The 54,433-nt window shown below is 64.4% G+C and carries 58 protein-coding genes and 1 tRNA gene (2 of these 59 only partly in view); 25 read left to right on the top strand and 34 right to left on the bottom strand.

Annotated features, from left to right (window positions below; genetic code table 11):
* Together XH84_RS30720 and XH84_RS41685 are read right to left on the bottom strand one after the other, a co-directional pair.
* On the bottom strand, positions 1-112 hold the 5' portion of the coding sequence (locus tag XH84_RS30720; RefSeq protein WP_128921905.1) for a hypothetical protein. 68 nt of this gene lie to the left of the window's left edge; the window shows 112 of its 180 coding nt (coding positions 1-112); its start codon is at positions 110-112; the stop codon falls past the left edge of the window.
* Between the two features lie 36 nt (positions 113-148).
* On the bottom strand, positions 149-280 hold the full coding sequence (locus XH84_RS41685) for an ATP dependent DNA ligase (RefSeq protein WP_347338780.1): 132 nt from the start codon (positions 278-280) through the stop codon (positions 149-151).
* A 561-nt stretch (positions 281-841) separates the two neighbouring features.
* On the opposite strand from XH84_RS41685, the gene XH84_RS30710 reads away from it, so the two are divergent.
* Together XH84_RS30710 and XH84_RS30705 are read left to right on the top strand one after the other, a co-directional pair.
* Entirely contained in the window at positions 842-1,294 is a 453-nt protein-coding gene (locus tag XH84_RS30710) for a VOC family protein (protein WP_128921906.1), read from the top strand.
* A gap of 289 nt (positions 1,295-1,583) precedes the next feature.
* Entirely contained in the window at positions 1,584-2,222 is a 639-nt protein-coding gene (locus tag XH84_RS30705; protein ID WP_128921907.1) for a glutathione S-transferase family protein, read from the top strand.
* A 126-nt stretch (positions 2,223-2,348) separates the two neighbouring features.
* Here XH84_RS30705 and XH84_RS30700 read toward each other — a convergent pair whose 3' ends face one another.
* The 3 genes from XH84_RS30700 to XH84_RS30690 are packed head-to-tail and all read right to left on the bottom strand — an operon-like array spanning position 2,349 to position 3,081.
* Positions 2,349-2,516: a hypothetical protein gene (locus XH84_RS30700; RefSeq protein WP_128921908.1), complete on the bottom strand. Its 168-nt coding sequence runs from the start codon at positions 2,514-2,516 to the stop codon at positions 2,349-2,351.
* A gap of 5 nt (positions 2,517-2,521) precedes the next feature.
* On the bottom strand, positions 2,522-2,770 hold the full coding sequence (locus tag XH84_RS30695; protein WP_128921909.1) for a hypothetical protein: 249 nt from the start codon (positions 2,768-2,770) through the stop codon (positions 2,522-2,524).
* 56 nt (positions 2,771-2,826) lie between these two features.
* Positions 2,827-3,081 carry a PilZ domain-containing protein gene (locus XH84_RS30690; protein ID WP_128921910.1) on the bottom strand — a complete coding sequence of 85 codons (255 nt, stop codon included), beginning with the start codon at positions 3,079-3,081 and terminating at the stop codon, positions 2,827-2,829.
* 226 nt (positions 3,082-3,307) lie between these two features.
* Between XH84_RS30690 and XH84_RS30685 the strand changes: the two genes are divergently transcribed.
* The 7 genes from XH84_RS30685 (at position 3,308) to XH84_RS30655 (ending at position 9,013) form a co-directional block, all read left to right on the top strand.
* Positions 3,308-3,382, top strand: a tRNA-Glu gene (locus XH84_RS30685).
* Positions 3,383-3,620: 238 nt separating this feature from the next.
* The gene (locus XH84_RS30680; protein WP_245471899.1) at positions 3,621-4,181 is read left to right on the top strand and encodes a hypothetical protein; all 561 of its coding nucleotides are present in this window, start codon (positions 3,621-3,623) and stop codon (positions 4,179-4,181) included.
* 215 nt (positions 4,182-4,396) lie between these two features.
* Positions 4,397-5,023 (top strand): PilZ domain-containing protein, encoded by a 627-nt coding sequence (locus tag XH84_RS30675; protein WP_128921912.1) that lies wholly within the window; start codon positions 4,397-4,399, stop codon positions 5,021-5,023.
* Between the two features lie 165 nt (positions 5,024-5,188).
* Positions 5,189-5,458: a hypothetical protein gene (locus XH84_RS30670; protein ID WP_128921913.1), complete on the top strand. Its 270-nt coding sequence runs from the start codon at positions 5,189-5,191 to the stop codon at positions 5,456-5,458.
* A 547-nt stretch (positions 5,459-6,005) separates the two neighbouring features.
* Positions 6,006-7,046: a PrsW family glutamic-type intramembrane protease gene (locus XH84_RS30665; protein WP_128921914.1), complete on the top strand. Its 1,041-nt coding sequence runs from the start codon at positions 6,006-6,008 to the stop codon at positions 7,044-7,046.
* Between the two features lie 69 nt (positions 7,047-7,115).
* Positions 7,116-7,694 (top strand): HdeD family acid-resistance protein, encoded by a 579-nt coding sequence (locus tag XH84_RS30660; RefSeq protein WP_128921915.1) that lies wholly within the window; start codon positions 7,116-7,118, stop codon positions 7,692-7,694.
* 233 nt (positions 7,695-7,927) lie between these two features.
* Positions 7,928-9,013, top strand: a complete 1,086-nt coding sequence (locus XH84_RS30655; protein WP_128921916.1) for a 3-deoxy-7-phosphoheptulonate synthase — start codon at positions 7,928-7,930, stop codon at positions 9,011-9,013.
* Positions 9,014-9,070: 57 nt separating this feature from the next.
* On the opposite strand, the gene XH84_RS30650 is transcribed toward XH84_RS30655, so the two are convergent.
* From XH84_RS30650 to epmA, 3 genes are read right to left on the bottom strand one after another with little or no spacing between them, the layout of a single operon-like run.
* Entirely contained in the window at positions 9,071-9,322 is a 252-nt protein-coding gene (locus XH84_RS30650; protein WP_128921917.1) for a hypothetical protein, read from the bottom strand.
* Between the two features lie 31 nt (positions 9,323-9,353).
* A complete protein-coding gene (locus XH84_RS30645) occupies positions 9,354-10,451 on the bottom strand; it encodes a lysine-2,3-aminomutase-like protein (RefSeq protein WP_128921918.1) in 1,098 nt (365 codons plus the stop codon).
* Complete coding sequence (epmA, locus tag XH84_RS30640) at positions 10,448-11,512, bottom strand: EF-P lysine aminoacylase EpmA (RefSeq protein WP_128921919.1); 1,065 nt, start codon at positions 11,510-11,512, stop codon at positions 10,448-10,450. Before epmA ends, XH84_RS30645 begins: the two co-directional genes overlap by 4 nt.
* Before the next feature lie 162 nt (positions 11,513-11,674).
* Between epmA and efp the strand changes: the two genes are divergently transcribed.
* The 3 genes from efp (at position 11,675) to XH84_RS30625 (ending at position 14,960) form a co-directional block, all read left to right on the top strand.
* Positions 11,675-12,241: an elongation factor P gene (efp, locus tag XH84_RS30635; RefSeq protein ID WP_027557928.1), complete on the top strand. Its 567-nt coding sequence runs from the start codon at positions 11,675-11,677 to the stop codon at positions 12,239-12,241.
* Positions 12,242-12,265: 24 nt separating this feature from the next.
* Positions 12,266-13,885, top strand: coding sequence for a M23 family peptidase (locus XH84_RS30630; protein ID WP_128921920.1), 1,620 nt, complete (start codon positions 12,266-12,268; stop codon positions 13,883-13,885).
* An 82-nt stretch (positions 13,886-13,967) separates the two neighbouring features.
* Positions 13,968-14,960: a DUF808 domain-containing protein gene (locus XH84_RS30625; protein WP_128921921.1), complete on the top strand. Its 993-nt coding sequence runs from the start codon at positions 13,968-13,970 to the stop codon at positions 14,958-14,960.
* 24 nt (positions 14,961-14,984) lie between these two features.
* Here the strand turns inward: XH84_RS30625 and XH84_RS30620 are convergent, their stop codons facing one another.
* Positions 14,985-15,488 carry a cupin domain-containing protein gene (locus XH84_RS30620; protein ID WP_128921922.1) on the bottom strand — a complete coding sequence of 168 codons (504 nt, stop codon included), beginning with the start codon at positions 15,486-15,488 and terminating at the stop codon, positions 14,985-14,987.
* Between the two features lie 21 nt (positions 15,489-15,509).
* Positions 15,510-15,989 (bottom strand): carboxymuconolactone decarboxylase family protein, encoded by a 480-nt coding sequence (locus tag XH84_RS30615; RefSeq protein ID WP_128921923.1) that lies wholly within the window; start codon positions 15,987-15,989, stop codon positions 15,510-15,512.
* Between the two features lie 54 nt (positions 15,990-16,043).
* Between XH84_RS30615 and XH84_RS30610 the strand changes: the two genes are divergently transcribed.
* On the top strand, positions 16,044-16,574 hold the full coding sequence (locus XH84_RS30610) for a MarR family winged helix-turn-helix transcriptional regulator (protein ID WP_128921924.1): 531 nt from the start codon (positions 16,044-16,046) through the stop codon (positions 16,572-16,574).
* 36 nt (positions 16,575-16,610) lie between these two features.
* On the opposite strand, the gene XH84_RS30605 is transcribed toward XH84_RS30610, so the two are convergent.
* Positions 16,611-16,862 (bottom strand): hypothetical protein, encoded by a 252-nt coding sequence (locus XH84_RS30605; RefSeq protein WP_128921925.1) that lies wholly within the window; start codon positions 16,860-16,862, stop codon positions 16,611-16,613.
* 67 nt (positions 16,863-16,929) lie between these two features.
* The gene (locus tag XH84_RS30600) at positions 16,930-17,190 is read right to left on the bottom strand and encodes a hypothetical protein (RefSeq protein ID WP_128921926.1); all 261 of its coding nucleotides are present in this window, start codon (positions 17,188-17,190) and stop codon (positions 16,930-16,932) included.
* A 157-nt stretch (positions 17,191-17,347) separates the two neighbouring features.
* On the opposite strand from XH84_RS30600, the gene XH84_RS30595 reads away from it, so the two are divergent.
* Positions 17,348-18,577: a lytic murein transglycosylase gene (locus tag XH84_RS30595; protein WP_128921927.1), complete on the top strand. Its 1,230-nt coding sequence runs from the start codon at positions 17,348-17,350 to the stop codon at positions 18,575-18,577.
* A 118-nt stretch (positions 18,578-18,695) separates the two neighbouring features.
* On the opposite strand, the gene XH84_RS30590 is transcribed toward XH84_RS30595, so the two are convergent.
* The 3 genes from XH84_RS30590 to recJ form a co-directional block, all read right to left on the bottom strand.
* A complete protein-coding gene (locus tag XH84_RS30590) occupies positions 18,696-19,493 on the bottom strand; it encodes an aldolase (RefSeq protein ID WP_164936578.1) in 798 nt (265 codons plus the stop codon).
* Positions 19,494-19,589: 96 nt separating this feature from the next.
* Complete coding sequence (locus XH84_RS30585; protein ID WP_164936579.1) at positions 19,590-20,399, bottom strand: SDR family NAD(P)-dependent oxidoreductase; 810 nt, start codon at positions 20,397-20,399, stop codon at positions 19,590-19,592.
* Positions 20,400-20,507: 108 nt separating this feature from the next.
* Positions 20,508-22,349, bottom strand: coding sequence for a single-stranded-DNA-specific exonuclease RecJ (gene recJ / locus XH84_RS30580; RefSeq protein WP_128921930.1), 1,842 nt, complete (start codon positions 22,347-22,349; stop codon positions 20,508-20,510).
* 277 nt (positions 22,350-22,626) lie between these two features.
* Between recJ and XH84_RS30575 the strand changes: the two genes are divergently transcribed.
* The 3 genes from XH84_RS30575 to XH84_RS30565 all read left to right on the top strand — a co-directional run bounded on the left by XH84_RS30575 (position 22,627) and on the right by XH84_RS30565 (position 25,595).
* Positions 22,627-23,703, top strand: a complete 1,077-nt coding sequence (locus XH84_RS30575; protein WP_128921931.1) for a methyl-accepting chemotaxis protein — start codon at positions 22,627-22,629, stop codon at positions 23,701-23,703.
* 229 nt (positions 23,704-23,932) lie between these two features.
* Positions 23,933-24,370: a hypothetical protein gene (locus XH84_RS30570; protein WP_245471898.1), complete on the top strand. Its 438-nt coding sequence runs from the start codon at positions 23,933-23,935 to the stop codon at positions 24,368-24,370.
* Positions 24,363-25,595 (top strand): HlyD family secretion protein, encoded by a 1,233-nt coding sequence (locus tag XH84_RS30565; RefSeq protein ID WP_128921932.1) that lies wholly within the window; start codon positions 24,363-24,365, stop codon positions 25,593-25,595. Before XH84_RS30570 ends, XH84_RS30565 begins: the two co-directional genes overlap by 8 nt.
* Positions 25,596-25,646: 51 nt before the next feature.
* Here XH84_RS30565 and XH84_RS30560 read toward each other — a convergent pair whose 3' ends face one another.
* From XH84_RS30560 to XH84_RS30530, 7 genes are all read right to left on the bottom strand, one after another.
* A complete protein-coding gene (locus tag XH84_RS30560; RefSeq protein ID WP_128921933.1) occupies positions 25,647-26,135 on the bottom strand; it encodes a YkgB family protein in 489 nt (162 codons plus the stop codon).
* Between the two features lie 237 nt (positions 26,136-26,372).
* The gene (locus XH84_RS30555) at positions 26,373-27,377 is read right to left on the bottom strand and encodes a 4-hydroxythreonine-4-phosphate dehydrogenase PdxA (protein ID WP_128921934.1); all 1,005 of its coding nucleotides are present in this window, start codon (positions 27,375-27,377) and stop codon (positions 26,373-26,375) included.
* Positions 27,374-28,912 carry a tripartite tricarboxylate transporter permease gene (locus XH84_RS30550; protein WP_128921935.1) on the bottom strand — a complete coding sequence of 513 codons (1,539 nt, stop codon included), beginning with the start codon at positions 28,910-28,912 and terminating at the stop codon, positions 27,374-27,376. Before XH84_RS30550 ends, XH84_RS30555 begins: the two co-directional genes overlap by 4 nt.
* Before the next feature lie 11 nt (positions 28,913-28,923).
* Positions 28,924-29,406, bottom strand: coding sequence for a tripartite tricarboxylate transporter TctB family protein (locus XH84_RS30545; RefSeq protein WP_128921936.1), 483 nt, complete (start codon positions 29,404-29,406; stop codon positions 28,924-28,926).
* 224 nt (positions 29,407-29,630) lie between these two features.
* Positions 29,631-30,623, bottom strand: a complete 993-nt coding sequence (locus XH84_RS30540) for a Bug family tripartite tricarboxylate transporter substrate binding protein (RefSeq protein ID WP_128921937.1) — start codon at positions 30,621-30,623, stop codon at positions 29,631-29,633.
* A gap of 59 nt (positions 30,624-30,682) precedes the next feature.
* Entirely contained in the window at positions 30,683-31,936 is a 1,254-nt protein-coding gene (locus XH84_RS30535) for a CaiB/BaiF CoA transferase family protein (RefSeq protein WP_128921938.1), read from the bottom strand.
* A gap of 9 nt (positions 31,937-31,945) precedes the next feature.
* The gene (locus XH84_RS30530; RefSeq protein WP_128921939.1) at positions 31,946-32,740 is read right to left on the bottom strand and encodes an enoyl-CoA hydratase/isomerase family protein; all 795 of its coding nucleotides are present in this window, start codon (positions 32,738-32,740) and stop codon (positions 31,946-31,948) included.
* Between the two features lie 118 nt (positions 32,741-32,858).
* Here XH84_RS30530 and XH84_RS30525 point away from each other — a divergent pair, with 118 nt between their 5' ends.
* Complete coding sequence (locus XH84_RS30525) at positions 32,859-33,524, top strand: GntR family transcriptional regulator (RefSeq protein WP_128921940.1); 666 nt, start codon at positions 32,859-32,861, stop codon at positions 33,522-33,524.
* A gap of 225 nt (positions 33,525-33,749) precedes the next feature.
* Positions 33,750-34,721: an MBL fold metallo-hydrolase gene (locus XH84_RS30520; protein WP_128921941.1), complete on the top strand. Its 972-nt coding sequence runs from the start codon at positions 33,750-33,752 to the stop codon at positions 34,719-34,721.
* 52 nt (positions 34,722-34,773) lie between these two features.
* Here XH84_RS30520 and XH84_RS30515 read toward each other — a convergent pair whose 3' ends face one another.
* The 5 genes from XH84_RS30515 to XH84_RS30495 all read right to left on the bottom strand — a co-directional run bounded on the left by XH84_RS30515 (position 34,774) and on the right by XH84_RS30495 (position 39,729).
* Complete coding sequence (locus XH84_RS30515; protein WP_128921942.1) at positions 34,774-35,493, bottom strand: haloacid dehalogenase type II; 720 nt, start codon at positions 35,491-35,493, stop codon at positions 34,774-34,776.
* Positions 35,494-35,580: 87 nt separating this feature from the next.
* Positions 35,581-36,582, bottom strand: a complete 1,002-nt coding sequence (gene glpX / locus XH84_RS30510; protein ID WP_128921943.1) for a class II fructose-bisphosphatase — start codon at positions 36,580-36,582, stop codon at positions 35,581-35,583.
* Between the two features lie 89 nt (positions 36,583-36,671).
* A complete protein-coding gene (locus tag XH84_RS30505; protein ID WP_128921944.1) occupies positions 36,672-37,988 on the bottom strand; it encodes a homoserine dehydrogenase in 1,317 nt (438 codons plus the stop codon).
* 29 nt (positions 37,989-38,017) lie between these two features.
* Positions 38,018-39,238 carry an LL-diaminopimelate aminotransferase gene (locus tag XH84_RS30500; protein WP_128921945.1) on the bottom strand — a complete coding sequence of 407 codons (1,221 nt, stop codon included), beginning with the start codon at positions 39,236-39,238 and terminating at the stop codon, positions 38,018-38,020.
* Between the two features lie 215 nt (positions 39,239-39,453).
* Positions 39,454-39,729: a hypothetical protein gene (locus XH84_RS30495; RefSeq protein WP_128921946.1), complete on the bottom strand. Its 276-nt coding sequence runs from the start codon at positions 39,727-39,729 to the stop codon at positions 39,454-39,456.
* A gap of 252 nt (positions 39,730-39,981) precedes the next feature.
* On the opposite strand from XH84_RS30495, the gene XH84_RS30490 reads away from it, so the two are divergent.
* Both XH84_RS30490 and XH84_RS30485 read left to right on the top strand, forming a co-directional pair.
* Complete coding sequence (locus XH84_RS30490; RefSeq protein WP_164936580.1) at positions 39,982-41,790, top strand: PHA/PHB synthase family protein; 1,809 nt, start codon at positions 39,982-39,984, stop codon at positions 41,788-41,790.
* A gap of 67 nt (positions 41,791-41,857) precedes the next feature.
* Positions 41,858-42,256 (top strand): MAPEG family protein, encoded by a 399-nt coding sequence (locus XH84_RS30485; RefSeq protein ID WP_128921948.1) that lies wholly within the window; start codon positions 41,858-41,860, stop codon positions 42,254-42,256.
* A gap of 121 nt (positions 42,257-42,377) precedes the next feature.
* Here XH84_RS30485 and argC read toward each other — a convergent pair whose 3' ends face one another.
* The 3 genes from argC to XH84_RS30470 all read right to left on the bottom strand — a co-directional run bounded on the left by argC (position 42,378) and on the right by XH84_RS30470 (position 44,795).
* Complete coding sequence (gene argC / locus XH84_RS30480; RefSeq protein WP_128921949.1) at positions 42,378-43,376, bottom strand: N-acetyl-gamma-glutamyl-phosphate reductase; 999 nt, start codon at positions 43,374-43,376, stop codon at positions 42,378-42,380.
* Positions 43,373-44,038 (bottom strand): FMN-binding negative transcriptional regulator, encoded by a 666-nt coding sequence (locus tag XH84_RS30475; RefSeq protein WP_128921950.1) that lies wholly within the window; start codon positions 44,036-44,038, stop codon positions 43,373-43,375. The genes argC and XH84_RS30475 overlap by 4 nt, the downstream gene beginning before the upstream one ends.
* A 226-nt stretch (positions 44,039-44,264) precedes the next feature.
* Entirely contained in the window at positions 44,265-44,795 is a 531-nt protein-coding gene (locus XH84_RS30470) for a DedA family protein (protein WP_128921951.1), read from the bottom strand.
* Positions 44,796-45,036: 241 nt separating this feature from the next.
* Here XH84_RS30470 and parE point away from each other — a divergent pair, with 241 nt between their 5' ends.
* The 4 genes from parE (at position 45,037) to XH84_RS30450 (ending at position 49,580) form a co-directional block, all read left to right on the top strand.
* Positions 45,037-47,079, top strand: a complete 2,043-nt coding sequence (gene parE, locus XH84_RS30465) for a DNA topoisomerase IV subunit B (RefSeq protein WP_128921952.1) — start codon at positions 45,037-45,039, stop codon at positions 47,077-47,079.
* Positions 47,080-47,523: 444 nt separating this feature from the next.
* Complete coding sequence (locus tag XH84_RS30460; RefSeq protein WP_128921953.1) at positions 47,524-48,300, top strand: outer membrane protein; 777 nt, start codon at positions 47,524-47,526, stop codon at positions 48,298-48,300.
* Between the two features lie 302 nt (positions 48,301-48,602).
* Positions 48,603-48,788: a hypothetical protein gene (locus XH84_RS30455; protein ID WP_018641722.1), complete on the top strand. Its 186-nt coding sequence runs from the start codon at positions 48,603-48,605 to the stop codon at positions 48,786-48,788.
* Positions 48,789-48,809: 21 nt separating this feature from the next.
* On the top strand, positions 48,810-49,580 hold the full coding sequence (locus XH84_RS30450) for an SDR family NAD(P)-dependent oxidoreductase (protein WP_128948522.1): 771 nt from the start codon (positions 48,810-48,812) through the stop codon (positions 49,578-49,580).
* A gap of 113 nt (positions 49,581-49,693) precedes the next feature.
* Here XH84_RS30450 and XH84_RS30445 read toward each other — a convergent pair whose 3' ends face one another.
* From XH84_RS30445 to XH84_RS30430, 4 genes are all read right to left on the bottom strand, one after another.
* Positions 49,694-50,455, bottom strand: a complete 762-nt coding sequence (locus XH84_RS30445; RefSeq protein ID WP_128921955.1) for an outer membrane protein — start codon at positions 50,453-50,455, stop codon at positions 49,694-49,696.
* Positions 50,456-50,634: 179 nt separating this feature from the next.
* Complete coding sequence (locus XH84_RS30440; RefSeq protein ID WP_128921956.1) at positions 50,635-51,882, bottom strand: FAD-dependent oxidoreductase; 1,248 nt, start codon at positions 51,880-51,882, stop codon at positions 50,635-50,637.
* A gap of 440 nt (positions 51,883-52,322) precedes the next feature.
* Positions 52,323-52,757, bottom strand: a complete 435-nt coding sequence (locus XH84_RS30435) for a hypothetical protein (protein ID WP_181769271.1) — start codon at positions 52,755-52,757, stop codon at positions 52,323-52,325.
* A 1,080-nt stretch (positions 52,758-53,837) separates the two neighbouring features.
* Positions 53,838-54,433: the 3' end of a caspase family protein gene (locus XH84_RS30430; protein ID WP_128921957.1), read on the bottom strand. Its footprint extends 913 nt past the window's final position; the window shows 596 of its 1,509 coding nt (coding positions 914-1,509); its start codon lies off the right edge, out of view — the gene reads right to left on this strand; the stop codon is at positions 53,838-53,840.

The following is a 54,433-nucleotide window of genomic DNA, read 5'->3' as shown; positions in this document are numbered from 1 at the left end:
GAACATTCAGCAGATTGTTGATCGTCTTGTTGCAGTCGCCCGATCCAGGCTCGACGTAACTTGCGAGAATGGCTCGGGCCTGTTCGACGGCTTCTCTCACACGATCCGGCATGCCGGCACTCCACTCATTCTGTGAAGCAGAACGCGATCAGGAACGGCGCGTTCCTTTGCTCAATCCTTTGAACGAGCTTGCGCGCAACAACCCTTCGGAGGTGATGTCGCGATACGCAACGTCAGCGTAGTATTTCGGCTCGAGCCAAGTCGCCTTCGGCTTCCCGATGGGCTTGGTGAGAGCCTGGTCTTAGAACGACGCGCGACTCTTGCATCTGCAATAAGCGGGTCTCGACGCCGCGCCGCTGGGAACAAGTCCGGCGAACCTGAATTCACGGATCGAGCGGGGCCGGCATTCTCCCCTGCATGTCGGCGCTGACAGCCCCGTGGCGCCGCTGCTGCGAGCCTTGCATTTAGGGGGCTGTCATGAGTGACCGCACAGGCAACGAACCCGCACCGCTGGTGCTTTTCGGCGTGGCCATTCTCCCCGTCATTGAGGTGCTGGCGCGGTTCGCGTTCTGACTTTTCCTGATTCCGAAGCGCGCTCCGGCTCGGCGGCACGTTCTAAGCGGCTTGCATTTGCTGTTGCGCTGACACGTTCGATCTCGTTCTAAGGCTCGCGCTGAGGAGCTGTATGGCCTTCGGAGATGAGAAAGCCCCCACGCAAAGGGCACGAGGTGGCACGTAATTGTCACGCAACACCCCTGCACCGCTCCGGAATTTACTGCTATTTGTTGCCCGTCGTGCCGAAATGGGCGGAAATACCAACGTTCTGACAAGGATAAGAAACATGCGATATCTCCACACCATGCTGCGCGTGCGCAATCTCGATGTCGCGCTGAAGTTTTACCAGGATGCGCTGGGCCTGAAGGAGGTACGGCGGATCGAGAATGACAAGGGACGGTTCACGCTTGTCTTCCTGTGCTCGGCGGACGATCTCGAGGGACTGAAGAAGCAGCCGCAGACGCGCGGCGCGCCGCTGGTCGAGCTCACTTATAATTGGGACGAGGAGAAGTACGGCGAGGATCGCTTCTTCGGCCATCTCGCCTATGAGGTCGACGACATCTACGCCACTTGCGAGAAGCTGATGAAGGCCGGCGTCACCATCAACCGGCCGCCGCGCGATGGCAACATGGCCTTCGTCCGCTCGCCGGACCTGCACTCGATCGAGCTCCTGCAGAAGGGCGAGCCGAAGCCGCCGCAGGAGCCCTGGGCGTCGATGCCCAACACCGGGCATTGGTAGGGTCGCGGGACAGGAACAAGCGCTTAGCCCCAGCGTTCACCCTCCGACAATGCGATTGGAGGAGGAAACCATGGGACGCGGAATTCTGCTGTGGCTGCTGGGCGTGCCGATTCCGGTGATCATTCTGTTGTGGCTGTTCTTCGGCCGCTGAGCGACAGGTTCGACGTTGCAATGAAAGCTCCGCCGCGTGCGGAGCTTTTTGCATGAGAGGCGCGCTGCAATCGTATCGCGCGCTTCTGGAAATTCCGCTATCACCCGCGCAAAGCGATAACGCCGCGGGAGACGCCTGATGCCTGACACCAAGCCGACGATCTGGGGCCGCGCCAATTCGGTCAACGTGCAGAAAGTGCTGTGGTGCCTGACCGAGCTCGGCCTCGCCTACGAGCGCATCGATGCCGGCATGAGTTACGGCAGGACGCGCGAGGCCGAGTATCTGGCGATGAACCCCAACGCGCGGATCCCGACGCTGGTCGAGGGCGACTTCGTGCTGTGGGAATCCAATTCGATCATGCGCTATCTCTGCCTCGCGCACGCAAGCGGCACGCCGATCTATCCCGAAGCGCCGAAGCAGCGCGCCTCGATCGATCGCTGGCTCGACTGGACGCTGTCGACGGTGCAGCCGGTCGACCGCCCGGTGTTCTGGGCCATCGTGCGCACGGCACCCGCCGAGCGCGACATGATCCAGGTGCAGCGCGATGCCGATGCCGCCGCCGAGGTCTGGGCCATCGCCGACCGCCTGCTCTCTTCGCGCCGGTTCATGGAAGGCGATGCCTTCACGCTCGCCGACATCGCACTCGGCTGCTATGCGCGGCGCTGGCTCGGGGTCGAGGGCATCAGCCGGCCGGCGCAGCCGCATCTAACGCGCTGGCTCGCCGAGCTCGGCAAACGGCCCGGATTTGCACAACATGTCGCACCGCCGATGTCGTGAGCCGGCGGCGCGGCGTAAGCTGCGGTGGGAGCGCGACAAATCCGCGTTTCGGCGCAGGCGACAAGCGTCAACTCGGCACTTGACGGCTACTGTGCATGGGGTTGTTTTCGCGTTTTTGTCTTTGGCCTAGAGCCAGCCGCGCTCGACCAGCAGCACGCAGATGATCAGCACCAAGGTCACCGCCGCGGTCGCCAGCCGCGCCGCCCAGCTCAGACCTCGGCCGACCCACCACAGCAGCGCGCAATACATCACGATGGGAACGATGAGGTCGAGGCGCAGTAGATCCGCCGGCATGGATCTTAGCGCCTCACGGTGGTGTCGATGCTGATCGAGCCGCCGATCTTCACGCAGGTCCCGGTGCCCTCGACCATGACGAAGCGCGGGCCATAGGAGGCGCAGGAGCCCGGCCTTGCCTTGGCGGCCGTGCCCTTCAGCGGCACATTAGTCGTGCCCGCCTGGGGCCGCTCGGCAGGCGGCAGACGCAGGTCCTCCGCCGCGGCGGCGGATGTGACGAGCAACGAGATCAGGACGAGGAGCGACCTGCGCATGGCGGCGTTCTAGCCCGGACGGGCGCGGCGCGCCATCGGGGCGGCCGCAGTCGCGATCAGATGAACTTGATGCCGGCCGATTTGCCGCGGCGCCAGACCACTTGGCAGCTCCGCCCGGTGCGCGCATCGCGTGCGAAGGCGATCCGGATCACGCCCGGGAGCTGGCTCGCGTCCTCGTCCATCGTGATCTTGGCGCCCGAATCCGAGATGTCCTGGACCAGGCAATGCCGCGCGGCGAAGCCGCCGTCGAGCGTGATCCAGGCGTGCTGCGACAGCAGCTTGCGGGCTGCGCGCTTCTTCGGCGGTGGCATTGGCGAGAGATCTCCCGCTCCAGCGCTACTCAGGGAACCCTAAGAAACCGTTGAAATCGCCTTCTGATCATCCCGGGATCGGCGCTGTCCACCGGGGCCAAAAGACCGGCCCCGAACGGCTTGCCCGGAGGCAGAAAGGCCACTATACGTTCGCCCGCTGCAAGCCGCCGGGCCCTGTTCGGTCGGCCAGCGGCCGTGCCGGGAACAACGGCAAGGCCCTGCGTTTGCTCCCTTCGTCTATCGGTTAGGACGCCACCCTTTCACGGTGGAGAGAGCGGTTCGATTCCGCTAGGGAGCGCCAGTGCGCAGGCGATGAACGCGCCGGATGAGAGCTGGCACGGCAGCCGAACGGCAATTTCCGCTGCTTCCGCATGAACCTCCCCACCGCTCGCCGCCGACCAATGTCAGTTGGAACCGGTCCTGGCCATGCGCAGCGCTACCCCGAAATTGAAGCTTCGTCCGGCGCGTCCGCAATGACGCCGGACCTTCCGCCATGGCTGGGCCATTCTCGCCCGCATCCATCGGACCGGCGCGCCAGGATGCTGGAGCACATGGCACGCACGAGATCGCCTCCGCAGCTCCATGCAGATCTTGCGCCGGCCGCGCCCGTGCCGCCAGGCCGGATCGCCCGGGACGTCCTCGGCGATATCATCGGCCGCGTCATCCTGTTCGGTGTCGTCGCCCTGCTCTTCCAGTCGCGCATCCCTCTCTATTTGGGAGCGTTCATCTTCCTGACCGACGGCGAGCGCATTGAAAGCGCCCTGGCAGGGATCGGTATCCGCTTCGAGCCCGCAACGATCGGCCCAGACATCGTCAAGCGCTCCGCATTCTGGTTCGGATGGTTCGCGTTGCTCGCCGCCTTGAAAGGCTCCGTCCCTGCCTGGCTCGCGCCGTGGATGCCTCCGACGGAGTCATGGTCTTTCCTCGCCGGGATCGCTCTCTTGCTCGCCATCGTCGAAGCATTCACGGCGCTCGCGTTGCGGCGCGCATTGCCGCAATTGGGATTGCAGATCAGCCCGGACGGCCTGACATGGACGACGATCCAGTTCGCCATGGCCGTTGGCGCATTGGCCTTGCTGGTGCTGTTCGGATTTCCCTAGGCGTCGCGCAACGCGATTGCTCCACCACGCCCGCAATGACGAGGTTGTGAGAAAGCCTGTAGCAAAGCGGGTCCTTATGTCGCGCCTTTCTCTGCGCTATCGAGGCGCGCGTTTACCAGAAATTTACCCCCGCTTTTGTGCGTTGGTATCATTTACTTAGAATTTGACCGCTACCGTGGAATTACGGAATCGATCCCGAACATCATTGGTCCCCCATGTCCGTCGCAGAGTTCCTCAGGCAGCGCGCAGTGGACGTCAGCGTGAACGGCAGCTACTCGCTGCCGCGCTGGTATGATTGCGAGGGCAAGCTGCGCAGCTTCGCTTGCCGGACCAAGCGCGTCTCACCGTTCCGCATGATCGTGGACGTGCCTGTCGTCGGCAAGGTCGGCGAGCGCCTCACGTCCTATTTCCAGGATTTCGGCGAATTCCAATGCACGATCAGCGCGACGCTGAAGTCGGGCTTCCTGATGGAGCTCGACATGACGCGGGCGCGGCGCGCCTGGATGTCGGAAAAGCTGACATGGCTGGAGAAAAAGCAGAGGGACGACAGCGTCCAGGAGTTGCGGCGGGACGCCCGTTTCGTTCCCCAGGTCTCGCACACCTTCCTGACCCTCGCCGACGGCAGCATCCATCCCTGCTTCATCATCGACGTCTCCACGGCCGGCGTCGCGATCTCGTGCGAGTACGACCCGCCGGTGGGAACGGCGCTTGCCGTCGGCGCCTGCGTGGGACGGGTCATCCGCAAATTCGACAACGGCTTCGCGGTCAAATTCGCCGAAAAGCAGTCGCGAGACGATCTGGTCCGCCTCATTGTGCGCTCGCCGCTGCAGCAGTCGGCCTGAGCCGGGCCGACCGCCCCTAAATTTCGATTAAATCGGCAGGCGGCCGCGCGTCCGGCCGTCCTGCCTCCGCATCGCCGCCCTATCGCGGCCCCATTGCGGGATCAGCTTTTGTCGGTCCGTGCCTCACGCCGGACGTCATGTGCAGACTTGCGATCGGGGGACCGGATGGCAGTCGACAAGATCACGCTTGATAAGACCACGGTTGATAAGGTCACGTGGGACAGGGTCGGTCGGGTCACCGAGCCCGGACGCTACATGTACACCTTCGGCTGGCTTACCATCACCGCCGGCGATCTGGAGATCTGGAAACTCTACCCACAGGCCGCGTTCACGCTGCTGGCGCAACCGGGTGGCTCGGACGCATCTCTTGGCGAAGAATTCCATCTCGGCACCTTCGACGTCGCCCCCGGCGCGCCGCCGTTCACCACCCACTGACAGCGGAAAGCGCCGGCCGTCGCGGGAACGCATGGCATGGGCGTTGCTTTATCATCGCCATGATACACATCCCCGCCGTCGACCAGGCCCTCCTGCTGTTGCTCATCGTGTTCTGCCTCGGTACGTGCCTCGTGCGCGCCTTCTGGGAGCTGGAACAGGCGCGGACGCGCCGGATCGCCTCACCGCGCCCCGGGGACTCAAGACGCAACTAGCTGGCCTGCCCGGCCATTCCCGCTTCAGGATCTGTCCCGCCTTGGGCGCTCCACCGGGCTTGGCGGGAGCTACGCGGCGAATCAAAGAAACCTGCGCATATCGTTGATCTAGCTTACCAATCGTGCTCCGATCTCGGCCGGCGCGGCCGTTGCCATGGCTGACGAACTCGTTCTGTGATGCAATTGATTACGCTTGTATTCTACAGACCGGAGCGGGCGACGGCGGATGAACGGAAGCTGTCGCGCTCGTTAAGTGAGCCGACAGCGGGCGCATGACACATGGTCGCATCGGTGAATGTAGATAAGCGGACCAAGGGAACCTATTTTCGGCGCCGATGTACCTGATCGAAGCGTTGCCCACCGTCATCGGAACTGCTGCCATCGCCCCGGCGCTGCTGGTGCTGTGGCTCGTCATCGCTGCTGAAGAGCGCCCCGGCCCGCCGGCCCAGGTCTGGACCGCATTCCTGTTAGGTGCGGCCAGCATCTCGCTGCTGGGCCTCGCCCGGGCCCCCTTCGCCAAGATGGTCGCAGCTCCCGACGACCCCTGGGCGGCGCTGGCCATGCATTCGATCTTCGGCGTCGCGCTGCCTGAGGAAGCCGTCAAGGTGATCGCCATCGTGGTGGTGTCCTCGACCAAGCGGCGGACCTTTGCCAACCCGATGGACACCGTGGTCTATGGCGCCGCGGTCGGCCTCGGCTTCGCCGCTTACGAGAACCTGGCTTATCTGGTTCAGCACGCCGAGATGTGGCGCTCGCTGGCCGCCTTGCGCAGCGTGCTGACCGTGCCGTTCCACGGCGCGCTCGGCATCATCGCGGGCGCCTACCTGACGATCGCGCGCGCCGGGACGGCACTGGGCGCGAACCGCCACCATCGCGACTGGGCTCGCCTCTCCAGCCGCCTCCTGATGCTGGCCGGCCCGCTCGCGCTGCATTCGGCCTTCGACTTTCCGCTGCTGACCTTGCAAAAAATGCCCGACCTCGATCCGACGCTGCGGATGTGGCTGGGGGCTGCAAGCCTGCTGGTCGGCTTCAGCTCGATCGCCTTTGCGATCCGCCTGGTCCGGCGCGTCGCCCGCCACCACGCACCCCGGACCGATGTCGCACGGGAGCGGCTCAGCCAGCTTCGCCGGATGTGGGCGCTGCTGCTCGCCGGCGGCGGCGTCGGCTTTCTCGGCCTCGCCTTTGTGCTGACCTCGATCCATCACTGGCTGATCAACCCCGAGCGCAACCTGACGCTGGCCCTGATCCCGATCGGCTTCGTTTCGATCCTGCTCGGCCTCGCTCTTCTGGTTGTCACAACCGCGATCTACATTCTCGGCCGCAACCGCATCCGCACCAGCGCGGAAGGTTTTTCCTCGGCGCCCGGGGGCGGTTGATCCACCGCATGGCAAGCGCGCCGCGCGCGTACTAGATTGAGTGCTGACCTTTCGATCTGGAGTCTGCCGATGACATCGCCCGAGGATTTTTCACGGCTGCAATCCGCCATGAACCAGACCGTCAAGGCGCATTGGAAGGCCTTCCTGTTCGAAGGCATCCTGCTCGCCGTTCTCGGCGTCGCGGCGCTGATCCTGCCGCCGCTCGCAAGCCTTGCGATCGCGATCTTCCTCGGCTGGATGTTCCTGATCAGCGGCATCGGCGGGCTGATCGCGACCTATTGGGCGCGCAACACGCCAGGCTTCTGGTGGTCGCTGATCTCGGCTGCGCTCGCCGTGCTCACCGGCATGCTGCTGCTGGCCCGGCCGATCCAGGCTGTGCTGACGCTCACCATCGTGCTCGGCGCCTACTTCCTCGCCGAAGGCGTCGCCACCATCATGTACGCACTGGAGCACCGCCGCGAGCCAGGCAGCCGCTGGTCGTGGCTGCTGATCTCGGGCCTCGTCGACATCGCGATCTCGTTCATGGTGATCACGGGGCTGCCGAGCTCCGCGGAATGGGCCATCGGCATCCTCGTCGGTATCAATCTGCTGTTCGGCGGCGCCAGCCTGATCGGCATGGCGATGGCAGCGCGCAACAGCAACACCTGAGGCGCCTCGTCGCCCTCTGCGCCGATTGGGGGGTGACAAGCCGCCAATGGCGCGCTATATGGCCTGCCATGATCACCGTCGCCACCAGCTATTTTTGGTACTTTAGCTACGACAGCTCGCTGGCGGCAGGAGGATCGCGCTCAATCTGAATATTGAAGCAAACGTCCGAACAAGCCGCCAGACCTGGCGGCTTTTTTGTTGGCCGGCAGGTTCGAAACAGACAGGAGCCCGCCGTGCTGAGCACGACCGACGATCTTCGTATCCGCGAACTGAAAGAGCTGAGCAGCCCGGAAGAGGTGATGCGGGAGGTCCCGCGCACGCTCACCGCCACGCGCGTGGTCATGGCCGCGCGCAACGCCATCCATGCCATCCTGAGCAGCCAGGACGATCGTCTTCTCGTCGTCGTCGGCCCCTGCTCGGTGCATGATCCCAGGGCCGCGCTCGACTACGCCGAGCGCCTCACGAAGATGCGTGAAGACCTCGCCGATCAGCTCGAGATCGTGATGCGGGTCTATTTCGAGAAGCCGCGCACCACGGTCGGCTGGAAGGGCCTGATCAACGATCCCGATCTCGACGGTAGCTTCGACATCAACAAGGGTCTGCGGCTGGCGCGCAACGTGCTGTCGGCGGTGAACAATCTCGGCCTGCCCGCCGGGACGGAATTCCTCGACATGACGACGCCGCAATACATCGCCGACCTCGTGTCCTGGGCCGCGATCGGCGCGCGCACCACCGAAAGCCAGATCCACCGCGAGCTGGCTTCCGGGCTGTCGTGTCCGGTCGGCTTCAAGAACGGCACGGACGGCAATGTGCGGATCGCAGCGGACGCGGTGAAATCAGCCTCGCATCCGCATCATTTCATGGCGGTCACAAAACTCGGCCGCTCGGCGATCGCCTCGACCGCTGGCAACGAGGACTGCCACATCATCCTGCGCGGCGGCAGCAAGCCGAACTATGACGCGGCAAGCGTCGCGGCCGCCTGCAACGAGTTGACCAAATCCGGCGTCGCGCCGCTCGTGATGGTCGATGCAAGCCACGCCAATTCGAGCAAGAAGCCGGAGAACCAGCCGCAGGTCGCGGCCGACATCGCCGGTCAGATCGCCGGCGGCGAAAACCGCATCATGGGCGTGATGGTCGAGAGCAATCTCGTTGCCGGCCGCCAGGACGTGGTGCCGGGCAAGCCGCTCGTCTACGGCCAGAGCATCACCGATGGCTGCATCGATTGGCCGACCACGGCGACCGTGCTCGAGCAGCTCGCCGACGCGGTCGAGGTCCGCCGCAACACCCGCCGTGCCGGTCTGCACGAGCGGTCGGCATAAGGCCCAAGCAAATGCGGGCGGGGCGAGTCGTGGCGCCCTGCCCGCAACTGTCATGGATCAGCAGCCGCGGCAGATGCTCTTGATCTTCTTGTCGAGCGCCTGATTTTCCTTGCTGAGCGGATCGTTCGGATCGCTCACATTCTTCTCGCTCGGCACGTCCGAGACGCGCGGCTGGCGATGGCCCACGGGAGCCTGCGGCAGAGAGCCGGGGCTGGCACCGCCCGACGTCGATCCCTTGGTCCCGGTCTGCGCAATCGCCGCGCCGCCCAGCAAGACCACGAGCGATGCTGCCAGCATGATCTTCTTCATGTCCGTTCCTCCATTCTCTAACCGGCGCTTCTCACCGCTCAGGCGGATAGAGATGAACGTCGCCGCAATAGTCCACGATACGATAGCGTGTTTCGGCTGCCGCTTCACCCGCATCGGGTGCGGTATTTTGCGGCGCCGATATATAGCTCGGCCCCACCGGCGACTTGCCGGCGCCGCCCGGAATGTCGATGACATAATCTGGCTGACACAGTCCTGACACGCGTCCGCGCAGCTGCCGCATCAAGTCCTGCCCCTCCGCCAGCGTCGTTCGCAAATGCGCAGTGCCCGGCGCGAGATCGCCGTGATGCAGATAATAGGGCTTGATCCGGCATTCGACGAAAGCTCGCATCAAATCCGACAGAGCGGCGATGTTGTCATTGACCCCGCGCAAAAGCACGGACTGGCTCACCAATGGAATTCCGGAATCGACGAGCCGCGCGCAGGCGGCACGCGCCGGCCCCGCCAATTCGCGCGCATGATTGGCATGCACGGCCACCCAGGTGGTCGCGCCCTCGACCTTGAGCGCCGCAACCAACTCGTCGCTGATGCGGGCGGGCTCGGCCACGGGCACGCGGGTGTGGAGCCGGATGACCTTGACGTGTTCGATGGCCGCGAGGTCGGCCATGATCTCGCCCATCCGTCGCGGCGACAGCATCAGGGGATCGCCGCCGGTCAGGATCACTTCCCAGATCTCGTGATGCGAACGGATGTAATCGATCGCCGCGCGATAGGCACTGTCCGACAGCGCGCTCTCCTTGCCGGGCCCCACCATCTCGCGGCGGAAGCAGAAGCGGCAATAGACGGCGCAGACGTGAACGAGCTTGAACAAGACGCGATCGGGATAGCGATGCACGATGCCGGGAACCGGTGAGCGCGGATGATCGCCGATCGGATCGGCGCTCTCGCCCGGCTGCATCTCCAGCTCCGCGGCCGTCGGAACGAACTGCCGGGCTATAGGATCGTCCGGATCGGACGTGTCGATCAGGTCGATCAGCGCCGGCGTGATCGCGACCGCATAGCGCGCGGCCACGCGCTCGAGCGCGGGCAGCGCTGCGGCCGGAGCAAGATGCTCGGCCACAAGCTCGGCCGGCTCACGCAAGGTACGTGCAAGATTGGTCGTCTTCGTCATGTCTCACTTGACGTTTCATTTGCAGGCGGTGTCCACACCACCTGGTCAATTCGCGATGCACCGCTCGCCAGCATCACCAGCCGGTCGAAGCCGAGCGCAACGCCGCTCGCCTCCGGCATTGCCGCAACAGCGGCCAGAAAATCCTCGTCCAGCGGATAGGCTTCGCCGTAGCGGCGCTGCTTCTCAATCATCGATTCCGTGAAGCGTTTGCGTTGCTCCTCGGCATCGGTCAGTTCCCCAAAGCCGTTGGCGAGCTCGACGCCGCACGCATAAACCTCGAAGCGCTCGGCAACCCTGGGATCCCCAGTCTTCACCCGCGCCAGCGCCGCCTCTGGAGATGGGTATTCGAACAGGATGGTCAAACGCCCCTGCCCCAGATGCGGCTCGACATGCTCGACCAGGACCTTGCTGAAGATGTCGGACCAGGTGTCGTCCTCGGCTATTCGAACTTTTCCGTCGGCCGCTCCGGCGAGCGCGGCACGGTTACCCTCGCTGGCCGAGATTGTCGACAGCAGGTCGATGCCGGCGAACCGCTCGAAGGCCCCTGCGACCGTCAGAAGCTCCGGCTCGGCGAAGGGATCGGCGGTCCGACCCCGGAACGAGAAGGTCCCGATCCCAGTCGCCTGCGCGGCCCGGGCGATGACCACCACGGTGTCGGCCATGATGGCGTCATAGGGGGCGCCTGCCCGATACCATTCCAGCATGGTGAACTCGGGCAGATGCAGGTCGCCGCGCTCGCGGTCCCGGAACACCCGGGCGAGCTCGAAGATCCGCGTCTCGCCGGCCGCCAGCAGCTTCTTGCAGGCGAATTCGGGCGACGTCCGCAAGTAACGGCTGGCGCGGCTGCCGTCCGGGCGCATCAGCTCGGTCCGGGGGGCGTGCAAATGGGTCTCATTGCCCGGGGAGACCTGGAGAACGGAGGTTTCGACCTCGACGAAGCCCTGCTCGGCGAAAAAGCCCCGTATTGCTCCGGTAATGGCCCCCCTTGCCCTCAGGAAGGGCCGCCGGTCGAGGTGGCGGTCGGGCGACCAGAACGGCGAGATGGGCTTGTCCCCAGCCATTAACCGACCGCCCCAGCCGCGAGCAAAACGCTGGCATCTAACGGCAAAATCAGTATGTTGCGGCCCGAAACGGGCGCCGAGGTCCGATTTGAGGCCCCAAGTCCCCCATCGATCTGATCATGTCCTGGCCGGTGCCGGGCCAAGCAAGCAGGAAATATAGCTTTGAGAGTCATCGCCAGTTCTATTCGCAAAGGCAACGTGATCGAGCAAGACGGCAAGCTCTATGTCGTCGTGAGCGCCGAAAACATCCACCCCGGCAAGGGCACCCCGGTCAGCCAGATCGAAATGCGCCGAATCTCGGACGGGGTAAAGATCTCCGAGCGCTACAAGACCACCGATCAGGTCGAAAAGGCCACCATCGAAGAGCGCAATTACACGTTCCTGTATGAAGATGGCGACGGCTTCCACTTCATGAACCCGGAAACCTATGACCAGGTCCAGGTCTCCAAGGACGTCGTCGGCGATGCGGCCGCGTATCTTCAGCCGGACATGACCGTCAAGCTGTCGACCCACGACGTCAACGTGGTCTCGCTCGCGCTGCCGCAGCGCGTGACGCTGGAAGTGGTCGAGACCGAGCCGGTGACCAAGGGCCAGACCGCCTCCTCGTCCTACAAGCCCGCGGTGCTCTCCAACGGCGTGCGCACCACCGTGCCGCCGCACATCTCGGTCGGCACCCGCATCGTGGTGATGACCGAAGACGGCTCCTATTCCGAGCGCGCCAAGGACTGACGGGGAACAGAGCGGTCGCAACAGGTGGCGCCGGGGGGCGAGACAGTGGTTAGGAAGGTTTTCCGCTTCGTCTCGCACCTTCTGTCGCTTTCGCTCCTCATTGCCTCGCCGCTCGCTGCGGATGAATTCCGCAGCCCCTCGCTCACGGCTCTGCGCGTCGATTGGCGCGCAGCGCTGGACCAGCTTCGCACCGAGATCAACAGCCGCCCCCGGGTCGCGGACGACTTCAGCTTCGCACCTCGCCATTTGGTGCCGCGCTACGATCCGCGCGCGACGCCCGCGCTGGTGCAGCTCAACGCGGTCTCCTCGCGCTTCTTCACCGGCATCACCCGCAGTCCCGTGCCCGTGCTGCTGCCGTTCGACGCCGCCGCCTACCTCGAGGCCCAGCGCAGCGGCGCGCCGGCGACGCTCGCCCTCTCGCGCTACCAGGCGGACTTCAATCCCGTCGACATGTTCGATGCCGGTCCGGCCGGCTATAGCGCGACCTTCTCGCTCGAGCCCGGCGCCGGTGACGGCATGCCGGCTCGCGTGTTCGCACGGCCGGTCGAAGTGCAGATCACGGGCTCGGCGCTCATCTATGACATCGCCGATCCCTCAGGTGGCAAAGGCGAGCCGGTCAAACCGCTCGCGACGCTCTATCCGGACCTGCGAAGATTCATCCGCGAGGGCTATGTCCGCTACGCCTTCACGCGCTTCGGCGTTGCCTATGTGGTGTCGATCCAATGCCTCGACAGCGTCGCCAAGCCGCGGCGGCTCGCCTGCAAGGAAGCCTATCCGGTCGCCGAACGCTTCCTGAAGGCCCTGCGTGTCGCCGGAGGCCAGCGCATGCGGCCATCGACGGACATTGCCTCCAACATCCTCGATCGTCCGGCGGAGCGTTCAGCGGACTTCGGCTACCGGCCGAGCGGCGACATCATCCCGAACACCGGTTACCGCAAGCAAGGCGGCCATCCCGACGTGATGGCCTATGCCCAGATCCGCTTTCCCCTCGAAAAGGCACCCGCCTTCGTGCGCTCGCAATCCTACGGCAAGCGCGACAAGAACGATGGTCCGACCGCCTATGCCTGGCGCGACAATTTCTGCGAGTCGCGCAGTTTCGAGGTGGGGCAATGTGACGGAGGCTATGGCCACCAAGGTGAGGACATCCGCGCCGCCGACTGCCCGCCCCCCGGCGAAGGCCGCGAGCCCTGCGATCCCAAGCAGCGCGGCGTCGTCGCCGTGCGCGACGCCATCGTGATCCGCGGGGCCAAGGACCAGGCCGCGACGCTTCAGGTCAACAGCCGTACCGAGCACATCCGCTTCCGCTACATGCACATGAACCCGCATGCGATGAACGCCGACGGCGTGCTCGATGGCCGCATCGTCACCGAAGGCGAGAAGATCGGTGTGATCTCGAACTATCTCGACCATCCCGCCGGAACGTCGCTGCACCTGCATTTCGACGTGCAGGTGTTCACCCGCGACGGCTGGATCTGGGTCAGCCCCTACGTCACCCTGGTCTCCGCCTATGAACGCCTGATCCACGCCCGCGGCCGCGAGGTTGGACCGGAGATCGCGGTCACGGCACAGCCGGTCGCCCATGCGCTGCCGGACGACGTGATCAAGCCCGACCAGCGCGAAGGATCGAGCGGCGAGGACAACTGACGGCTTGCCCCGCTCAAGGCCGGGCAGCGCAAGAGCTGTTGCCGCGCACATCGCCGGCTCGAACGAACAAAGGACAGGGTCGATGAGTGTCGGACTGATCGGTCTTCTCGACGACATCGCGGCGATTGCAAAGGTAGCGGTAGCCTCGCTCGACGATGTGGCGGGCCAGGCCGCCAAAGCAGGCACGAAAGCGGCTGGCGTGGTCATCGATGACGCGGCCGTCACGCCGAACTATGTCATCGGTTTTGCCTCAAAACGCGAACTGCCGATCGTCGGCAAGATCGCGATCGGATCGCTACGCAACAAACTGCTGATCCTGCTGCCCATCGCCCTGCTGCTTGGTTATTTCCTTCCCGCCGCGGTCACGCCGCTGCTCATGCTGGGCGGCGCCTTCCTCTGCTACGAGGGTGCCGAGAAGGTGCTCGAAGCCCTGATGCCGCATCAGGCGCACCACCACGAAGCTCAACTCCAACCGATCGCGTTGGATGCCCGGTCGATCGAGGACGAGAAGGTCGCGAGCGCCATCAAGACGGATTTCATTCTGTCGGCGGAGATCATGGCGATCACGCTGGCGGCGATCCCCGCAGGCAGCATCTGGACGCAGGCGCTAGTGCTGGCGCTGGTCGGCTTCGGCATCACGGTCGGCGTCTACGGCGTGGTGGCCTTGATCGTGAAGGCGGATGATGCCGGGCTGGCCCTTGCGCGCTACGACGGCGCCTCATTCATTGGCGGCGCGATCCGCCTGCTTGGACGCGCGCTCGTCCGCGGTATGCCCACCTTCCTGACGGTGCTGAGCACCATCGGCACTGCCGCCATGATCTGGGTCGGCGGCGGCATCATCCTGCACGGCATCGAGAAATACGGCCCGCCCGTGGTCGGCCGCACGGTTCATGCCGCAACCGAGGCTGCCGCGCATGCCCTTCCATCGGTTGCCGGAATCATCGAATGGTCGCTCGAAGCCGCCATTTCAGGCGTGCTTGGACTGCTTGTCGGCGCACTTGCGATTCCGGCAGTCCAATACGGTCTCTCACCGGTCTGGGAACGGTTGAGGCGATCGCGGGATCGAGCGTCTTAGCTGCATCCGAACGATGCGTGCGAGCTACTCCAGGAACGTCGTGAGTTGCGCGCCCTCATCCGCCACGAACACCGCGATCAACTCCGCCGGCTCGGTCGCGCTGGCGTTGGCCGAAACCAGATGCGTCGAGCCCGGCGGCTCGAAGAAGGACTGGCCGACGCCGAACGTCTCGACCGGGCCACCGCCGAGTTGGGAGCGGATCTCGCCCTTGGTGATGGTGGCGGTCACCGAGCCTGCGTGTCGATGCGGCCGCGAAAACCCGCCGGGACCGTAGGACACGCGCACGATGGTGACGCGCTTGCCCGGGACGTTGGGCAGCGCGTAGGAGCCGATCGGCTCGACCTTGTCGAGCGGCGAACCATCCGCAGCGTTGGCGCAGAGCGGCGCCAGTGCGCCCGAGACAGTGTCCATCGTCATCGGAAGCGCTTTGCTAATTGCCAGCGCAAAGGCGAGCCCTGCGACGACGGCGAACGCCGTCGAATGCGACGGCGCGGGGCGTTGCACGGCAGAAGAACTCATTGCTGTCATCGCGACCTCCTCGCGTGCCGATCAGGATGCCGCAGCATTCGCGGCCACCGGCCGCGACGTCGGCGTCCAACGAAATGCAGCACCAAAACGGTTCCAGACGTTGATCGAGGCGACGGCCGAGGTCAGGTACATCAGCTCGGTCTGTGAGAACTCACGGGCGGCTTCGGCGTAAACCTCCTCGCTGACGCCATCGGGCAGCAAGGTCAGCGCCTCGGCCCAGGCCAGCGCGGCGCGCTCGCGCGCGGAGAAGATCGGCGCCTCGCGCCAGACGGCGACCAGATGAAGCTTGTCGACGGGAACGCCGATCCGTTCCGACAGCAGGACATGGTGCTGCACGCAGAAGGCACAGCCGTTGATCTGCGAGGCGCGCAGCTTGACGAGCTCGATCAGCTGCTTGTCGAGGCCGGCCTTGCCCGCAAGCTGACCGAGCGCCAGCACCAGATCATAGACGTCAGGCGCGACCTTCTTGAAATCCTCGTATTCGCTGCGGGCATGGGACATTGCGGTTCACCTGGTCTTATTGTAAGTGTGCTTATATCTTATAAGAGCTCTGATATGTCGCGCAAGGCCGCTGCCATCACAAGATCGAAAACTGCCCGCAAGGTGCCCGAACCTGCCGACGACGGCACAGTGCGTGTGCCCGCGCCCGGCGAAGGCAAGCGCGGCGAGCAAGGCTATCTCGGCTATCTGCTGCGCCAGGCCCACGCCGCGGTTCGGCTGACGATGGAGCGGACCCTCGCCGATCTCGGCGTGACCTCGCCGCAATTCGCGGTGTTGACGATGCTGAACGCCTATCCGGGCCTGTCGGGTGCCGACGTTGCCCGCCTCACCTTCCTGACGCCTCAGACCGTCGGCGTCATCATCCGTAATCTCGAACGTGACGGCGCGATTCTGATGACGCCCCATCCCGTTCACGGCCGTATCCAGCAATGGACGCTGACGCCGCGCGGCGCAGCGCTCTTGAAGGCATGCAGGGAACGGGTGATCGAATTGGAGAAGCGCCTTGCTCGGGGCCTGGACATGAAGACGGAGGCCGCAATCCGGCGCTGGCTCACCGGCATCGCGACCGAGCTACAAGAGGATTAGGCGCCCTTGTTCCCGCCTCTTGCGACCCGCAGGACTCTACCCGCCCTTCAGCGCATCCTTAACCTCGCCGTCGGGCCACGCTTCGCCTGCGGCGATCACCCGCACGCGGGTTCTATCGGCAGCATTAATCAGCACATGCGAACTTACCCGGTCGCGGCTCGGCTCCAGGTGCAGATCGGTTTCGGGCTTCCAGCTCAGCGTGGTCGCGAGATCGCCGGGAAAGATCTGCCAGCGAGATCCGTCATCGAGCTCGACGACATGACTTTCCGCATGGGCTTGTATCTTCATTCCACCCCGATTCGATTTGCCGATTGCGCAAAGGAAGGCCCCGGCATCGAGCCGGGGCCCCGTTCCGTCAGTCGTTGTCGTGATGAATCACGGTCTTTTCGCGATTGCCGAATTCATCTTCCTTCTTGATCACCGTGGTGCGATCAGAGGGCTCGCGCTCCTTGATAACGGTGGTGCGGTCGCGATCGCGATCTCGCTCGCGATACTCGTGGGATTGACCGACCGTCACGCCAGCGCCAACCGGACCGACGTGCACGCCGACTTCATCAGCGAATGCGGGAGCCGCGATGGCGGTAACCATGGTGGCGGCAAACAGAAATTTCCTCATATTCATCTCCTCATCTCGTGCGGAGGGAATGCGGGACTGCGACAGTTGTTCCGGCGAAACGGGCTATCGAGCCGACACCAAGTCGACACCAAGTCGTGGAACGGAGCCGTTCCAGGAACCGCCTCGCACGGGCCATGTTTCCGGCTAGAATGTGCCAATGAAACACGCTGATTCCTCGCCCCGTCAAACGCGCCGCGCGCTGCTGAAATCCACGCTGGGCGCGACCGCCCTGCTCGCGTTGCCCCAGGGCGTTCGCGCTGCGCCTCCGGGCTTTGACGAATGGCGCGAGAGCTTTCGCGCACGGGCGATGACCAAGGGGATCTCGGCCGCGACGTGGCAACGCGCAATGGCGCGGGTCGAGCCGGACATGAGCGTGTTCAAGCAAATGCGCAACCAGCCCGAATTCCACGAGCAGGTCTGGCAATACATCAATCGCCGCGTCTCCGATTGGCGCATCATCAACGGCAAGATCGCGCTGAAGAACAACGAGGCACTGCTCGCGCGCATCGAGCGCGATTTCGGCGTCGAACGCGGCACGCTGCTGGCGCTATGGGGCGTCGAGTCCGCCTATGGCGATCCCCTGGTGCAGCAGAACCACATGACGCCGGTGTTTCCCTCGCTCGCCGCGCTCGCCTGGAACGAGCCGCGCCGCAAGACCTATTGGGAAACCGAGCTGATCAACGCGCTGCGCATCGTCGACAGAGGCTGGAGCACGCCGGAGGAGATGAAGGGCTCCTGGGCCGGCGCGATGGGGCATTCGCAATGGATGCCGGAGGTCTGGCTCAATGTCGGCATCGACTATGATGGCGACGGCAAGGTGTCGCCGTTCGGCAAGCCCGACGACGCGCTGGGATCGACCGCGAAATATCTGGTCAATCGCGGCAAATGGCATCGCGGCGAACATTGGGGCTATGAGGTTCGCACGGCCGGCAATATGAGCGGCAGCCGCACCTATGCGGCCTGGCAGGCGGCCGGCGTCACCCGCGCCGACGGCCAGCCCTTCCCGCAGCCGAACGCATCCGCGCAGATGTGGACGCCGGTCGCGGGCGGACCGACGTTCTTGCTGGGGCCGAATTTCTACTCGGTGAAGAGCTACAACCCTTCCATGAACTATGCGCTGGCGATCTGCCATCTCGGCGACCGCTGCCTCGGCGCGCCGCCTTTCATTCAGCCCTTCCCCGGCTCCGAGCGCGCACTGACGCTCGCCGAGGTGCAGGAGATGCAAACGCGTCTGACGAAAGCCGGCTTCGACACCGGCGGCACCGACGGCCGCGTCGGCAACGACACCATGAAGGCGATCAAAGATTTTCAGCAGCGCGCCGGCATCACGCCGGCGGACGGCTATGGCGGGCTGAAGGTGCTGGCGAAGCTGCGACAGGGATCGTAAGCACCCCGTCATTCCGGGGCTCGCGGAGCGAGAACCCGGAATCCATTGGGCAGCAACCGACGCGGAAAAATGGATTCCGGGCTCGCGCCAAGCGGCGCGCCCCGGAATGACGCTGGGGTCAATGCCGGTACTGAGGCTCCTCCGCGTCCAGCTGCCGCCGGATCGCGGCGAGATGCAGCCGCGCGGATTCGGAATCGCCCTCGCGCATTTGCCGGTAAGTTTCGGCCGCGATGGCGGGATCGACCGGCAGCACTTTCCGTCCCGTCGACATCGCCAGCACCTGCACCTCGGCGGCGCGTTCAAGGTAGTAGAGGTCGTCCCAGGCCTCTGCGATGGTCGGGGCCAGCACCATCACGCCGTGATGTTTCATGAAAACGATGTCCGCGTCACCCACGGCCGAGGCGATCCGCGCGCCTTCGCGGTTGTCGAGCGCGAGGCCGTTGTAGTCGCGGTCCACTGCTGTCCGGCCATAGAATTTCAGCGCGGTCTGGCCGGCCCAAATCAGCGGCTCGCCCTCGGTCATGGACAAGGCCGTCGCATAAGGCATATGCGTGTGGAAGGCGACCTTGGCGCGCGGCAGCAACCGATGCATCTCGGCATGGATGTAGAACGCGGTCGCCTCGGGCACGCCCTCGCCATCGAGCACGTTGCCGTGGAAATCGCAAATCAGCAGCTTCGACGCGGTCAACTCGCGAAACGCGTAGCCATAGGGGTTGACGAGAAACAGATCGTCATGACCAGGCACTACGGACGAGAAGTGGTTGCAGATGCCTTCCTCAAAACCGTTGCGCGCGGCCATGCGGAAGCAGGCAGCCAGATCCTCGCGCGCGGTGCGGATTGCATCGGTGGCAAGGTCCGGCCGGTTCGAGCGGAATGGCGCTGGCGCGGGTGAGGAAGCGTGAAGGCTGTGCGCCATAGCGAAGGACACCTCTGTCGGTCGGGAGCTATTCGCGTTGTACAGGGGCCGGGCCTGCGCGTCAGCCCCTGCGCGTGCCACCCTGCCTTGCGCGGCTCAGGCCCGCCGCGGCACGCCGCCGGCGTTCATGCCGCCGTCGATCACGAGCTCGCTGCCGGTGACGTAGCGCGAGGCATCGGAGGCCAGATACAGCACGCCGGAGGCGATCTCCGCGGCCTGCCCGGCGCGGCCGAGCGGGGTTGCGACCTTGGCCCGCTCCTCCGGGTCGATCGGCGCGTTCTGGCCGGCGCCGGTCGCCCCCGTCGGAATCTTGCCCCAGATCGGCGTGTCGATGATGCCGGGATGAACCGAGTTGACGCGGATGCCGTCGCCGGCGGCAGCGCATTCCATCGCGATCGACTTGGCGAACAGCCGCACGCCGCCCTTGGTCGCCGAATAGGCCGACAGGCCGGGCGCGCCACGCAGGCCTGCCAGCGAGGACATCATGACGATCGAGCCGCCGCCATGCTTGCGCATCAGGGGGAGGCAATGCTTGACCGACAGAAAGACACCGTCGAGATTGATCGCGTTCTGCTTGCGCCAGTCAGCGAGCGTCATGTCAACGATCGAGGGCACGGCGATGCCGATGCCGGCATTGGAGACCATGATATCGAGCCGGCCGTAGCGCTTGGCGACCTCAGTGACGATCTCGATCCAGCGCTCCTCGCTGGTGACGTCCTGCTCCAGGAAGATCGCCTTGCCGCCGGCGTTTGTCACGCGCTTGGCGAGCTCGGGCCCGCGCAGTTCGTCGATGTCGGTGATGACGACGGTGGCGCCCTCGCGTGCGAACAGCTCGACGATGGCCTCGCCGATGCCCGAGGCGCCGCCCGTTACCAGCGCGACTTTACCCTCAACCTGCCCTGCCATGTTCACTCCCTTTTTTGTTGTTTGAGGCAGCTATCTTTTACGCATGATCTTTTCGGAAAACCGCTTCGCACTTTGCGCTAGCGCGGCCCTTCGGGTCCGGATCATGCGTCATCTAATCACGGATGGCCCCTGGTCCGGTAGCGCGACATCGACGACGCGGAATTGCACTCGCTCGACGCCCTGGTAACGATCGACCGAGAGCGAACCCGCGACATGCAATTGCTGGCCGCGATTGGCAAGCAGCGCATTACCGAGCTTCTGGCCGACCGAGCGGAACGCGATGCCGTTGACGATGGCGCCGTCGCCCGACTTGAACCGCAGCCTCAAGTGAGCCTGGCCGACTTCGTCGGCAAAGACGAGCTGGTGCGCCGGCAGCGCCAGCACGGGCTCCGGATTGCCGCTGCCGAAGGGACCCGCGCGGTTGAGCGTCGTCGCCAGCTCCGTCGTCACGGCGCGCGCGGAGACCGCGCCGTCGATATAGATTTCGTTGACGTGGCGTGCCTCGGCTACGTCCTGCGCCAGCGCGTTTTCGAGGTAGGCGCGAAACTCGGCGAGTTTCTCCTTCCGCAGCGTCACGCCCGCGGCCATCGCGTGCCCGCCGCCCTTGAGCAGGATGCCATCGGCGACCGCCTGCCGCACCGCCTTGCCGAGATCGACGCCGGCGATCGAGCGGCCCGAGCCGGTGCCGATGCCGCCAGGCTCCAGGGCTATGGCGAACGCGGGTCGCGAGAACTTCTCCTTCAGGCGGGAGGCAACAAGGCCAACCACGCCGGGGTGCCAGCCTTCGGAGGCCGTGACGATGACGCCGAGCTTGTCCTCCAGCCCGATCGAGGCCAGCGCCTCGGCTTCGGCCTGGGCTTCCGCCGCCTGCTCGATGACGCGGCGCTCGCTGTTGAGGCGGTCGAGCTCGGCGGCGATCCGCGCGGCCTCGACACTGTCGCCCTCCAGCAGCAGCTGCACGCCGAGATCCGCGCGGCCGATCCGGCCGCCGGCATTGATGCGCGGCCCCAGCATGAAGCCGAGATGCCAGGCCTCCGGCGGGCCATTGAGCCGCGCCACGTCCATCAACGCGGTATGGCCGACATGATCGCGGCGCCGCATCGCGATCAGGCCCTTGGCGACGAAGGCGCGGTTGAGGCCGATCAGCGGCGCCACATCCGCGACCGTGCCGAGCGCGACGTGATGCAGCATGCCGAGCAGATCCGGCTCGGGCAGCTCTGCGCTCCAGAAGCCGCGCTGGCGCAGCTCGCGATTGACCGCGACCAGCGTCACCAGCACGAGGCCGACCGCGGCGAGATGGCCAAGGCCGGAGAGATCATCGGGGCGGTTCGGATTGACCAGCGCATCGACCTCAGGGAGATCGAGGCCGCATTGGTGGTGGTCGATCACGACCACGGACATGCCGAGGCGCTTGGCCTCGGCGAGCGGCTCGATGCTGGTGGTGCCGCAATCGACGGTGACGAGCAGCGTGGCGCCCTTCGCCGCCAGCCCGCGCACGGCCTCGACGTTGGGGCCGTAGCCTTCGAAGATCCGGTCGGGAATGTGGATCAGCGGATCGAGCCCGCAATGGCGCAGGTGCCAGGCCAGCAGCGCCGCCGAGGTCGCACCGTCGACGTCGTAGTCGCCGAAGATCGCGACCTTCTCGCCCTTCACGGCGGCATCCGCGATCCGCTTGGCGGCGGCCTCCATCTGCGTCACCGTGAACGGATCCGGCAAGAGCTTGCGGATGGTCGGATCGAGGAAGTCGGTCACAGCGTCGATATCGACCCCGCGGCCGGCCAGCACCCGCGCCAGCAGCTCCGGAAGCTGGTGCTGCTGCACGATGGCAAGCGCCTTGGCCGCGCCGCGGGCATCCAGCCGATCGCGCCAGAGCTTGTCGGTGAGCGAGCGCGCCACACCCAGGAACGCCTGCGGCGCTTCGACAGGTAAGGCGGTGGCAGGCGGCGTCATGAGTCGCATTTGGTTTGAGGGCCCGCAGCCGACGAGATCGCGTTGGTCCGGCTTGCAGAACGATTGACCCGGAATTCCCAGGGATTTGCAATCTCCGCGCCGCACAAAGCGGTGGATTGCCGATTTGCTGCGCCGAGTGACTATCATTTGGGCAATCCGCGGAACAGCAAATTAAGCAGGCGTTAGGCGGAATCCTCGAAAAAGAATCATATTCGATCTGTAATTTTTAGTTCCGGGTTCATTGCAGATCAGACCTCATTGCCAAGGGAAATCCCCGATGTCTGCTGCGCTGGGTCTGAAAGCCAAGCCGATCGTCACCGAACCCGCTGACGATGATTCCGACATTTCCGCGCTGATCAACCGCCTGACCGCGGAGGTCAACCAGATCGCGGTCGACAAGACCAAGTCGATCCAGCAGATCACCAACCAGATGAAGATGCTGGCGCTGAACGCGCTGATCGAGAGCTCGCGCGCCGGCGCGCAAGGCGCGGGCTTTGCCGTGGTGGCGCAGGAGGTGCGCGGCGTCGGCCAGCAGGTCGAGACCATTGCACGCGAGCTCGAGACCCAGCTCACAAAGCGGACCGGCGACCTCGTCTCCTCGATCGAGCGCATGAGCCAGCGATCGCGCGGCGAGCGCATGACGGACTTGTCGCTGAACGCCATCGAGCTGATCGACCGCAACCTCTATGAACGCACCTGCGACGTGCGCTGGTGGGCGACCGATTCCGCCCTGGTCGATTGCGCGGCCTCGCCGAACGCCGCGGCGGTTTCCCATGCCTCGCAGCGCCTGGGCGTGATCCTCGGGGCCTACACCGTCTATCTCGACCTCTGGCTCTGCGACCTCGACGGCAACGTCATCGCCAACGGCCGGGCCGACCGCTTCCGCGTCGTCGGCCAAAACGTCGCCCACACCAAATGGTTTCGCGAGGCGCGCGGCTTGCGCTCCGGCGACGATTACGTCGCGGGTGACGTCGAGAACCAGCCGCTGCTCGGCAACGCTCAGGTGGCGACCTATTGCGCCAGCGTCCGCGCCGGCGGCCAGGCGAGCGGCGCCCCGATCGGCGTGCTCGCCATCCATTTCGACTGGGAGCCGCAGGCCCGCGCCATCGTCCAGGGCGTGCGAGTCGGCGACAGCGACAAGGCCCGCGTGCTGCTCGTCGATTCGAATTTGCGCGTGATCGCGGCGTCCGACGGCCAGGGCATCCTCAGCGAGCGCATCTCGCTCTCGCTGAACGGCCAGCGCTCCGGCTTCTATCACGACCGCAACGGTTCGCTGGTCGCCTTCCATGCGACGCCGGGCTACGAGACCTATCGCGGGCTCGGCTGGTACGGCATGATCATCTGCGGGGCTTGAGGTCGCAGGCCGACCTCAAAACTGCGAAAACAACCCCATGCACAGTAGCCAAGGGGTTGTTTTCTCTGGTTATTTTTTGCAACGCGCCAAGCCCGCAGAACAGCAGCAATCGACGCAACCGCAGGCTCGATCCAATCCTTGCTGCAGGTCCGGTGTTGGGGAACAATGCCCGACAATGTGCGAGCCTCAGTATGGGCTCTCAGGCTTCTTCTGGCCAAGGAGAACGAGCTTGAGCGAACAAATGCATCCGGCAGCGCCTCATCATCTGCCGTTCTTCGTACCTGGGCCTGACGGCTCGGACGGCCTGATGATCGTCATGGCGATCTTCCTCATCGCCGTCGTGTTGTGGGTGGGAACGCTCTATTGGAAGCTGCACAGCCTTCCGGAGCGCATGGCGCACAAATCGCAAAAGCTGCAATTCGAGATCGTCGCCGTGCTCGGCCTCATCTCGCTGTTCACGCACATGCACATCTTCTGGATCGCGGGCCTGCTGCTCGCGATGATCGACCTGCCGGACTTCTCCACGCCGCTGCGCTCCATGGCTGGCTCGGTAGAGCGGATCGCCGATGCAACACCGCAGACGCCGCAATCAGCATCCGAAGCCGAGCCGACCGGAAATTCCGGCACCAAGAATGCGTCGAACGAGGGAGTTCAAGGGCATGCTTGAACTTCTGCTCTGCTCGCTCGTGACAATCCTTCCGGACTACCTCTATCGCCGCTATCGGCAGAACAAGCGGTTCGGCAAGGAGATCACGCTCTTCTCGGTTTGGTACGAGCTGAGGTGGGGCATCACCGGCTGCCTGATGCTGACCGTCGCGCTGATCACCATGATCTTCTACTATCATCCCTCGACCAATTCGGCGGTGCTCTACTTCCGCACCGTGCCCATTCTGCCCGAAGTCGCCGGCCGCGTCGCGGAGGTCAACATCGATTACAGCGCGCCTGTGAAGAAGGGCGACGTCCTCTTCCGGCTGGACAATGCCAAGCAGCAGGCCGCGCTCGAGACGGCGAAACGAAAGGTCGCCGAGATCGACGCCTCGCTGATCAGCGCGCGGGCCGACGTGGTGAAGGCGGAAGCCCAGATCGGAGAAGTCAAGGCGGCCTGGCAGCAAGCGAAGGATGAGCTCGACACCAAGAGCGAATTGCAGCGGCGCAATCCCGGGATCGTGCCGCAGCGCGATATCGAAAAGCTCCAGGTCACCGTCGATCAGCGGCAGGCGGCCATCGATGCCGCCAGCGCCGCCCGGGAGGCTTCGGCTCTCCGGGTCTCAACACTTCTCCCGGCCGAGAAGGCGAGCGCCGAAGCCGCGATGGCAGAGGCGCAAGTGGACCTCGACAAGACCTCCATTCGGGCGGGCGTCGACGGACGAGTGGAGCAATTCCTTCTGCGCACCGGCGATGTCGTCAATCAGATTATGCGGCCGGCCGGTGTCTTGATCCCGGAAGGCGCGGGCCGGCGGGCGTTGCAGGCTGGCTTCGGCCAGATTGAAGCCCAGGTCATGCGACCCGGCATGCTTGCGGAAGCGACTTGCATCTCGAAGCCCTGGGTCATCATTCCGCTCGTCGTCACAGGCGTTCAGGACTACATCGCCGCCGGTCAATTTCGATCGGGCGAACAGCTCGTCGATCCGCAAAATCTGCGCCAGCCGGGCACAATCCTGGCGTTTCTGGAACCGCTGTATAAGGGCGGGCTCGAGGGCGTCACGCCAGGCTCGACCTGCATCGTCAACGCCTACACCAGCAACCACGACGCGATCGCGGACCCCAAGACCGGCGCGCTGAAGGGATTTGCCCTGCATGTCGTCGATGCCACGGGGCTCGTTCATGCCCTTCTGCTGCGCATTCAAGCGCTGCTGTTGCCGGTCAAGACACTGGTGCTCAGCGGACATTGATCCCTCGATTTCAGGGAATGTTCCGCTGCGCGCGAGGATAGCTCCCGACGGCTAAGCCACCGGGGTTTGCGCACCCTGGCGAGGCAGCGAGGCCAGGAACAGAACGACGCAGACGCAAAGCAGGACGATGTCCTTGAACAAGAACTCGCCTGCCAGATTCCACGCCATGGGATCGGTCGAAATGCTCCATTTGACCACGCCCGGCGTCGTAAAGAAGAACGACCACGTCACCGCAAAGGTGGCGATGCCCATGAGCGAGCCGAGCGCCGACAAAATCGGGCTGAAAGCACCGGCCGCAAGCAGTGCCGCAATCACAAACTCGACGACGCCGAGAACATAGGCCTCACCTCTGAGGCCAAAGAGCGACAGCCACGACACGAACGGAGAGTTGGTGATGAACTGGGCGATCCCCTGCGCCGACTGCAATGTGAATTTTTGCATGCCGAACGAGACGAAAATGACGACCATGACCCAGCGCAGGATGGCAAGCGGCCGGTAGGAGCCACTTCCCTTCTCGGCAACATTGAACGATACGCTCATGTGAGGCACTTCTTCCCTTGACGTTGATTGAACCAGCCCTCGCCATCGCTCTCTACGGACGGCTCACTCCGGCGTTACGGTCACCTGCCGAACCGCCGCTCACAAAGGCGTGCGTGCAGTGTGAACAGTGCCGGACAGCGGCACGCGGGAGGAAGCTGTGCAGATCCTTAGGGATCGCAGCTCGGCCCCGACAAAGAGCTGACGACGCCGATCGCGAAGTAGCGGACCGGCGTGCAATCAACCGGCGCGGCGCGCCGCCATCTCCGCGGCGAGCAGCAGCGCGGCGCGGCTGGCGCCGATCGAGGCGATGCCCTGCCCTGCGATGTCGTAGGCGGTCCCGTGCGCCGGTGTGCAGATCGGGAATGGAAAGCCGCCGAGCAAGGTGACTCCGCGATCGAAGCCCATCAGCTTCATCGCGATCTGGCCCTGGTCGTGATACATCGTCAGCACCGCATCGAAGGCGCCGGCCTTGGCGCGCAGGAATACCGTGTCGGCCGGAAACGGCCCTTCGGCGGCAATGCCCTCGCGCTGGCCGGCTCCGACCACGGGCGCGATAACGTCGATCTCCTCGCGGCCGAAATTGCCGCCGTCGCCGGCATGTGGATTGAGACCGGCGACCGCAATGCGCGGCCGCGCGAAGCCGGCCTTGCGCATGCAGGCATCGGTCAGCTCGAGCGCACGATGGATGCGCTCGCTGGACAGCTTTGCAGCGACGTCCTTCAATGGGATATGGGAGGTCACGCGTGCATTCCAGAGCCTGTCCAGGACGTTGAACTCGCTGGCAGGCGTTGTGAGGCCGACCACCTCCGCGGAGAATGCGATCTCGTCGTCGTACTCGGCGCGCGCAAGCCGCATCGCCTGCTTGTTGAAGGGGGTGAAGCAGACCGCGTCGACGCGGCCGTCGCGACCAAGTTCGAGCGCGTGCTTGTAATTGGTCAGCGCGAATTTTCCGCCGGCGAGAGTCGCGGTCCTCGGCTCGACCTCCCGGGGATCGAGATGGCCGAGGTCGACAAACAGCGCCTCGCCCTCTGCCGCGCGGAGGTCGGCGCCCTGCTCCACCGTCGTCAGCACGGGCTTGAGGCCGGCAATGCGCGCACCCTCGTCGAAGATGCGGCGGTCACCGATGACGACGAGCCGGCTTTGGGCGCGAATGTCGTCCTGTGCTGCCAGCTTTGCCGTCAGCTCGGGGCTGATGCCGGCGGGATCTCCCATGGCCAGCGCAATCAGCGGCTTTGCGGTCATATGATCACTTTCTCCTGGCTTGTCGCGCCGGCGGCGGGGGATGCGGGTTTGCGCCAGAAGCGCGCGAGCTGCAGCACAAGCGGTAGCAGCAGAAGCGCGATGCCGGCCACGATCAGGCATGTCACCAGCTTGTTGGCGAAGAAGATGCCGAGGGATCCCTTGGACATCAGCATCGACTGCCGGAACGCGTCCTCGGCCTTGTCGCCGATGACGATGGCGAGCACGAGCGGCGCCAGCGGATAGAACAGCTTCTTGAAGAGATAGCCGATGACGCCGAAGCCGAGCATCATGACCACGTCGAGATAGGAGTTCGAGACGGAATAGGCGCCGACGACGCAGATGATCACGATCAGCGGCGCGATCACCACGAAGGGAATCCGCATCAAGGCGGCGAACACCGGAACGGTGAGCAGCACCAGCGCGACGGCGACGATGTTGCCGACATACATCGAGGCGATCAGGCCCCAGACGAAATCCTTGCTATCGACGAACAGCATCGGTCCGGGATTGAGGCCCCAGATCATCAGCCCGCCCATCATCACCGCCGCCGTCGCCGAGCCGGGAATGCCGAGCGAGAGCATCGGCAAGAGCGCGCTGGTGCCGGCGGCATGATCGGCGGTCTCCGGCGAGATGATGCCTTCGACCTCTCCTGTGCCAAAATATCGGCCGCGGCGCGAGAAGCGGCGGGCGATGCCGTAGCTCATGAACGACGCCGCGGTCGGGCCGCCCGGCGTGATCCCCATCCAACAGCCGATCGCGGCACTGCGCAGCAGTGCCACACCATGCCGCGGCAGGCGGCCGACCGCGCGGAACACCTCGCGCCAATCGATCTTGGAGGACACGGCGCGGGCGTGAAACTCCTCCTCGACCGCGACCAGGAGCTCGCCGATGCCGAACAGGCCCATCACCGCGACGACGAAGCTGACGCCCTTGACGAGCTCATCGATGCCCATGGTGAGCCGGACGCTGCCGGAGACGGTGTCGATGCCGATCGCGGCGATGGCAAAGCCGATCGCGAGCGCCACGACCGTCTTGATCGGCGCTGCACCGCCCATGCCGACAAAGCTCGCAAAGGCCAGGAAATAGACCGCAAAATATTCCGCCGGGCCGAAAGCGAGCGCGACCTGCGCCACCCAGGACGCGAGGAACGTGATCAGGATGACACCAACCAGGGCGCCGAACGCCGCCGAACCGAAGGCCGTCGCGAGCGCCGTGGTCGGCCGGCCGTCGCGCGCCATCGGATAGCCGTCGAAGGTGGTCGCGACCGACGAGGGCTCTCCCGGAATATTGAACAGGATCGAGGTCACGGAGCCGCCGAACAGCGCGCCCCAATACATGCTGGAGAGCAGGATGATCGCCGACACCGGCTGCATGCCGAAGGTCAGCGGCAACAGCAGCGACACGCCGTTCGGCGCGCCCAGCCCCGGCAACACGCCAACGAGAATGCCGAGCAGCACGCCGACGGCCATCAGGGCCAGATGCGGCGCGGTGACCGCGATGGTGAAGCCGTGCAGGAGCTCTGCGAGATTATCCATCGGATTCTCCGTCAGAGCCCGAACGCGGCGGCGAGCGCGCCGTGCGGCAGGCTGACCTGGAACATGCGCTCAAACACGACATAGAGCGCGAGCGCCGTTGCCCCCGCCATGGCCAGCGCATGGGGCACGGATTGGTGCCGGGGGATCGCCAGCACGGCGAAGACATAGAATGCGGAGGCGACGTACATCCCGACCAGCGGAATCGCAGCAACGAAGATCGCGGCCGGCACGAACAGGCCGGCAAGACGGCGCAGTTCGACCTGTGTGATCGCGATCGGAACATTGGCCAGGGACGCCACCGGCAGCACGCCCCGCACCAGATTGTAGAGGCTTCCGAGCACGATGATGATGCCGGTCAGGAACGGAAACGTCCCGGCGTCGACGCCCGCGCTCGACCAGCCGATGCCGTTGTCGAGGCTGGAGACGACGACGGCCACACCGAAGCCGCCGGTGAGAACGGCGGTGGCGAGTTCGAGGGCGCGGCGTGAGATCATGGGAGGCTCCGCTCAGGCTACGGACCGTGACCAGTTATGACGCAAGCACTTTCCCAGCGCTCGGGGTCGTCCCTGCTAACGCAGGGACCCATAACCCCAGGGTGGAGTTTGATGAGGACTGGTAGCCAAGTCTGTATCACCACCCAACGCTCCTCGTTAGATCACGCGGTATGGGTCCCTGCGTTCGCAGGGGCGACAGTGGAGATTGTGGCACGATAGTCGCCTCACTTGACCAGCCAGCCCTGCTCGCCCGCGACCTGCTTGACGTGTTCGAGGTCCTCCTTGATGAACTTGTCGAACTCGGCGCCGGTCAGGAACGTGTCGACCTGGGAGGTCTTCTCGATGTAATCCTTCCACTCGGGCGTCGCCTGCACCTTCTTCATCAGGTCGACGTAGAACGCGGCCTGGTCCGGCGTCACCTTTCCGGGCAGCCAGACGGTGCGCGGCTGCTCATATTGCTTGATATCGAGGCCTTGCTCGACACAGGTCGGAACGTCGCCCCAGCCTTCGGCCGCGGTGACCTTCGGCCCCTGCGGCAACCGCTTCGGGCTGAACACGCAGAGCGGACGCTGCGTGCCGCCGCGCCATTGCCCGAGGCTTTCGCTGGGATTGTTGACGTGGGAGTCGAGATGTCCGCCGGCAAGCTGCACGGCGGTCTCGGCGCCGCTCTTGAAGGGGATGTAGGTCAGCTTGACCTTGCCGGCCTTCTCGATCATGCGCGTCAAGACCTCGTCGGTGTCCTTTGACTGCGCGCCGCCCATCTTGAATTCGCCCGATGCGGCCGCCTTCAGATAATCCCCCGCATTCTTGTAGGGCGCGTCCTGCTTGACCCAGAGCAGGAACTCGTCTTGCGCCATCGCCGCGATCGGGGTGAGATCGGTGTAGTTGAAGGCGACTTTGGAGACGAGCGGCTGCTGCCAGGCGTTCGAGGTGCCGAAGATCACCTTGTAGGGATCGCCGGCCGACGCCTTGCCGTAGACGTAGCCTTCGGCGCCGCTGCCGCCGCCCTTGTTGACGACGACGATCGGCTGGTCCGTCAGTTTGTGCTTGGTGATGATGTTCTGCACCGCGCGAGCGAGATTGTCGGTCCCACCGCCCGGCCCGGCGGTCGCCACGAACTCGATCGGCTTTTGCGGTTGCCAGGCACTGAGCGCCGGCACCGTGCCGGCGAGCACGATCGCGGCTGCGGAGAGCAGAGATGTTGACGTCCGACCCATGATTTCCTCCAGCTGATTTTTTGTCTTTTGTATTTTGGTCTTGTCGTATCGACGTCCGGTCAGGCGACGCGTTCCTCGCGTCTTGCCGAGCCCAGGACGATTGCGCCTTCTTTTGCGAGCGCTTCGATCTGCTTCTGGTCGAACCCGTGCTCGGCCAGCACCTCGCGCGTGTGCTCGCCATAGACGGGAGCGCCTGATCGCACCTTGCCCGGGGTCTCCGAGAACTTGACCGGAAGGCCGATCGTCTTCACCGGACCGAGCGTGGAATGCTCGACCTCGACGACCATCTCGCGGGCCAACGTCTGCGGGTCACTGAGGGCTTCCAGCATGTCGTGCACGGGGCCGCACGGCACGCCCTTCTCGTCCAGCGCCGCGAGCCAATGCGCCCGCGATTTGGTGCGGAAGCGCTCGCTCAAGACCGCTTCGAGCTCCCTAAGATTCGCCATGCGGTCGGCCCCGCTAACGAAGCGCGGATCGGCGGCGAGCTCACTCGCGCCGAGCGCTTCCAGCATCAACAGCCAGTGCTTCTTGTTGGCGCCGCCGACCACGAGCCAGCCGTCCGAGGCTTCGAAGGCCTGATACGGCGCGTTGAGCGGATGGGCCGAGCCCATCGCGCGCGGCGCGGTGCCCGCGGCGAGTGCGATGGTGGACTGCCAATAGGTCTGCACCAGCGCGGCCTCGTAGAGCGAGGTCTCGACCCACTGCCCCTCGCCGGTCTTGAGACGGTGCGTGTAGGCCGCGAGGATGCCCATGCTCGCGAGCAGGCCGGCGGTGATGTCCGACAGTGGTGGGCCGCATTTGACGGGCGGCCCGTCGGGACGTTCACCGGTAAAGCTCATGATGCCGCTCATGGCCTGCGCGACGAGATCGAAACCACGACGGTGCTTGTAGGGACCGGTGCGGCCAAAGCCCGACAGCGAGCAGTAGATCAGCGAGGGATAGTGCTTGTGCAGCTCTTCGTAACCGAAGCCGAGACGCTCCATCGCGCCCGGCGCAAAATTCTCGACCAGCACGTCGGCGTCCGCGATCAGGCGCCGCAGCACCTCTTTGCCACCCTCGGTCTTGAGGTCCAGCACGATGCCGCGCTTGTTGCGGTTCATCATCAGGAAGGAGGCCGCCTCATCGCCGATCTTTGGCGGCACCGAATGGCGGGTGTCGTCGCCGTTCGGCGATTTCTCGATCTTGATGACGTCGGCGCCCATGTCGGCGAGCATCAGGGTGCAGGTCGGCCCAGCCATGACATGGGTGAGATCGACGACCTTGAGGCCGGCGAGCGGGCCCGAACGGGGAGAGGTGGATTGCGAGCTTTGCATCAGGGCGTCCTATTGGCCGCGCCATTGCGGCGCGCGCTTGTTGAGGAAAGCATCGAGCCCTTCGCGAAAATCCTGGCTCGTGTAGCACATCAGGATGAGGTCCTCGCCCTCGTCCCGCGTCAGCCGCATTTGCAGACGCGCCACCGCCTGCTTGGTCGCGTTCAGCGTCAGCGGCGCGTGGCTGGCGACGAGCCGGGCGACCTCGTCGGCCCGCTTGTCCAGCGCGGCAAGATCCTCGACCACCTCGCCGAGCAGCCCGACGCTCGCGGCCTCCGCGGCATCGACCAGACGCGCGGTGAAGATCAGGTCCTTGACGCGCGCGGCGCCAATGAGGGCGGTCAGACGACTGACATTGGACATCGACAAGCAATTGCCGAGCGTCCGCGCGATCGGGAAGCCGATCTTCGCGCTTGCAGTGCCGATGCGCAGGTCGCAAGCCGCGGCAATCCCCGCCCCGCCGCCCGTGCAGAATCCGTTGATCGCCGCGATGGTCGGCACGCGGCACTGCTCCAGCGTGGTCAGAACCCGATCGATGCGGTTCTCGTAGTCGATCGCGTCCTGCGGTGTCCTGAACTCGCGGAACTGGTTGATGTCGGTGCCCGAGGCGAACGCCTTGTCGCCGGCCCCGCGCAGCACCAGCACCTTGATCGACCGGTCGCTATTGGCCGCCTCGCAGATCGCGGCGAGCCGCTCATACATGGCGAAGGTGAAGGCGTTGCGGGCCTGCGGGCGGTTGAAGGTGATCCGCCCGATGCCGTCGTTGCATTCAAAAACGAGGTCGTCCGCCTCCGCAGCCAGGTCCATTTCCTCAGTTCCTCTTGTTTTTTACATTTTTGAATGCAAAAATTGCGATTAGCAAGCAGGAACTTCGAGGTTTCGGGAAATTCCTACAATTTTGCATTCAAATTGGAGCGCTGGTCCCATGCTTCACGAGGATGTCGTCGGCCGCATCCGTACGATCCTGCTCGACGGCGAGATCCCGCCGGGCGCCCGGATTCCCGAGCGCGAGCTGTGTGAGCGGCTCGGGATCTCGCGCACGCCGCTGCGTGAGGCGCTCAAGGTGCTCGCCGCCGAAGGCCTCGTGCAGCTCTTGCCGCATCGCGGCTCGCGCGCAGCAAAACTGACCGACAAGGACATGCGCGACCTGTTCGAAGTCTGCCAGGGCCTGGAGGCCCTCGCCGGCGAACTCGCCTGCGAGCGCATCACGGACGCCGAGATCGACGAGATCGCCGCCGCGCATGCAGCCATGGTGCAGCATTATCGTGACGGCGATCTGATCCAGTACTACCGCGGCAATCGCGCCATTCACGAAGCCATCGTGAACGCTGCCGGAAACCCTGTGCTCGCGGGGCTTTACACGTCGGTGACAGCACGCATCCGGCGGGCGCGCTACGTCACACCCATGACGCCGCAGCGCTGGGCGCTCGCCGTGAAGGAGCATGAGGCGATTCTGAACGCGCTGCAGAGGCGCGACGGCACCGGCCTCTCCCACATCCTGCGCGCGCATCTTCGCCACAAGCGCGAGGAGGTGTTGCAGGCAGGCTTTGCCGAGACGGAAGGGAACGATCTCACGCTGAGAATTGCGTAAGGCGCAATTCATGTTGTCCTGGACAGCGGACAGCGTGTCCACACGTGGCCTTCCCGCTCGGCAGCTCGTTCTAGCTCCGCGTGAATCCGCGCACTAATTCTACTTGCTAGCTTGTCGCGGCGGGCGCAGCATACTTGTCTGCCGACTTGCGGCCCGCGAAGCCGATCAGGCCGGCCCTAACGCGCGAACAATCGCGCAAATAGAAGACAAAAGCGGAGGAAATGCATGACAATCGATGTCTCACGTCGATCCTTACTTGCACTCGGAGCAGGCCTTGGTGCCAGCGCGATGCTCGGCAGCAGCGCGTTGGCGCGGGCGCCCAAGCTTGGCACCCAGACGCCATACTGGCACCGCTTTGTTCTCGGCGATGCCGAGGTGACCGTCGTGTCCGATGGACCGCTGCCGCTCGGCGATCCCTCCGGGACCTTCACCGGCGTTCCCAAGGAAGAGGTCAAGAAGATGCTGGCCGACAATTTCCTGTCGCCGGACAACGTCGTGCTCGAACAGAACTCGCCGATCGTGAACACCGGCGACAAGCTGATCCTGTTCGATACCGGCATGGGCTCGTCGAAGATGTTCGGCGCCAGCACCGGCCGGCAGCAGAGGAGCATGATGGAGGCCGGCATCAAGCCTGAGGACATCGATGCCGTGGTCTGCTCGCATGCCCATATCGACCACATCGGCGGCATAGTGGATGCCAACGACAAGCCGCTGTTCCCGAACGCCCAGATCTACATCTCCCAGACCGATTTCGACTTCTGGACCGACGAGGGCAAGCTCGGTAGCCCGGCCAAGGACTTCGTCATTCACGCCCGCAAGAACCTGCTGCCGGTTCGCGAGCGGATCAAGTTCTTCAAGGACGGTGAGGAATTCCTGCCCGGCGTGCAGGCGATCTCGGCGCCCGGCCACACTGTCGGCCACACCATCTTCATGGTGTCGTCGGCGGGGAAATCCTTCGCCTTCCTCGGCGATCTCTCGCACCATTCGGTGCTGCTGCTGGAGCGGCCGCGGATGGAGTTCTCCTACGACACCGATCCGAAGCAGGCGGCGGAGTCGCGGGTGAAACTGCTGACGATGCTTGCGGCGAACAAGACCCCCGTGATGTCGTATCACTTCGCCTGGCCGGGCTACGGCCATGTCGCCAAGGTCGGTGAGGGATTCCACTATTATGCGGAACCGATGAAGATGACGCTGTAGCTCGTCACACCAGGTCCGGGCGACGCATGGGCTGCCCGGACCAAGGACACCGCTAGCACCAGAGCTTGTCGGCAATCCCGCCAAAATCCTTGGCGACGATGTCCCAATGGCCGGTGGCCTCGAAGTCGACCTTCTGCAGCGGACCGTACTCCGTCGGCCGGGCAACGAACGCGGTCTTCAGTCCGTTCTTCTGCGCGGCCGCCAGATCGCCGTTGTGGGCGGCGACCATCATCACCTCTTCCGGCTTGAGACAGAGCAGGCGTGCGGCGCCGAGATAGGTTTCGGGATCGGGCTTGTAGTGCTCGAACAGCTCGGCCGACATGATGAGATCCCACGGCAGGCCGGCGAACTTCGCCATGTTGGTGAGTAGCGCGACGTTGCCGTTGGAGAGTGGCGAGATCACGAATTTCGACTTGAGCCGCGTCAGGCCGGAGACGCTGTCCGGCCAGGGATTGAGGCGGTGCCAGCCCTTGGTGAGATAATCGAGATCGGCTTCGGTCAGCCCTTTGATGTCGAATTTCTCGACCAGCTTCTCCAGCGAGCGGCGGTGCAGATCATCGAGCATGACGTAGCCGCGCTCGGGATGTTGGCGCACGTCGTCCATCGAGGCCATGTACATGCCGCGCCAGCCGTCGACCAAGGCGGTCCAGTCGGCGCTGATGCCGCGCTGCTTGCTCCACCACATGAAGTCGGTGATGAGGCTGGTGCGCCAGTCCACGACCGTGCCGAACACGTCGAAAACGAGGGCTTTGACGGCGGAGAGATCCGACATGTGCGCTTCCCTGAATGTTGCTTGTTCTTGATCATTCCGGGATGCGCTGCGAAGCGCAGGCCCGGAATGAGGGTCGCGTGTCGTGACTTAGTCCAGATGAAACTTCGCCAGCTCGCGATGCTCGGCCTTGATGTAGCGCACGGTGCCGGTGACGGAGCGCATCACGACGGTCTCGGTCTCGATCACGCCGTCCTTGCGGAATTTGACCCCTGAGAGCAGCGAGCCCGTGGTGACGCCGGTGGCGGCGAACAGGCAGTCGCCGCGCGCCATGTCCTCGATCCCGTAGATCATCTTGGGATCGTTGACGCCCATCTTGGCGGCACGCTCGCGCTTTTCGTCGGAATCGAGGATCAGGCGGCACTGCATCTGGCCGCCGATGCAACGCAGCGCTACGGCGGCCAGCACGCCTTCCGGCGCGCCGCCCGTGCCCAGATACATGTCGACGCCGGTGTTATCAGGGTCGGCGCAGTGGATCACGCCGGCGACGTCGCCGTCGGTGATCAGGCGCACGGCGGCGCCGGTCGAACGCACGCTCGAGATGATGTCGGCATGGCGCGGACGGTCGAGCACGAGAACGGTGATGCCCTCCGGCTTGACGCCCTTGGCTTTGGCGAGGCGGCGGACGTTGTCGGCCGGGCTCGCATCGAGATCGACGACGCCCTTGTCGTAGCCGGGGCCGATCGCGAGCTTCTGCATGTAGACGTCGGGGGCGTGCAGCAGCGTGCCGCCATCGGCCATCGCCATGGTGGCGATCGAGCCCGGCATGTTCTTGGCGCACAGCGTGGTGCCTTCGAGCGGATCGACGGCGATGTCGACCTCGGGGCCAGCCTTGAGACCGACCTGCTCGCCGATATAAAGCATCGGCGCCTCGTCGCGCTCACCTTCCCCGATCACGACGGTGCCCTGGATCGGCAGCTTGTTGAGCTCACGCCGCATGGCATCGACGGCGGCCTGGTCAGCCGCCTTCTCGTTGCCGTGCCCGCGCAGCCGCGCCGACGACACCGCCGCCCGCTCCGTCACCCGCACGATCTCCAGCGTCAGGATGCGCTCAAGCAACGCCTGCGGCGGGACTGAAATATGGGTCGACATCGGCTAACTCCTTCGAAACGGTTTGGGACGGAAATCTCCGTCCACATCAACTCACAACGCCCGCGGTTCGTTCGATCGAACGAACCGCCTCAGTTCTTCTCGATCCGGATCACCTGCGGCCGTCCGCTGATCACCTTGTCCTTTTGCACGGCGGCGAGCGCGCGGCGCACGGCGTCCTCGTGCGTCGCGTAGGTGATCAGGATGACAGGCACGGGGACCGCTTTGCCGTTTGCGGGTGCAACGCCGCCATTGGGATGACGCTGCACGATCGACTCGATCGAAATCTTCTGTTCGGCAAGCCGCGTCGCGATCGCAGCCGCGGTGCCGGGGAAATCGCGCGCCAGGAGGCGGATGTAGTAGCCGCCCTCGTGGCGCTCCATCGGCGCCTTCTTGGTGTCGCGCAATTGCGCAATGGGCCGGCCGAACGGATTGGCACGGATGCCGCGCGCGACATCGGCGATGTCGGCGACCACGGCGGATGCCGTCGCGGCGCCGCCGGCGCCGGGGCCGACCAGCGTGATAGGCGGAATGCCCTCGCCGTCGATCGTGACCGCATTGGTGACACCCATCACCTGCGCGATCGAGGAGGATTTTGGCACCATGGTCGGATGCACGCGCTGCTCGATGCCCTTGGCGGTGCGCACCGCAACGCCGAGCAGCTTGACGCGGTAGCCGAGATCAGACGCCGCGCGCAGATCTTCCGGCGCAATGGATGAGATGCCTTCGACATACACCGCGCTTTGAGCAACTTTCGTGCCGAAAGCGAGGCTGGCGAGGATCGCGAGCTTTTGCGCGGTATCGTGACCATCCACATCGAACGACGGGTTGGCCTCGGCATAACCGAGCCGCTGCGCGTCCTTGAGGCATTCGGCGAAGGACAGCCCCTCCTGCTCCATCCGGGTCAGGATGTAATTGCAGGTGCCGTTGAGGATGCCGTAGACGCGATTGACGCCGGTGCCGGCGAGCCCCTCACGCAACGTCTTGATGACGGGGATCGCGGCGCCGACGGCTGCCTCGAAATTCAGCGCGCCGCCGTGCTTTTCGGCTGATTTGGCGAGCTTGATGCCGTGCTTGGCCAGCAACGCCTTGTTGGCGGTGACGACCGACTTGCCGGCGTTGAGTGCGGCCTCCACCGCCGACAGCGCGGGATCGCTCGCGCCGCCCATCAGTTCGACGAAGCAATCGATGCCTGGATGCGTGGCCAGCGCCATCGGATCCCTGGCCCATTCGACGCCGCGCAGATCGACGTCGCGCTTCTTCGCTTTCGAGCGCGCGGTAACGGCGACGACGCGGATGCCGCGGCCGCTGCGGCCCGCGAGCACGCGGGCCTGGGTTTCAATCAAACGGACCACTTCGGCGCCCACGGTGCCGAGCCCCGCTATGCCCACTTTCAGGGGTGCAACCATGATGTCTTAGAAAACCTGCCGAAGAGAACTCAACGCCGATTGGCGAGCGGAACGACGTTGTGCAACGTTTCGATGCCGCTTTCAAGGAAGCGTCGCACGCCGCGCGCGGCCTGCCTGATCCGTTGCTCGTTTTCCACCATGGCGATGCGGACATATCCTTCACCATGCTCGCCGAAGCCGACGCCGGGCGAGACCGCAACGCCGGATTTCTCCACCATCAGGGTCGCGAACTGCATGCTGCCGACGCTGCGGAAGGCCTCCGGCAGCGGCACCCAGGCGAACATCGAGGCCTCCGGCGGCGGGATCTCCCAGCCGGCACGGCCGAACGATTCCACCAGCGCATCGCGGCGCTTGCGATAGGTATCGCGCATCTCCTTGATGCAGTCATCCGGACCGTTCAGCGCGGCGGTCGCCGCGACCTGAACGGGAGTGAAGGCGCCGTAATCGAGATAGGATTTGACGCGGGCGAGCGCGGCGATCACGCGCTCATTGCCGACCGCAAAGCCCATGCGCCAGCCGGCCATCGAATAGGTCTTCGACATCGAGGTGAACTCGACGGTGACATCCATTGCGCCCGGCACCTGGAGCACGGAGGGCGGCGGGTTGTTCTCGTCGAAATAGACCTCGGCATAGGCGAGATCGGACAGGATCAGGATCTCGTGCTTCTTCGCAAATGCGACGAGGTCCTTGTAGAAATCGAGGCTCGCGACATAGGCAGTCGGGTTCGACGGATAGCAGACGACGATCGCGAGCGGCTTCGGGATCGAATGCACGATCGCCCGCTCCACCGCCTCGAAGAACTGCGGCGTCGGCTCGGAGGGCACCGAACGGATCACGCCGCCCGCCATCAAAAAGCCGAAGGCGTGAATCGGATAGCTCGGGTTCGGACAGAGGATGACGTCGCCGGGCGCCGTGATCGCCTGCGCCACGTTGGCAAAGCCCTCCTTCGAGCCGAGCGTCGCCACGATCTGGGTGTCGGGGTTGAGCTTCACGCCGAACCGGCGGGCGTAGTAGCCGGCCTGGGCCCGGCGCAGTCCGGGGATGCCGCGGGAGGCCGAATAGCGGTCGGTCCGCGGCTTGCCCAGCGTCTCCTTCAGTTTCTCCAGCACATGCGCCGGGGCCGGCAGATCCGGGTTACCCATCCCGAGGTCGATGATGTCGGCGCCGGCATTCCGCGCGGCCGCCTTGGCCCGGTTGACCTGCTCGAACACGTAAGGCGGTAGGCGTCGGATGCGGTAAAATTCTTCCATGGCTCTCTGGGCTCCGGGCAACCGGTCAGGACAGAATCGACAGGACAGGACGGCTTTGCGGAAAGGGGCTCAGCCTCGTCGCAAAAATTACTCAAAATCAAATACTTAGAGCAATCATCGACAACGAGGACTGAAGTCGTTCGCCCTGACTGTTGGCTGAACTGAGGTCTTTTAGCACGGCAAGGCGGGGGCGCCAGCGATTACCTTGCAGCGTCTCACTTCGCATCCTTGCCGGCAGCGGCCTGGCGATCGCGCGCGGCGGCGAGCTCGGCCTCGATCTTGGCGCGCTGTTCCGGCGGGATGATCGCTTGATCGCGATCCGGCGGCAGGTCGTGCACCGGCAGATAGGCCCCGGACTCCTTCGGATGCGCCTGAGCATCCGCGGGCGCCATATCCGCGAACTGACTCGAACAGCCGCCCAGCGCAAATGCCACGCTCAACAGCGCGCCACCGATCAGCAGCGACCTTTGTCGGACCCTCAACGCCAACACTTGGGAAATCCCCTACTCGTCCCAATGCAAGCTGCCGCACACTAACCCGACAACCTGCCCAAGCTCAAACCATTGCTGCCCACAAATGGAACGAGCGAGAAAACATCTAAGGCCCACGATCAGAGGGTTGCACCGCGATTGTGACAAAACCAAGAAACTTTGTCGCAGTGCAGCACATCTTGGAGGGTGTTTAACGTCAAACATGCGAGCTTCGCGGTGACGAATACGGAATGACTCGTTACTGTTCTGCCTATGAGTATGGCCACGACCGATACGCCTAAACCCGAGACGAAGTTCGATGCGGAAGCCTTCGCGATGAATGTCGCGCGGGCGATGGAGAGCGGCGGCAAGGCGCTCGCGGCCTATCTCAAGCCGCGCGAGAGCGGCGAGGTGCAGGATCGCCCGCCGGCCGAGCTTGCCGAGGTGGTCAAGACCTTCACTTCGGTTGCCGAATATTGGTTGTCGGACACGTCCCGCTCCTCCGATCTGCGGACCAAACTCGCCAAGGATTACCTCGACCTCTGGGGCTCGGCTGTGCGCCGCATGGCCGGCCAGGACGCACCGCCCGCGATCGCGCCCTCGCCGCGCGACAAGCGCTTTGCCGATCCGGAATGGAAGTCGAACCAGTTCTTCGATTTCGTCATGCAGCTCTATCTGCTCACGACCAAATGGGCGCAGGAGCTGGTGCGCGATGCCGAAGGGCTCGATCCGCAGACCCGCCGCAAGGCGGAGTTCTACGTCCAGCAGGTCACCAACGCGCTGTCGCCGTCCAACTTCGTGCTGACCAATCCGGAAGTGCTGCGCGAGACCGTGGCGAGCAGCGGCGAGAACCTCGCGCGTGGCCTGACGATGCTGGCGGAGGACATCGCGGCCGGCAAGGGCATGCTGAAGATTCGCCAGTCCAACCCGGACAACCTCGTCGTCGGCGTCAACATGGCGACGACGCCGGGCAAGGTGATCTATCAGAACGAGATGATGCAGCTGATCCAGTATTCGCCGACCACGGAGACGGTGCTGCGCACCCCGCTCCTGATCGTGCCGCCCTGGATCAACAAGTTCTACATCCTCGATCTCAAGCCGGAGAAATCCTACATCAAGTGGTGCGTCGACCAGGGCATCACCGTGTTCGTGATCTCATGGGTCAATCCCGACAAGCGGCTCGGCAACAAGAGCTGGGAAGACTACATGAAGGAAGGCCCGCTCACGGCGATGGACGTGATCGAGAAGGTCACCGGCGAGATGAAGGTGCACACCGCCGGCTATTGCGTCGGCGGCACCATGCTCGCGACCACGCTGGCCTGGCTCGCCGAGAAGCGCCGCCAGCGCGTCTCGTCGGCGACGTTCTTCGCGGCGCAGGTCGACTTCACCCATGCCGGCGACCTCCTGGTGTTCGTCGACGAGGAACAGATCTCCGCGCTCGAAAAGGACATGAAGGCGGCCGGCGTGCTCGAAGGCTCGAAGATGGCGATGGCCTTCAACATGCTGCGCTCCAACGATCTGATCTGGTCCTACGTCGTCAGCAACTACCTGAAAGGCCAGCAGCCCAGCGCGTTCGACCTGTTGCACTGGAATTCCGACGCAACCCGCATGACAGCGTCGAACCATTCCTATTATTTGCGCAACTGCTATCTGGAGAACCGGCTCTCCACCGGCACGATGGTGCTCGACAACACGCTGCTCGACCTCTCCAAGGTCCGGGTGCCCGTCTACAACCTCGCCACCCGCGAGGACCATATCGCGCCGGCGGAATCGGTGCTGTACGGCTCGCAATTCTTCGGTGGTCCGGTGAAATATGTGCTGTCGGGGTCGGGCCATATCGCAGGCGTCGTCAATCCGCCGGCTTCGAACAAGTATCAGTACTGGACCAACGACAACATCAAGGACGTCAACGTCGCGCAGTGGATGAAGGACGCCGTGGAGCACAAGGGCTCGTGGTGGCCGGACTGGCGGCAATGGCTGGGCGAGCTCGATCCGGAGCAGGTTCGCGCGCGCGCACCGGGAAACGAAGCATTCCCGCCGATCGAGGACGCGCCCGGCAGCTATGTCAGGGTTCGCGCATAGCGGACTCTGACGCGCTCTTGTATAGACTCGCTCTCAACACAGCTGCGACGACAGAGGGGATCGAACCATGACGCGCGAATTGTTCTGGCTGACACTGACAGTGATCCTGACCGGGATCCTCTGGATTCCCTACACGATCAACCGGTGCCAGGTCCGCGGCCTCAGTGGCGCGATGGCCAATCCCTCGCGCGGCGACAAGCCGCAAGCCGAATGGGCCAACCGGTTGATGTTCGCGCATGACAACGCGGTCGAGAACCTCGTCCTCTTTGCGCCGCTGGTGCTGATCCTCAATGCGATCGACTATTCCACCAAATGGACCGTGCTCGCCTGCGCGGTCTATTTCTGGTCCCGCGTCGCGCATCTGATCGTCTACGCGCTCGGCATCCCGGTATTCCGCACGCTCGCCTTCACCGTCGGCTTCCTGGCGCAGGCCGTGCTGGCGCTGGCGATCTTCAAGGTGTTTTGAGGCTCTCTCCCTCGTCATTGCGAGGAGCGAAGCGACGAAGCAATCCGGGCTGTTTCCGCGGACATATTTCTGGATTGCTTCGCTTCGCTCGCAATGACGGAGAACGAAGGAACGCCCTCTCCTACTCCTCCGGCAGGCCGAGCATCAGCCGCATGTTCTGCACGGCTGCGCCTGAAGCGCCCTTGCCGAGATTGTCGAGCCGGGCGACCAGCACCGCCTGGTGATATTTGTCGCTGGCGAAGACGTAGAGCTCGAGCATGTTGGTCTCGTTGAGCGCCTCCGGCTCGAGCCGGCCGCCCTTGGTCGCCTCGTTCTGCAGCGACATCACCTTGACGTACTTTGAACCGGCATACCGCTTGGCCAGCGCGGCTTGCAGGTCGGCTCCGCTGGGCTTGCCCGGCAGCGTGTCGAGCTGGAGCGGCACCGAGACCAGCATGCCCTGTCGGTAATTACCGACCGAGGGAATGAAGATCGGCCGCCGCGTCAGGTTGGAATAGAGCTGCATCTCGGGCAGATGCTTGTGCTCGAAGCCGAGGCCATAGAGCTCGAACGACGGCGCGCTGCCGTCCTCGAAGCTCGCGATCATCGACTTGCCCCCGCCGGAATAGCCACTCACCGCGTTGACCGTGACGGGATAGTCCGGCGGCAGCAGCCCGGCATCGACGATGGGCCGCAGCAGCGCGATCGCGCCGGTCGGATAGCAGCCGGGATTGGAGACCTTCTTGGCGGCCTTGATCTTCGCGGCCTGGTCAGGCGTCAGCTCGGGAAAGCCGTAAGCCCAGTCCGGCGCGACACGGTAGGCGGTCGAGGCGTCCAGCACCTTCGGGCCTCGAGCCCCCATGCTGTCGACGAGCGCCACCGTTTCCTTGGCGGCATCGTCGGGCAGGCAGAGGATGACGAGGTCCACCTCCTCCATCAGTGCCTTCTTGGCCGCGGGGTCCTTGCGCTTGTCGTCGGGAAGCGCCTTCACGACGACGTCGTTCTGGAGCTTCAGCCGCTCGTTGATGCCGAGCCCGGTGGTGCCGGAGCCGCCGTCGACGAAGACGGTGGCGGGCTTGTTGGCCGCACTGGTGATCGGAGCTTTGGTGGTGTCAGAGAGGCCGGTTTCGGAAAGGCTCATGGCGCGCTCCCTTCGAGCATGGTCGTCTCGTCTGCGAAAACCTGCGGCCTTGCCTGCCGCATCAAATCTGAGATCTGCTTGGCGTCGGCATCGCCGGCACTGAGCGCATTGGCGATCGCCGCATAGTCGGCGTCCGATTTGTGCTGGTTGAGCTTGAAGCTGCCTTCGACCTCTTCAACATTCATGACCAGACCCACGATCGCCTTCTTCATCGTCTCGAGCCGGCCCGCCGTCATCTTGCCCGACGTCCACGGCTTCTTCGGCAGCAGCCAGGTCTCGAACTTGTCGCTGAGCGTGTCGATCTGCACCGACAATTCGTCGTCCGTCAGGAGCCGCACCGGCCCGCTCAGATGCACCGACTGGTAGAGCCAGGTCGGCACCTGATCCGGCGAGACGTACCAATCCGGCGATACATAGGCATCGGGGCCGTTGACCGCGAGCAGCCAGGACGCATCGCCGCCCGCAAGCTTTAGCAGCGGATTGTGACGGGCGACATGAAAGGCAGCCTGCGGCGTGCCGTCCGCGGCGTAAGTCAGATAGAACGGCAACGGCGAGGCGATCGGCTTCTTGCCGTCAAAGGCACACATGGTGCCGAAGCCGCGCGCTTCGGCGAACTTCAGGCTTGCGGCGCGGTCCTGCTTGAAAAAGGGTGGCGTGTACATCGTGGTCTCCTGCTGGGCCTCCTTGTGGGAGCCGCCGGATCAGATCGCGCTGACAGGAGAGAGAATGCCGCGGATCGGATCCAGCGGCAAAGACGATGATCTCAAACGCGATCGACCGCCCAAACCGCTAAAGAGCGGCGGCGGCGACGGGCGAACAGGATGGTCGCGGCGTTGATCATGGCGCGGGGCTATAGAGCGAGATCCGGTTCCCGTCAAGGTTCGGGCGTCAGATCACCCGCCAGATCCATTCCATGATCTTGGCGAGCACGTCGCCGAACAGCAGGAGCACGGCCGACCAGACCAGGGCGGAGACGAAATTGGCGGCCTGGAAGCTCCAATAGGGCATCTCGAAGATGCCGGCCGCGAGCGGCACCGAGGCGCGCAAGGGGCCGAAGAACCGGCCGATGAAGATGCTGGGGATACCCCAGCTGCGCACGAAAGCCTCGCCTCTGGGCAGAAGTCCCGGATAGCGCGAGAGCGGCCACATCTCGGCGACCTTCTCCTTGTAGCGATAGCCGAACCAGTAAGATACCCAATCGCCCAGGGCCGCTCCGAGGCCGCCGGCGATCCAGACCGGATAGAAGCTGATGCCGCTCACCCCGATCAGCGCACCGATCGCGACCAGCGCGCCCCAGGCCGGGATCAGCAGGGAGATGAAGGCAAGCGACTCCCCGAAAGCGAGCAGGAACACGATCGGGGCCGCCCAAGCCTGGTGAACGCGCACGAAATCGGCCAGGGCGTGCGCAAACTGCTCCATCAAAAATAGCCTTCCCGCCCCGTCTCAAGGTGCTGCTCGATGAAAAGGACTGGTAAGCCAAGGACTTGTGTGACATCAAGTCACAAAACCCGGCAGAGGCCGGGCGTGGACGTCAAATTGCCGGGATTGGCTCCCAACCACACCGCCCGGTCCGCCCTGCGGTAACCTTTCCAAGTCAGAAGTGGCATAGTCGGCGTAATCGATTCGCCGCTCATGCGGCCCTCAAAACGCATCAAGATATATGTCCAAGCAGTTGAAACCCAAAGCAAAAGACGACTTTTTCGGCGGCGACGAGCCGAAACCGCGCTCCGCCAGGGCCGCGCCGCGCGGAAGCGGCGGGGAAGCCGACTACACCGCAGCCGACATCGAGGTGCTCGAAGGCCTGGAACCGGTGCGGCGCCGGCCGGGCATGTATATCGGCGGCACCGATGAGAAGGCGTTGCATCATCTGTTTGCCGAAGTCATCGACAATTCGATGGACGAGGCGCTGGCCGGACATGCGACCTTCATCGGCGTCGAGCTTAGTGCGGATGGGTTCCTGACCGTCACCGACAACGGCCGCGGCATTCCGATCGATCCGCATCCGAAGTTCCCGAAGAAATCAGCGCTCGAAGTCATCATGTGCACGCTGCATTCGGGCGGCAAGTTCGACTCCAAGGTCTACGAGACCTCCGGCGGTCTGCACGGCGTCGGCATCTCCGTCGTGAACGCCCTCTCCTCGCGGCTCGAGGTCGAGGTCGCGCGCAGCCAGAAGCTCTACCGCATGTCGTTCGAGCGCGGCCACCCCAAGGGCAAGCTCGAGGACCTCGGCAAGGTCAACAACCGTCGCGGCACGCGTGTGCGCTTCAAGCCCGACACCGACATCTTCGGACCTAAGGCCGCGTTCAAGCCGCAGCGCCTGTTCAAGATGACGCGCTCGAAGGCCTATCTGTTCGGCGGCGTCGAGATCCGCTGGAACTGCGCGCCCGAGCTGCTCAAGGGCATCGAGGACGTGCCGGCGGAGGCCACGTTCCACTTCCCCGGCGGCCTCAAGGACTATCTGGCGGCGGCGATCCACGCCGACACGCTGGTGCATCCCGACATCTTCTCCGGCAAGTCCGGCCGCAACGGCGCGCATGGCGCCTGCGAATGGGCCGTGGCCTGGACCGCGGATGCGGACGGCTTCCTCTCTTCGTACACCAACACCGTCCCCACGCCCGATGGCGGCACCCACGAATCCGGCCTGCGCAGCGCGCTGCTCCGCGGCCTGAAGGATCACGCCGAGCGCGTCGGTCAGGGCAAGCGCGCCTCGTCCATCACCTCGGAAGACGTGATGGTGGGCGCGGCCGTGATGCTGTCCGTGTTCGTGCGCGAGCCCGAATTCCAGGGCCAGACCAAGGACCGTCTCGCCACCGCCGAAGCACAGCGCATCGTCGAGCAGGCGATGAAGGATCCGTTCGACCACTGGCTGTCGGGCAATCCGAACATGGCCAACCGGCTGCTCGACTTCGTGATCGACCGCGCCGAGGAGCGGCTGCGCCGCCGCCAGGAGAAGGAAACTGCGCGCAAGACCGCCGGCAAGAAGCTGCGCCTGCCCGGCAAGCTCGCCGACTGCACCGACGCCGGCACCGAAGGCTCCGAGCTCTTCATCGTCGAAGGTGACTCGGCCGGTGGCAGCGCCAAGCAGGCGCGCGACCGCAAGACGCAGGCCGTGCTGCCGCTGCGTGGCAAGATCCTCAACGTCGCTTCCGCCGGCAAGGACAAGCTGACGGCGAACGCGCAGCTCTCCGATCTCGTGCAGGCGATCGGCTGCGGCCAGCTCCTGCAATATCGCGAAGAAGATCTGCGTTACCAGCGCATCATCATCATGACCGACGCCGACGTCGATGGTGCCCACATCGCTTCGCTCTTGATCACCTTCTTCTACCGGCAGATGCCGAAGCTGATCGACGAAGGACATCTCTTCCTCGCGGTGCCGCCGCTCTACAAGCTGACCCACGGCACGAAGTCGGTCTACGCGCGCGACGACAAGCACAAGGAAGAGCTGATCAAGAGCGCGTTCAACGCCAACGCCAAGGTCGAGGTGAACCGCTTCAAAGGTCTCGGCGAGATGATGCCGGCGCAGCTCAAGGAGACCACCATGGATCCGGCCAAGCGGACCCTGCTCAAGGTGGTCCTGCTGCCCGACGACCGTGACACCACCGCAGATTCGGTGGAGCGGTTGATGGGTACCAAGGCCGAGGCGCGCTTTGCCTTCATCTCGGACAAGGCTGAGTTTGCCAGCGAAGAGTTGCTGGACGTCTGAGCCTCAGCACCGCCGCACTCCGTTCAAGAGCCCCGGCACGAAGCCGGGGCTCCTTTTTTTGTGGGGGCCACCGTTTGCCGGGATAATACCTGCCTACCGTCCGCCTCGCGTCGGGCGATTCCCGGCACCGTCGCCGCGACTCGGCCACCGACTCACGGTGCTCGGACCGTGGCAGGACGGCCTCCATTTCCGAGAAGGCCGAATTTCCTAACGAAACCCTACGCGAATTTGAGGCTCGGAAATCTGAACAAGCCTTTGAATTAAAGCCATTATTTCTGATCCCGGCGCTCTGGCCCCGAATGCGCACTCACCGGCGTTTTCCGGCGACTGTGCCTGCCCGGCAACAGCATTTCGGCGGGAAACGTCTATAGTCCGGGTCATCAGATGACACGAACTTCAGTGCGCTCGCGCCTGCTACGACAGACCAAGGTTGGGGATTTTGACATGAAGAAGGTTTTGCTCGCTCTGACCGCGGTTGCCGCGATGACCGGTTCGGCCTCGGCGGCCGATCTCGCTGCCCGTCCGTACGTGAAGGCGCCGATGGCGGCGCCCGTCGCCAACTGGACCGGCTTCTACATCTTCGGTGGCGCCGGCGGCGGCATCTGGGATGCGGACTCCCACACCAACTTCGTTGGCGTTCCCGTCACGATCGATCAGCGCGTCGGCGGCGACGGCTGGTTCGGCACGGTCGGCGCCGGCTACGACTGGCAGTTCAGCGGGACTTGGGTCGCTGGCGTGTTCGCCGATGGTCAGTTCGGTAGCTTGCGCGGCAGCCTCAACGATGAGTTCGCTGCGCTGACCGGCCGCATCAAGATGCAGGACGCCTGGGCTGCAGGTGTTCGCCTCGGCTATCTGGTTGCTCCGAACGTTCTCTCCTACGTCAATGCCGGTTACAGCGGATCGCACTGGTCGGGCACCGGCTTGACGAATCTCGCCGGGACGGCCTCGGGCTTCCACACCGACTCGTTCAACCGCAATGGCTGGTTCGTCGGCGGTGGCGTCGAGAACAATCTGAACATCTTCGGCATCTCGGCGCCGGGCTGGTTCATGAAGACCGAATATCGCGCTGCCTACTACGATCGTAAGGACATTGCCGTCCGCACCGACGTCGGCAACGTCGCGACCACCGACTCCATCAGCTTCAAGCCCTGGGTGCAGACCATCAGCACCTCGCTGGTCTATCGCTTCAACTGGACCGGTCCGGTCGTCGCGAAGTACTGATCCGATCTCACGATCAAACGTCAAAGCCCCGGCATCGTCCGGGGCTTTTTCGTTAGGGGCTTGTCGACGGCCGATGCTCGCCTTCAGCGACGGCACACAGCGCTGCTGGGCCTCGATCGCCATCCATGCAACATCGGTGATCGCGCCGCCCTGTGCTTGCGACATGCGCCCGCGACGGCTTGTGCCGGCACCGCCATTGTATCCGAACCAGAGCTACGGTTACTGTGCGCCCAAGCTTTCGAGGCCGCAGCAGATCCTTCATGCCGCGAGTCGCGTCAGAAGCGGACCGATGGGAGGAACGCATGCGCAGATTTCTGCTGGTCGCAGGCCTGTTTGCGACTGCCGTCGGGCTGCTCTGGATCGGACAGGGCACGGGCACCGTTCCCTGGCCGCGATCGAGCTTCATGGTCAACCAGCTGCAATGGGCCGGCTATGGCGCCGCCATGGCCGGCTTCGGGCTGGTGCTGATCTGGCAGAGCAACCAATAGAAGAAACCAGGGAATACAAGCATGACATCCAGCCGGTTCGATCTCCGCGGCAAGGTCGCGATCGTCACGGGAGGCAATGGCGGCATCGGCCTCGGCATGGCGCGCGGACTTGCCGATGCAGGCGCCGACATCGCCGTGGTCGGACGCAACGAGGCGAAGTCCAAAGCAGCCGTCGAAGATCTCCGGCAGCGCGGCGTCAAGGCGATCGCTGTTCCGACCGATGTCACCGACAGGGCCGCGATCGAAGCCATGATTGCCCGCGTGGTGAAGGATCTCGGCCGCATCGACATCCTCGTCAACAATGCCGGCATGAGCATCCGCAAGCCGCCGCACGAGCTCGAGCTCGACGAGTGGAACAAGGTGATCGACACCAACCTCACCAGCGCCTTCCTGTGCTCGAAGCTCGCCTATCCGGCGTTGAAGGCGTGCGGCAACGGCAAGGTGATCAACATCGGCTCGATGATGTCGATCTTCGGCGCGAGCTTCGCCACCGCCTATGCGGCGAGCAAGGGCGGCATCGTGCAATACACCCGCGCCTGCGCCAATGCCTGGGCGCCCGACAACATCCAGGTCAACGCCATCCTGCCGGGCTGGATCGATACCGACCTCACCCGCGGCGCGCGGCAGCAGGTGTCGGGATTGCACGAGCGGGTGCTGGCGCGCACGCCTGCGGGACGCTGGGGCGACATCGACGACTTTGCCGGCATCGCCGTGTTCCTGGCATCGCCCGCGTCGAACTTCGTCACGGGCACCGCGATTCCCGTCGATGGCGGCTTCTCAGTGATGGCCTGAGGGCATACCTGCCTTCGCAATCCGGCAACGCAAAAAAGAAGCCCCGGACCAAGCCGGGGCTTTTGAATTTGGCAGTGCTTTTTTTGATCGTTGGTCGCGTTGCGTCGACGTGCTCAGTAACGTGCGATGGTCGGGGCGTCGAACTTGTAGCTCGCGCGCACGACGGCCCATTGGATGTCGCGCGGCTTGGCGTCGAAGGTGTAATTAGCCGCGGTGCCGCCGAGCTGATAGGTCTGGCTGCCGAAAGCCGCGTAGTTGTATTCGAGCCCCACGATCCAGTTGCGGGTGATGCCGTATTCCCAGCCGGCGCCGACGGTCCAGCCGTTGTGCCAATGAGTTTGTCCGCCCGTACCCGTCACAAACGGATCGGTGACCGAGAGCCGGTTGTTGACCCCCGCATAGCCGCCCTTGATGTAGAACAGGTTGTTCTGCACGGCGAAGCCGGCACGACCGACGACAGTCGCCAGCACGTTGGCACGCCAGGAGAACACGTCGTTCGCCGGGGGGAATGCGGTGTTGGTGAAAGAGCCCTTGTTGTCGAGGCCGGAGATCGTGCCTTCCATGCCGAACACGTAATTGTTGGCCTGCCAATTGTAGCCGATCTGGGCGCCGCCCATGACGCCCGAATTGCGCTGGCGATAGCCCTCTCCTGGCAACAAATCGCCGAAGCCGCCACCGTTGCCGTTGTTGATGAACTGCTCGTTGGTCCATGCGCCACCGATGTGGCCGCCGACATAGAAACCGGTCCAGTTGAACAGCGGCTCGACATAAGCAGGCGCCTTGGTGTAGCGCGCGCCGAGATCGGCGGCGGAGGCAGCGCCGGCCGTAACCAAAGCGGTCGTGCAGGCGAAGGCGGCAATCAATTTATTACGCATGGTACACCCCGTGTCCTTTGATGGGTGCACGGTCACAGACGGGTGTTACTAAAATTCGAATCAACAGAGTTAACGCGGCGCATCGGCACGCGCGGGTCCGCAATTGCGCCCGCGCTGTTGCATACCCGCAACGCCATTGTCCCGATTTAACGCGACGTTATCCCTACCGATGTCCTGCGCTACGATTCCGACGCGACCTTCGAATGCACGTGCTCGGGCCGCACGCCGAGCGCAAGCAGGCGCGCCGGAATGCCCTGGAGCCATGGCAGCGCGGTGATGAGGCGCACGATCAGCGGCACCTTCAGCGGCCGGTCGCCGCTCTGCAGAGCGCCGCTGATGATGTTGTTCTGCACCACCACCTGCATGCGCTGCGTCATCTTCACCGGGAACTCGCGGCGACGCCTCACGGCATCGAGCTCGCTCTCGGACGGGCGGCCGTGCTGCAGCTTGCCCGCCAAGAGATTGGCGGTCGCGACCGCATCCTGTACGGCGAGATTGACGCCGACGCCGCCCACCGGCGACATCGCATGCGCGGCATCGCCAATGCAAAGCAGGCCCGGCCGCGTCCAGCGCGGCAGGCGGTTGATCGCGACGGTCAGCAGCCTGATGTCGTCGAAGCTCTTCACGTCGGCAATGCCTGCCTTAAGGATCGGTGCCATGCGCACGACGTCGTCGAGCAACGCCTGCAGTCCCCTCGCCTTCACCGCCTCGTACTGTCCCTTGCCGATGACGTAGGCGCATTGCCAATAATCGCCGCGATCGAAGGTGATCATCATCTTGCCGGGCTCGACGCGCGCGAACACGTTTTCGGTCTCGTCGGCCTTGCGACCGGCGCGAAACCACAGCACGTCCATCGGTGCGCCGATCTCCTCGACGGCCAGGCCCGCGCGCTGGCGCACCGTCGAATGCCGGCCGTCGCAGGCGATGGTGAGATCGGCTTCGATATCGATAAGGCCGTCAGGCGTTTTCGCCCGCACGCCGGCGATGGTCTCGCCACGACGGATCAGATCGACCGCCTCGGTGCTCATCATGACCTCGAGCGAAGCAAAGCGCCGGCCGGCCTCGCGCAGGAAATTCAGGAAGTCCCATTGCGGCATGAAGGCGATGAAGCGGTATTTGGTGTGGAGTCGGGAAAGATCGGCGATGCGCACCGGCGTGCCGCCGAACAGGCCGTCCATCTTCTGCAGCCGCTGATGCGGCAGCTTCAGGAAGCCGTCGATCAGGCCGAGCTCGTCCATCACCTGAAGCGTCGAGGGATGCACGGTGTCGCCGCGGAAGTCGCGGAAGAAATCCGCGTGCTTTTCCAGCACCACGACCTCGATGCCGGCCCGTCCCAGGAGATAGCCGAGCATCATGCCGGCCGGTCCTCCGCCAACGATGCAGCAGCGGACTCTTTTCGTCCGGTTTGATTGTTGGCCGGATGTCATTGCAACCACGATCCGCGACGTGAGTATCGATCAAGATATGGTGGGCAATGTAACGCCGATTCCGGTCGAGCGGAGCTTGAATCTGGATGCGCGGTGCCAGCGTTGGCCGGCAGCTCGGATCACGCCGGCCCGTCCGATCCCGGGAATAAGCCGCGTCCCCCGATGTTAATGGGAGATAAGACCCAACAGGGCATCAGAGGGAACGTTCAACGTGGCATGGTTGCTTGCAGGCGTGGCAGCCTGGCTGGTCATCAACGTCGCGCTCGTCTATCTGCGCACGCGCCGGAGCCGCGATGCGGAAGAGAGCGAGCCGCGGGTCTAACGTTGCTGACGGCGAGCGCCGCGCCTGCGACAGCAGTTCGCGTCAGGGCCGCAGGTCGCCACTTGCGAGGTAACAGATAGGCCAGCGCCGCGCGGGCCTCTCCTGGACGGGAACTGGACTATTTCTGATCTTCATTGCTGGTCCCGGTGCCCGGACTGCCGATCGGCAACCCGTTCGGCGCATGACCGACACCTGCGTTCCGTTCAGCTTGCGCGGCCGACGGCGAGGTGCCGTTTGCAGTCGGGGGCTGAACGTTCGGGTTGGTCTGCCCGGTATTGGTGTTGATGTTGGCCCCGGTGGTGGTGCCATGAATCCCCATCCCTGAAGGAGCCGACGGCCCCGAATTGGCGCTGCTGGATGAGGTGCCCATTCCGGCCCCCGAGCTGGCCGCAGATCCAGCGCTTCCGCCGCCAGTTCCCGTACCGGCTGCAGCACTGGCACCGCCACCCGCACCACCACTGCCTCCTCCGCCAGCACCCCCGCCTCCCTGAGCAAAAGCGGTCGTCGAAAGCGCAGCGCATGCGAAGGCGATGAGGATGGTCTTGCGGATCATGGATGGTCTCCCTGGTTTGGTGGACAATCCGGGGATCCGTAGAGTTGTTCCTTTGCCGAACTTCTTAGGCCCCAGTCGCCGCACGCCGAAGGCGTTAGCTTTCGTCGTTTTGCCAGAAGCTCAGTGATGGGTGGACGACGACCGCAAACGCTGCAAGGGCGAGGAAGATGACGACGACAAATGCAATTGCGATCTCTTCCATGGAGTCTCCCGGCGCCACAGCCCCCTCGCGTGGATGCCGGACCGTTGTGGCGGCATGGTGACTCCAAGGTGGATTTAAGATGCCTTTTGAAGAACAGTTCCGTGTCAGTCCGCGCCCCTTGGGAGAGCGAACGCCAGCATCAACGACGCCCGTTATTCCGACTACATCGCCTTTGTCGCCCGCGTGCCGGCCTCGTCGCCGTCCCGGATGGTTGGGTGGCAAGCGGCAGGCAACGCTTTCGGACTTCTGGCTGGCGCCCGCGAACGCGAGCTTTCATAGCTCGCTCTAGCTCTATGAGATGAGGTGCGGCAGTTCTTGCGGCTACCGACGCGACGATCGTGTTCGAGTCCTACAGACACGCCACGGCCGATCGAATGATCCGGCCGAATGCGTGACCGAGTTGTTCGAAGGCTTGCGGATGTGCGTTCATAACGACCCTCCGCGGCTGGCTAGTGCGGCGTCTTATTCGTCTACCCACCAGGTAAGCGACGGATAGACGACCAGCAGGCCAACGAGAGCCAAGGATGATCCGGCGAGAAGCATTCCTACAATCCAAGCGCACATCGGACGGGTACTCCGACTTTGCGCCATTATATGGCGCATTAAATTTTAAACGACAATAAACAAATTAAATAGCGTAAATTTCGTCCACTCCTTCAGACCATAGGGGGCGCATCCAAGTCCACGACATGGCTTGGTATCATCCGCATAACGCGCAGCCGAGTGGCTTCGGTCGTTTGACTGTACGAGCTAGAACCCGACCGAGCCCGAGCGCTATAGGGCGGCGCCGCCGCTGATGGGCATCAGCCGCGTTGTGTACTCCCGCGCGCGCCCTGCTCTCAGGGCCGCGCCGCCGCCGAGCACAATGGTCTCAATTGTTACTGCCGGTTCGCGCTGCGAAAACTCTTGATCTCGGAGACGCTGCCGTCGCGATAGGTCAGCTCCACCGAGACGGACTGCGTCGCTGGTGCGAGCTTCATGTAGAGCGGCATGCCGGCGGTGATCGCGCTGGGATCGCGCATGTCGCAAGGCGGCATCTTCAGCACCTGGTTGGGCACGGCGGTGTCGATGCCGATACGCACCTCGCGAATGGCGCAGCGATAGGACACGAGGTGCGTGTAGTAGACCAAGAGTCCGTTGAACTCGCGGAACGACAGCCAGCTCGTCGCGGTCATGTCGAGGATCTTGCGCTGGTCGCGGATCAGCGCGGCCTCGGGATCGAACCTGATCGGGAACGGCCCCTGCATGTCACCGGACTGATCGACGTAGCGGACCTCGATGGTGCCGGCCTGCGCATCCGGCGGCAATTCGATCGACGGGTTCGGCATCCGCTTGCGCGTGCGCGGATCGAGCGTGTCGATGAAGCCGGTCTCGCGGAAATCGCCCTTGCCCGCCATGCGCCAGGAAATGCCGAGCGTCGGGTCGGCAAAGGAGAACACCACGCTCCAGCCGCCATTGTGCCGCGAGAAGCTCG

Origin of the sequence: Bradyrhizobium nanningense (genome assembly GCF_004114535.1) — a bacterium.
Lineage (GTDB): Bacteria > Pseudomonadota > Alphaproteobacteria > Rhizobiales > Xanthobacteraceae > Bradyrhizobium > Bradyrhizobium nanningense.
This window is presented reverse-complemented; position numbering and strand designations above follow the sequence as displayed.

Coding starts and splice junctions, on each gene's coding strand:
- XH84_RS30710 (WP_128921906.1), top strand. CDS start 842: ATGCGATATCTCCACACCATGCTGCGCGTGCGCAATCTCGATGTCGCG.
- XH84_RS30705 (WP_128921907.1), top strand. CDS start 1,584: ATGCCTGACACCAAGCCGACGATCTGGGGCCGCGCCAATTCGGTCAAC.
- XH84_RS30700 (WP_128921908.1), bottom strand. CDS start 2,516: ATGCCGGCGGATCTACTGCGCCTCGACCTCATCGTTCCCATCGTGATG.
- XH84_RS30695 (WP_128921909.1), bottom strand. CDS start 2,770: ATGCGCAGGTCGCTCCTCGTCCTGATCTCGTTGCTCGTCACATCCGCC.
- XH84_RS30690 (WP_128921910.1), bottom strand. CDS start 3,081: ATGCCACCGCCGAAGAAGCGCGCAGCCCGCAAGCTGCTGTCGCAGCAC.
- XH84_RS30680 (WP_245471899.1), top strand. CDS start 3,621: ATGCTGGAGCACATGGCACGCACGAGATCGCCTCCGCAGCTCCATGCA.
- XH84_RS30675 (WP_128921912.1), top strand. CDS start 4,397: ATGTCCGTCGCAGAGTTCCTCAGGCAGCGCGCAGTGGACGTCAGCGTG.
- XH84_RS30670 (WP_128921913.1), top strand. CDS start 5,189: ATGGCAGTCGACAAGATCACGCTTGATAAGACCACGGTTGATAAGGTC.
- XH84_RS30665 (WP_128921914.1), top strand. CDS start 6,006: ATGTACCTGATCGAAGCGTTGCCCACCGTCATCGGAACTGCTGCCATC.
- XH84_RS30660 (WP_128921915.1), top strand. CDS start 7,116: ATGACATCGCCCGAGGATTTTTCACGGCTGCAATCCGCCATGAACCAG.
- XH84_RS30650 (WP_128921917.1), bottom strand. CDS start 9,322: ATGAAGAAGATCATGCTGGCAGCATCGCTCGTGGTCTTGCTGGGCGGC.
- XH84_RS30645 (WP_128921918.1), bottom strand. CDS start 10,451: ATGACGAAGACGACCAATCTTGCACGTACCTTGCGTGAGCCGGCCGAG.
- epmA (WP_128921919.1), bottom strand. CDS start 11,512: ATGGCTGGGGACAAGCCCATCTCGCCGTTCTGGTCGCCCGACCGCCAC.
- XH84_RS30625 (WP_128921921.1), top strand. CDS start 13,968: ATGAGTGTCGGACTGATCGGTCTTCTCGACGACATCGCGGCGATTGCA.
- XH84_RS30620 (WP_128921922.1), bottom strand. CDS start 15,488: ATGACAGCAATGAGTTCTTCTGCCGTGCAACGCCCCGCGCCGTCGCAT.
- XH84_RS30615 (WP_128921923.1), bottom strand. CDS start 15,989: ATGTCCCATGCCCGCAGCGAATACGAGGATTTCAAGAAGGTCGCGCCT.
- XH84_RS30610 (WP_128921924.1), top strand. CDS start 16,044: ATGTCGCGCAAGGCCGCTGCCATCACAAGATCGAAAACTGCCCGCAAG.
- XH84_RS30605 (WP_128921925.1), bottom strand. CDS start 16,862: ATGAAGATACAAGCCCATGCGGAAAGTCATGTCGTCGAGCTCGATGAC.
- XH84_RS30600 (WP_128921926.1), bottom strand. CDS start 17,190: ATGAGGAAATTTCTGTTTGCCGCCACCATGGTTACCGCCATCGCGGCT.
- XH84_RS30595 (WP_128921927.1), top strand. CDS start 17,348: ATGAAACACGCTGATTCCTCGCCCCGTCAAACGCGCCGCGCGCTGCTG.
- XH84_RS30590 (WP_164936578.1), bottom strand. CDS start 19,493: ATGGCGCACAGCCTTCACGCTTCCTCACCCGCGCCAGCGCCATTCCGC.
- XH84_RS30585 (WP_164936579.1), bottom strand. CDS start 20,399: ATGGCAGGGCAGGTTGAGGGTAAAGTCGCGCTGGTAACGGGCGGCGCC.
- recJ (WP_128921930.1), bottom strand. CDS start 22,349: ATGACGCCGCCTGCCACCGCCTTACCTGTCGAAGCGCCGCAGGCGTTC.
- XH84_RS30575 (WP_128921931.1), top strand. CDS start 22,627: ATGTCTGCTGCGCTGGGTCTGAAAGCCAAGCCGATCGTCACCGAACCC.
- XH84_RS30565 (WP_128921932.1), top strand. CDS start 24,363: ATGCTTGAACTTCTGCTCTGCTCGCTCGTGACAATCCTTCCGGACTAC.
- XH84_RS30560 (WP_128921933.1), bottom strand. CDS start 26,135: ATGAGCGTATCGTTCAATGTTGCCGAGAAGGGAAGTGGCTCCTACCGG.
- XH84_RS30555 (WP_128921934.1), bottom strand. CDS start 27,377: ATGACCGCAAAGCCGCTGATTGCGCTGGCCATGGGAGATCCCGCCGGC.
- XH84_RS30550 (WP_128921935.1), bottom strand. CDS start 28,912: ATGGATAATCTCGCAGAGCTCCTGCACGGCTTCACCATCGCGGTCACC.
- XH84_RS30545 (WP_128921936.1), bottom strand. CDS start 29,406: ATGATCTCACGCCGCGCCCTCGAACTCGCCACCGCCGTTCTCACCGGC.
- XH84_RS30540 (WP_128921937.1), bottom strand. CDS start 30,623: ATGGGTCGGACGTCAACATCTCTGCTCTCCGCAGCCGCGATCGTGCTC.
- XH84_RS30535 (WP_128921938.1), bottom strand. CDS start 31,936: ATGCAAAGCTCGCAATCCACCTCTCCCCGTTCGGGCCCGCTCGCCGGC.
- XH84_RS30530 (WP_128921939.1), bottom strand. CDS start 32,740: ATGGACCTGGCTGCGGAGGCGGACGACCTCGTTTTTGAATGCAACGAC.
- XH84_RS30525 (WP_128921940.1), top strand. CDS start 32,859: ATGCTTCACGAGGATGTCGTCGGCCGCATCCGTACGATCCTGCTCGAC.
- XH84_RS30520 (WP_128921941.1), top strand. CDS start 33,750: ATGACAATCGATGTCTCACGTCGATCCTTACTTGCACTCGGAGCAGGC.
- XH84_RS30515 (WP_128921942.1), bottom strand. CDS start 35,493: ATGTCGGATCTCTCCGCCGTCAAAGCCCTCGTTTTCGACGTGTTCGGC.
- glpX (WP_128921943.1), bottom strand. CDS start 36,582: ATGTCGACCCATATTTCAGTCCCGCCGCAGGCGTTGCTTGAGCGCATC.
- XH84_RS30505 (WP_128921944.1), bottom strand. CDS start 37,988: ATGGTTGCACCCCTGAAAGTGGGCATAGCGGGGCTCGGCACCGTGGGC.
- XH84_RS30500 (WP_128921945.1), bottom strand. CDS start 39,238: ATGGAAGAATTTTACCGCATCCGACGCCTACCGCCTTACGTGTTCGAG.
- XH84_RS30490 (WP_164936580.1), top strand. CDS start 39,982: ATGAGTATGGCCACGACCGATACGCCTAAACCCGAGACGAAGTTCGAT.
- XH84_RS30485 (WP_128921948.1), top strand. CDS start 41,858: ATGACGCGCGAATTGTTCTGGCTGACACTGACAGTGATCCTGACCGGG.
- argC (WP_128921949.1), bottom strand. CDS start 43,376: ATGAGCCTTTCCGAAACCGGCCTCTCTGACACCACCAAAGCTCCGATC.
- XH84_RS30475 (WP_128921950.1), bottom strand. CDS start 44,038: ATGTACACGCCACCCTTTTTCAAGCAGGACCGCGCCGCAAGCCTGAAG.
- XH84_RS30470 (WP_128921951.1), bottom strand. CDS start 44,795: ATGGAGCAGTTTGCGCACGCCCTGGCCGATTTCGTGCGCGTTCACCAG.
- parE (WP_128921952.1), top strand. CDS start 45,037: ATGTCCAAGCAGTTGAAACCCAAAGCAAAAGACGACTTTTTCGGCGGC.
- XH84_RS30460 (WP_128921953.1), top strand. CDS start 47,524: ATGAAGAAGGTTTTGCTCGCTCTGACCGCGGTTGCCGCGATGACCGGT.
- XH84_RS30455 (WP_018641722.1), top strand. CDS start 48,603: ATGCGCAGATTTCTGCTGGTCGCAGGCCTGTTTGCGACTGCCGTCGGG.
- XH84_RS30450 (WP_128948522.1), top strand. CDS start 48,810: ATGACATCCAGCCGGTTCGATCTCCGCGGCAAGGTCGCGATCGTCACG.
- XH84_RS30445 (WP_128921955.1), bottom strand. CDS start 50,455: ATGCGTAATAAATTGATTGCCGCCTTCGCCTGCACGACCGCTTTGGTT.
- XH84_RS30440 (WP_128921956.1), bottom strand. CDS start 51,882: ATGACATCCGGCCAACAATCAAACCGGACGAAAAGAGTCCGCTGCTGC.
- XH84_RS30435 (WP_181769271.1), bottom strand. CDS start 52,757: ATGATCCGCAAGACCATCCTCATCGCCTTCGCATGCGCTGCGCTTTCG.